This is a genomic window from Myroides oncorhynchi (genome assembly GCF_020905415.1).
In the GTDB taxonomy this organism is placed as follows: Bacteria; Bacteroidota; Bacteroidia; order Flavobacteriales; family Flavobacteriaceae; genus Flavobacterium; species Flavobacterium oncorhynchi_A.
This window is the reverse complement of record NZ_JAJJMP010000001.1, coordinates 288,357-346,027: the sequence shown is the minus strand read 5'-3', so window position 1 is coordinate 346,027 and position 57,671 is coordinate 288,357. Positions and strand designations below refer to the sequence as shown.

52 protein-coding genes and 9 tRNA genes (2 of these 61 cut by a window edge) are annotated in these 57,671 nt (G+C 33.8%); 36 read left to right on the top strand and 25 right to left on the bottom strand.

Annotated elements, in window-relative coordinates:
- Nucleotides 1-119, top strand: partial view of a transketolase family protein gene (locus tag LNQ81_RS01355; protein ID WP_121967400.1) — the 3' portion only. The gene continues 838 nt to the left of window position 1, outside the view; only the last 119 of its 957 coding nucleotides appear in the window; its start codon lies off the left edge, out of view; the stop codon is at nucleotides 117-119.
- A gap of 66 nt (nucleotides 120-185) precedes the next feature.
- Here LNQ81_RS01355 and LNQ81_RS01350 read toward each other — a convergent pair whose 3' ends face one another.
- Nucleotides 186-2,669, bottom strand: coding sequence for a hypothetical protein (locus LNQ81_RS01350; RefSeq protein ID WP_229944375.1), 2,484 nt, complete (start codon nucleotides 2,667-2,669; stop codon nucleotides 186-188).
- Between the two features lie 124 nt (nucleotides 2,670-2,793).
- Nucleotides 2,794-3,972, bottom strand: a complete 1,179-nt coding sequence (locus LNQ81_RS01345; protein ID WP_229944373.1) for an EF-hand domain-containing protein — start codon at nucleotides 3,970-3,972, stop codon at nucleotides 2,794-2,796.
- Between the two features lie 80 nt (nucleotides 3,973-4,052).
- Here LNQ81_RS01345 and LNQ81_RS01340 point away from each other — a divergent pair, with 80 nt between their 5' ends.
- Genes LNQ81_RS01340 through LNQ81_RS01330 form a run of 3 tightly spaced genes read left to right on the top strand, consistent with a single transcriptional unit; the run spans nucleotide 4,053 to nucleotide 5,560 of the window.
- Nucleotides 4,053-4,493, top strand: coding sequence for an RNA-binding S4 domain-containing protein (locus LNQ81_RS01340; RefSeq protein ID WP_229944371.1), 441 nt, complete (start codon nucleotides 4,053-4,055; stop codon nucleotides 4,491-4,493).
- Nucleotides 4,486-5,070, top strand: a complete 585-nt coding sequence (locus LNQ81_RS01335) for a methyltransferase domain-containing protein (RefSeq protein ID WP_229944369.1) — start codon at nucleotides 4,486-4,488, stop codon at nucleotides 5,068-5,070. Before LNQ81_RS01340 ends, LNQ81_RS01335 begins: the two co-directional genes overlap by 8 nt.
- Nucleotides 5,063-5,560, top strand: a complete 498-nt coding sequence (locus LNQ81_RS01330) for a phosphoribosyltransferase family protein (protein WP_229944368.1) — start codon at nucleotides 5,063-5,065, stop codon at nucleotides 5,558-5,560. Before LNQ81_RS01335 ends, LNQ81_RS01330 begins: the two co-directional genes overlap by 8 nt.
- Here LNQ81_RS01330 and LNQ81_RS01325 read toward each other — a convergent pair.
- The gene (locus tag LNQ81_RS01325) at nucleotides 5,557-6,075 is read right to left on the bottom strand and encodes a shikimate kinase (protein WP_229944366.1); all 519 of its coding nucleotides are present in this window, start codon (nucleotides 6,073-6,075) and stop codon (nucleotides 5,557-5,559) included. The genes LNQ81_RS01330 and LNQ81_RS01325 overlap by 4 nt on opposite strands.
- Before the next feature lie 128 nt (nucleotides 6,076-6,203).
- On the opposite strand from LNQ81_RS01325, the gene LNQ81_RS01320 reads away from it, so the two are divergent.
- The 5 genes from LNQ81_RS01320 (at nucleotide 6,204) to LNQ81_RS01300 (ending at nucleotide 6,787) form a co-directional block, all read left to right on the top strand.
- Nucleotides 6,204-6,276 (top strand) — tRNA-Lys (locus LNQ81_RS01320).
- Between the two features lie 34 nt (nucleotides 6,277-6,310).
- Nucleotides 6,311-6,383, top strand: a tRNA-Lys gene (locus LNQ81_RS01315).
- Nucleotides 6,384-6,423: 40 nt separating this feature from the next.
- A tRNA-Lys gene (locus LNQ81_RS01310) sits at nucleotides 6,424-6,496 on the top strand.
- 35 nt (nucleotides 6,497-6,531) lie between these two features.
- Nucleotides 6,532-6,604, top strand: a tRNA-Lys gene (locus LNQ81_RS01305).
- A gap of 101 nt (nucleotides 6,605-6,705) precedes the next feature.
- Nucleotides 6,706-6,787 (top strand) — tRNA-Leu (locus LNQ81_RS01300).
- 132 nt (nucleotides 6,788-6,919) lie between these two features.
- On the opposite strand, the gene LNQ81_RS01295 is transcribed toward LNQ81_RS01300, so the two are convergent.
- Nucleotides 6,920-7,078 carry a hypothetical protein gene (locus LNQ81_RS01295; protein WP_229944364.1) on the bottom strand — a complete coding sequence of 53 codons (159 nt, stop codon included), beginning with the start codon at nucleotides 7,076-7,078 and terminating at the stop codon, nucleotides 6,920-6,922.
- Nucleotides 7,079-8,126: 1,048 nt separating this feature from the next.
- On the opposite strand from LNQ81_RS01295, the gene LNQ81_RS01290 reads away from it, so the two are divergent.
- Nucleotides 8,127-8,199 (top strand) — tRNA-Lys (locus tag LNQ81_RS01290).
- 64 nt (nucleotides 8,200-8,263) lie between these two features.
- Here the strand turns inward: LNQ81_RS01290 and LNQ81_RS01285 are convergent.
- Together LNQ81_RS01285 and LNQ81_RS01280 are read right to left on the bottom strand one after the other, a co-directional pair.
- Nucleotides 8,264-8,794 carry a DUF4252 domain-containing protein gene (locus LNQ81_RS01285; protein ID WP_229944363.1) on the bottom strand — a complete coding sequence of 177 codons (531 nt, stop codon included), beginning with the start codon at nucleotides 8,792-8,794 and terminating at the stop codon, nucleotides 8,264-8,266.
- A gap of 4 nt (nucleotides 8,795-8,798) precedes the next feature.
- Nucleotides 8,799-9,029, bottom strand: a complete 231-nt coding sequence (locus LNQ81_RS01280) for a hypothetical protein (RefSeq protein ID WP_229944361.1) — start codon at nucleotides 9,027-9,029, stop codon at nucleotides 8,799-8,801.
- A gap of 179 nt (nucleotides 9,030-9,208) precedes the next feature.
- Here LNQ81_RS01280 and LNQ81_RS01275 point away from each other — a divergent pair, with 179 nt between their 5' ends.
- From LNQ81_RS01275 to dnaB, 7 genes are all read left to right on the top strand, one after another.
- A complete protein-coding gene (locus LNQ81_RS01275; RefSeq protein ID WP_229944359.1) occupies nucleotides 9,209-10,354 on the top strand; it encodes an ABC transporter substrate-binding protein in 1,146 nt (381 codons plus the stop codon).
- Nucleotides 10,355-10,356: 2 nt separating this feature from the next.
- Entirely contained in the window at nucleotides 10,357-11,370 is a 1,014-nt protein-coding gene (locus LNQ81_RS01270; RefSeq protein ID WP_229944357.1) for a FecCD family ABC transporter permease, read from the top strand.
- A gap of 91 nt (nucleotides 11,371-11,461) precedes the next feature.
- Nucleotides 11,462-12,592 (top strand): tRNA guanosine(34) transglycosylase Tgt, encoded by a 1,131-nt coding sequence (gene tgt / locus LNQ81_RS01265; RefSeq protein WP_121967121.1) that lies wholly within the window; start codon nucleotides 11,462-11,464, stop codon nucleotides 12,590-12,592.
- 41 nt (nucleotides 12,593-12,633) lie between these two features.
- Complete coding sequence (locus LNQ81_RS01260; protein ID WP_229944356.1) at nucleotides 12,634-13,707, top strand: LptF/LptG family permease; 1,074 nt, start codon at nucleotides 12,634-12,636, stop codon at nucleotides 13,705-13,707.
- Nucleotides 13,694-14,587, top strand: coding sequence for a DMT family transporter (locus LNQ81_RS01255; protein ID WP_229944355.1), 894 nt, complete (start codon nucleotides 13,694-13,696; stop codon nucleotides 14,585-14,587). Before LNQ81_RS01260 ends, LNQ81_RS01255 begins: the two co-directional genes overlap by 14 nt.
- Nucleotides 14,588-14,649: 62 nt before the next feature.
- A complete protein-coding gene (locus LNQ81_RS01250) occupies nucleotides 14,650-15,603 on the top strand; it encodes an acetyl-CoA carboxylase carboxyltransferase subunit alpha (protein ID WP_229944354.1) in 954 nt (317 codons plus the stop codon).
- 134 nt (nucleotides 15,604-15,737) lie between these two features.
- On the top strand, nucleotides 15,738-17,312 hold the full coding sequence (gene dnaB, locus LNQ81_RS01245; RefSeq protein WP_229944353.1) for a replicative DNA helicase: 1,575 nt from the start codon (nucleotides 15,738-15,740) through the stop codon (nucleotides 17,310-17,312).
- Between the two features lie 87 nt (nucleotides 17,313-17,399).
- Here the strand turns inward: dnaB and LNQ81_RS01240 are convergent, their stop codons facing one another.
- From LNQ81_RS01240 to rsfS, 7 genes are all read right to left on the bottom strand, one after another.
- The gene (locus LNQ81_RS01240; RefSeq protein ID WP_229944352.1) at nucleotides 17,400-18,248 is read right to left on the bottom strand and encodes a superoxide dismutase; all 849 of its coding nucleotides are present in this window, start codon (nucleotides 18,246-18,248) and stop codon (nucleotides 17,400-17,402) included.
- Nucleotides 18,235-18,507, bottom strand: a complete 273-nt coding sequence (locus LNQ81_RS01235) for an acyl-CoA-binding protein (protein WP_229944351.1) — start codon at nucleotides 18,505-18,507, stop codon at nucleotides 18,235-18,237. Before LNQ81_RS01235 ends, LNQ81_RS01240 begins: the two co-directional genes overlap by 14 nt.
- 4 nt (nucleotides 18,508-18,511) lie before the next feature.
- Nucleotides 18,512-19,165, bottom strand: coding sequence for a phosphatidylserine decarboxylase family protein (locus tag LNQ81_RS01230; RefSeq protein ID WP_229944349.1), 654 nt, complete (start codon nucleotides 19,163-19,165; stop codon nucleotides 18,512-18,514).
- Nucleotides 19,166-19,167: 2 nt separating this feature from the next.
- On the bottom strand, nucleotides 19,168-19,968 hold the full coding sequence (locus LNQ81_RS01225) for a phosphatidate cytidylyltransferase (protein WP_229944347.1): 801 nt from the start codon (nucleotides 19,966-19,968) through the stop codon (nucleotides 19,168-19,170).
- Nucleotide 19,969: 1 nt separating this feature from the next.
- Entirely contained in the window at nucleotides 19,970-20,581 is a 612-nt protein-coding gene (locus tag LNQ81_RS01220; RefSeq protein WP_229944345.1) for an LUD domain-containing protein, read from the bottom strand.
- A 115-nt stretch (nucleotides 20,582-20,696) separates the two neighbouring features.
- Nucleotides 20,697-22,661 carry an ATP-dependent zinc metalloprotease FtsH gene (ftsH, locus tag LNQ81_RS01215; protein ID WP_229944343.1) on the bottom strand — a complete coding sequence of 655 codons (1,965 nt, stop codon included), beginning with the start codon at nucleotides 22,659-22,661 and terminating at the stop codon, nucleotides 20,697-20,699.
- Nucleotides 22,662-22,680: 19 nt separating this feature from the next.
- The gene (gene rsfS, locus LNQ81_RS01210; protein ID WP_229944341.1) at nucleotides 22,681-23,052 is read right to left on the bottom strand and encodes a ribosome silencing factor; all 372 of its coding nucleotides are present in this window, start codon (nucleotides 23,050-23,052) and stop codon (nucleotides 22,681-22,683) included.
- A gap of 98 nt (nucleotides 23,053-23,150) precedes the next feature.
- On the opposite strand from rsfS, the gene LNQ81_RS01205 reads away from it, so the two are divergent.
- Nucleotides 23,151-23,882, top strand: coding sequence for a biotin--[acetyl-CoA-carboxylase] ligase (locus LNQ81_RS01205; protein WP_229944339.1), 732 nt, complete (start codon nucleotides 23,151-23,153; stop codon nucleotides 23,880-23,882).
- Between the two features lie 103 nt (nucleotides 23,883-23,985).
- Here the strand turns inward: LNQ81_RS01205 and msrB are convergent, their stop codons facing one another.
- The 3 genes from msrB to LNQ81_RS01190 all read right to left on the bottom strand — a co-directional run bounded on the left by msrB (nucleotide 23,986) and on the right by LNQ81_RS01190 (nucleotide 26,449).
- Nucleotides 23,986-24,459, bottom strand: a complete 474-nt coding sequence (gene msrB / locus LNQ81_RS01200) for a peptide-methionine (R)-S-oxide reductase MsrB (RefSeq protein WP_229944337.1) — start codon at nucleotides 24,457-24,459, stop codon at nucleotides 23,986-23,988.
- Between the two features lie 4 nt (nucleotides 24,460-24,463).
- Nucleotides 24,464-25,330, bottom strand: a complete 867-nt coding sequence (locus LNQ81_RS01195; protein WP_229944336.1) for an alpha/beta hydrolase — start codon at nucleotides 25,328-25,330, stop codon at nucleotides 24,464-24,466.
- 138 nt (nucleotides 25,331-25,468) lie between these two features.
- On the bottom strand, nucleotides 25,469-26,449 hold the full coding sequence (locus LNQ81_RS01190) for a DUF6266 family protein (protein ID WP_229944334.1): 981 nt from the start codon (nucleotides 26,447-26,449) through the stop codon (nucleotides 25,469-25,471).
- A gap of 817 nt (nucleotides 26,450-27,266) precedes the next feature.
- Between LNQ81_RS01190 and LNQ81_RS01185 the strand changes: the two genes are divergently transcribed.
- The 6 genes from LNQ81_RS01185 to LNQ81_RS01160 all read left to right on the top strand — a co-directional run bounded on the left by LNQ81_RS01185 (nucleotide 27,267) and on the right by LNQ81_RS01160 (nucleotide 35,558).
- The gene (locus tag LNQ81_RS01185) at nucleotides 27,267-28,082 is read left to right on the top strand and encodes a M48 family metallopeptidase (RefSeq protein WP_229944333.1); all 816 of its coding nucleotides are present in this window, start codon (nucleotides 27,267-27,269) and stop codon (nucleotides 28,080-28,082) included.
- Between the two features lie 51 nt (nucleotides 28,083-28,133).
- Nucleotides 28,134-29,438, top strand: coding sequence for an MFS transporter (locus LNQ81_RS01180; protein ID WP_229944329.1), 1,305 nt, complete (start codon nucleotides 28,134-28,136; stop codon nucleotides 29,436-29,438).
- A gap of 79 nt (nucleotides 29,439-29,517) precedes the next feature.
- Nucleotides 29,518-30,459 (top strand): hypothetical protein, encoded by a 942-nt coding sequence (locus LNQ81_RS01175; protein ID WP_229944328.1) that lies wholly within the window; start codon nucleotides 29,518-29,520, stop codon nucleotides 30,457-30,459.
- Nucleotides 30,460-30,678: 219 nt separating this feature from the next.
- Nucleotides 30,679-33,147, top strand: a complete 2,469-nt coding sequence (gene lon, locus LNQ81_RS01170) for an endopeptidase La (protein ID WP_229944327.1) — start codon at nucleotides 30,679-30,681, stop codon at nucleotides 33,145-33,147.
- Nucleotides 33,148-33,461: 314 nt separating this feature from the next.
- Nucleotides 33,462-34,148, top strand: a complete 687-nt coding sequence (cmk, locus tag LNQ81_RS01165; RefSeq protein ID WP_229944326.1) for a (d)CMP kinase — start codon at nucleotides 33,462-33,464, stop codon at nucleotides 34,146-34,148.
- A gap of 75 nt (nucleotides 34,149-34,223) precedes the next feature.
- On the top strand, nucleotides 34,224-35,558 hold the full coding sequence (locus LNQ81_RS01160) for an MFS transporter (RefSeq protein ID WP_229944323.1): 1,335 nt from the start codon (nucleotides 34,224-34,226) through the stop codon (nucleotides 35,556-35,558).
- Between the two features lie 101 nt (nucleotides 35,559-35,659).
- Here LNQ81_RS01160 and LNQ81_RS01155 read toward each other — a convergent pair whose 3' ends face one another.
- The 3 genes from LNQ81_RS01155 to LNQ81_RS01145 all read right to left on the bottom strand — a co-directional run bounded on the left by LNQ81_RS01155 (nucleotide 35,660) and on the right by LNQ81_RS01145 (nucleotide 39,229).
- Nucleotides 35,660-37,018 carry a DEAD/DEAH box helicase gene (locus LNQ81_RS01155; RefSeq protein WP_229944322.1) on the bottom strand — a complete coding sequence of 453 codons (1,359 nt, stop codon included), beginning with the start codon at nucleotides 37,016-37,018 and terminating at the stop codon, nucleotides 35,660-35,662.
- Between the two features lie 189 nt (nucleotides 37,019-37,207).
- Entirely contained in the window at nucleotides 37,208-37,969 is a 762-nt protein-coding gene (locus tag LNQ81_RS01150) for a C40 family peptidase (protein WP_229944321.1), read from the bottom strand.
- An 81-nt stretch (nucleotides 37,970-38,050) separates the two neighbouring features.
- Entirely contained in the window at nucleotides 38,051-39,229 is a 1,179-nt protein-coding gene (locus LNQ81_RS01145; protein ID WP_229944320.1) for an acetyl-CoA C-acyltransferase, read from the bottom strand.
- Nucleotides 39,230-39,509: 280 nt separating this feature from the next.
- Here LNQ81_RS01145 and LNQ81_RS01140 point away from each other — a divergent pair.
- The 3 genes from LNQ81_RS01140 (at nucleotide 39,510) to LNQ81_RS01130 (ending at nucleotide 39,780) form a co-directional block, all read left to right on the top strand.
- Nucleotides 39,510-39,593: transfer RNA gene (locus tag LNQ81_RS01140), tRNA-Ser, on the top strand.
- Between the two features lie 6 nt (nucleotides 39,594-39,599).
- Nucleotides 39,600-39,674, top strand: a tRNA-Pro gene (locus LNQ81_RS01135).
- 32 nt (nucleotides 39,675-39,706) lie between these two features.
- A tRNA-Arg gene (locus LNQ81_RS01130) sits at nucleotides 39,707-39,780 on the top strand.
- 172 nt (nucleotides 39,781-39,952) lie between these two features.
- Here the strand turns inward: LNQ81_RS01130 and LNQ81_RS01125 are convergent.
- On the bottom strand, nucleotides 39,953-40,888 hold the full coding sequence (locus tag LNQ81_RS01125) for an ISAon1 family transposase (protein WP_229949218.1): 936 nt from the start codon (nucleotides 40,886-40,888) through the stop codon (nucleotides 39,953-39,955).
- A 37-nt stretch (nucleotides 40,889-40,925) separates the two neighbouring features.
- Complete coding sequence (locus LNQ81_RS01120) at nucleotides 40,926-41,279, bottom strand: ISAon1 family transposase N-terminal region protein (RefSeq protein WP_229944319.1); 354 nt, start codon at nucleotides 41,277-41,279, stop codon at nucleotides 40,926-40,928.
- 388 nt (nucleotides 41,280-41,667) lie between these two features.
- Here LNQ81_RS01120 and LNQ81_RS01115 point away from each other — a divergent pair, with 388 nt between their 5' ends.
- Nucleotides 41,668-42,450, top strand: a complete 783-nt coding sequence (locus LNQ81_RS01115; RefSeq protein ID WP_229944318.1) for an alpha/beta fold hydrolase — start codon at nucleotides 41,668-41,670, stop codon at nucleotides 42,448-42,450.
- Nucleotide 42,451: 1 nt separating this feature from the next.
- Here the strand turns inward: LNQ81_RS01115 and LNQ81_RS01110 are convergent, their stop codons facing one another.
- From LNQ81_RS01110 to LNQ81_RS01100, 3 genes are all read right to left on the bottom strand, one after another.
- The gene (locus tag LNQ81_RS01110) at nucleotides 42,452-42,655 is read right to left on the bottom strand and encodes a hypothetical protein (RefSeq protein WP_229944317.1); all 204 of its coding nucleotides are present in this window, start codon (nucleotides 42,653-42,655) and stop codon (nucleotides 42,452-42,454) included.
- A gap of 144 nt (nucleotides 42,656-42,799) precedes the next feature.
- On the bottom strand, nucleotides 42,800-43,693 hold the full coding sequence (locus LNQ81_RS01105; protein WP_229944316.1) for a lytic transglycosylase domain-containing protein: 894 nt from the start codon (nucleotides 43,691-43,693) through the stop codon (nucleotides 42,800-42,802).
- On the bottom strand, nucleotides 43,677-44,354 hold the full coding sequence (locus LNQ81_RS01100; protein WP_229944315.1) for an alpha/beta hydrolase: 678 nt from the start codon (nucleotides 44,352-44,354) through the stop codon (nucleotides 43,677-43,679). The genes LNQ81_RS01105 and LNQ81_RS01100 overlap by 17 nt, the downstream gene beginning before the upstream one ends.
- A 301-nt stretch (nucleotides 44,355-44,655) precedes the next feature.
- Here LNQ81_RS01100 and LNQ81_RS01095 point away from each other — a divergent pair, with 301 nt between their 5' ends.
- Nucleotides 44,656-44,937, top strand: a complete 282-nt coding sequence (locus LNQ81_RS01095; RefSeq protein WP_229944314.1) for a GNAT family N-acetyltransferase — start codon at nucleotides 44,656-44,658, stop codon at nucleotides 44,935-44,937.
- 212 nt (nucleotides 44,938-45,149) lie between these two features.
- On the opposite strand, the gene mtaB is transcribed toward LNQ81_RS01095, so the two are convergent.
- Nucleotides 45,150-46,466 carry a tRNA (N(6)-L-threonylcarbamoyladenosine(37)-C(2))-methylthiotransferase MtaB gene (mtaB, locus tag LNQ81_RS01090; protein ID WP_229944313.1) on the bottom strand — a complete coding sequence of 439 codons (1,317 nt, stop codon included), beginning with the start codon at nucleotides 46,464-46,466 and terminating at the stop codon, nucleotides 45,150-45,152.
- A gap of 89 nt (nucleotides 46,467-46,555) precedes the next feature.
- Here mtaB and LNQ81_RS01085 point away from each other — a divergent pair, with 89 nt between their 5' ends.
- The 7 genes from LNQ81_RS01085 to LNQ81_RS01055 all read left to right on the top strand — a co-directional run.
- A complete protein-coding gene (locus tag LNQ81_RS01085; protein WP_229944312.1) occupies nucleotides 46,556-48,154 on the top strand; it encodes an ABC transporter substrate-binding protein in 1,599 nt (532 codons plus the stop codon).
- Nucleotides 48,155-48,308: 154 nt separating this feature from the next.
- Nucleotides 48,309-49,226, top strand: a complete 918-nt coding sequence (locus LNQ81_RS01080) for an IS1595 family transposase (RefSeq protein WP_229944311.1) — start codon at nucleotides 48,309-48,311, stop codon at nucleotides 49,224-49,226.
- Between the two features lie 1,081 nt (nucleotides 49,227-50,307).
- Complete coding sequence (locus LNQ81_RS01075; protein ID WP_229944310.1) at nucleotides 50,308-51,033, top strand: LytR/AlgR family response regulator transcription factor; 726 nt, start codon at nucleotides 50,308-50,310, stop codon at nucleotides 51,031-51,033.
- Complete coding sequence (locus LNQ81_RS01070; RefSeq protein ID WP_229944309.1) at nucleotides 51,030-53,987, top strand: sensor histidine kinase; 2,958 nt, start codon at nucleotides 51,030-51,032, stop codon at nucleotides 53,985-53,987. The genes LNQ81_RS01075 and LNQ81_RS01070 overlap by 4 nt, the downstream gene beginning before the upstream one ends.
- Complete coding sequence (locus LNQ81_RS01065; protein ID WP_229944308.1) at nucleotides 53,988-55,109, top strand: metallophosphoesterase; 1,122 nt, start codon at nucleotides 53,988-53,990, stop codon at nucleotides 55,107-55,109.
- Nucleotides 55,110-55,178: 69 nt separating this feature from the next.
- Complete coding sequence (locus LNQ81_RS01060; protein WP_229944307.1) at nucleotides 55,179-57,038, top strand: ABC-F family ATP-binding cassette domain-containing protein; 1,860 nt, start codon at nucleotides 55,179-55,181, stop codon at nucleotides 57,036-57,038.
- Nucleotides 57,039-57,338: 300 nt separating this feature from the next.
- On the top strand, nucleotides 57,339-57,671 hold the 5' portion of the coding sequence (locus LNQ81_RS01055; protein WP_229944306.1) for a peptidoglycan-binding protein LysM. It continues 315 nt past the right edge of the window; 333 of the gene's 648 nt are visible here — the first part of the coding sequence; it begins with the start codon at nucleotides 57,339-57,341; its stop codon lies off the right edge, out of view.

Below are 57,671 nucleotides of genomic sequence, written 5' to 3'. Positions count from 1 at the left end.
TAGCAGTACAAGATACTTTCGGTGAATCAGGTACTCCAGAAGAATTAATGGAAAAATACGGTTTAAATGCAGCAGCTATCATTGAGAAGGCACAAGCAGTTATCAAACGTAAAAAATAAGAAGTAAGGTTACTTACTTTATAAATATAAAGCAGGCTATTCAAGAGATTGAATAGCCTGCTTTTTTTAGTGTTGATTTTGACTGTATATTGTTTGTAGTTCTGTAAATAGCTTATGATCTTTAAACTCATCCACTGTTTTGTATATAGCAGTTTTTTTTAGTCTTCCCTCTACGTAGAACTTGACTTGATATCCAGCAAGTGTTTTGGTTATTAATGTTCCTTCAATTGGTTTATCTTGTTCGTCGTATAGTAAAAAACCAATAGCATTTAATTCATTAGTATTTGTTTTGAATATAGAATACATCTTAGTTGTTTTTTCTATGATTTCTTCTTCCTCTGAACCTTCTTTTGGGTTGATTAGGTAGTCAAAAATATCTATTACTGAGTCAAAGTATTCTTCAGTAGATATTTTTGAAGTTCTTGGAAATTTATAAAACATATCTGTCATAGTAGAAGAGATAGGTTCTGTTTCTTCTCCCTGATCATCAGTGGTATAATATGTTTTATTAGTGAACTTGATTATGTTGCTTTTGACAGTATCGCCTTCTATATAGTATGTTGATCTTGATTTAGCTGTTGGGTCATTAGCAATTAGGTTGTCGTTTAAAACAAGATTGTTGTTATCATATATTTCAGGAACTAAGTATTCTCCATTACTCTTTATTTTAATGTAAGATGGAGATTCAAAGTCTTGAATTATAACTTCATTATCTTTCAATTGATAGATAATCTTTTTAAAGAAATGCATATCAAATAGATTGATGTCAATACTGATAATTTTACTATTTATATATTGTGGAACAAGAAGTATTCCGACAAGGTCTTGATTGTTTATATAACGATAACCATCAGTTATTTTTCCGTTTTTAAAAGTTGACTTTCGGTTGTATTCAATGTAATGACTTAAATCACTTTGTTTTACTAAATCAAAACTATATTGATATAGAAGTATTCCATCGACGTAGTAATCTATTAAATGTATTCTATCAATGATAATATTTTCACTAATAAAGTAGCCATTATAAGGCTTATTATCTTTATAAGTTCCTGTGTACCTTTGTTGTGGGTCAGATGTTATATGAAATGCGTTATAGATCACTTTATCTAATTGGTTGTTTACAAAGTATGCGATATATAGAGGTTTATCTAAGTTGTTTATATAAACAGTGTCATAATACTCAATAGATTGTAATTCTGCGTTCTTATAAATCCTTTTAGTAGAATCGTCTATCAAAGTGCCATTTATAGGTACTCCATTCTTGTAGATCTCGTCAGTCAATAGAACTCCCTCTTTATATGTTTTTTTATAACCATCTCTTGTCCCTTGTTTCATCTCATACATTTCTTCAGGGATATCAGCATAGTAGTTTGTGAAAATAGTTTGCTTACCATCTTTTAAAAAGTTTTTATAAGTAGACAGTGTCTTTTTCTCATCTAAGTTGTAAAAGGTGCCTTCATAAGCTTTATTGTCTTTAAAGACTCCTTTAGCTACGATAGTGTCGCTTTCAACGTTTTTAGTGATTATTTTGCCTACTCTTTGTCCTTTGACCATTTGGAAGTAAGTGACTTTATTGCTTATTGTATCTGTGAAGAAGCCATCATAAGGTTTTCTGTCTTTGTCTAGTAATTGAATGCTTTCTTTTTCTTTTTCATCATAAGAGTATATCTCTGTATTCTTCCAAGTACTTCTGTTTATTTCTTTCACTTTGCCATTAGGGTAGTAAGTCGTTTTTTGTTGGCTCCATTTGTTGTCTTTAGGGAGGTTTTCGTCTTTCACTTTTACTGATTGAGCGATACCAAATTTGGTGTAATATTTATACGTAGCAGTGCCTTTAGGATTATTATAATCTTCTTTCATCTGACTTAGTACATTGCCTTTATCATTCCAAAAAGTAGTACTGACTTTTGGGCTATATTGTGTCTTTGTATAAGTTGCTTCTTTTGCTTTATTGCCATTTGACCAATAGACTATCTCGCTGTAGTTTAGGATGTCATTTGGCAGGTATTTCTTCTGATTTTTTAGCTTAATACTGTCTTTTTCTATATGTCTATTTCTTTTAGTAGAATAGTAATCATCTCTGAATTTGCGATAGATAAATGTACCATAATAGTCTTCGTTATAGTATTCACCTACTATTGGTTTCTTTCCGTCGATAAAGATAGTTTCTAATTGTTTCTCTCCTTTTTTATTATAAAGTATCTTCTTCCATTCCTTTCCATCAGGATAATAGTAAGTTAATTCCTTTGTATCCGTAAGGTTCTCATAGTTAGCTGTAGAAGAGTCATATCCTTCTTTTGTGTACCAATAGGCATCACCTACACGTGCATTCTCATCATCAGAATACGCATACCCTTGATACTGTAGTTGACCGTCTCTGAAGTAGTCTTGGATATATAGAAGATCGCCAACTTTCTTTAAAGGCAATGGCCTGTAATAGATGTAGTCCGCACTAGTTGTCTCGTTCCAGTTAGCATCGTAGTAGATCTTATCTTGTCCTAAAACAGTAAGACTAATAATAAGAAGAAGTAGTGTAATGAACTTTTTCATAAGTAATTAAGCATTTATCTTAATATAAAAATACTGAATTATTATAGTTTAAGTGAAATGAAAGCAAAAAAAACGAGAGAGTAAAAACTACTCTCTCGTTTTGTATACTTATAAATAAATCTATTTATTTCTTTCCTGCTTTTGACCAATCAGGGAAACCTTCTTTATCTATATCAGGGAAACAAGATCTATCAAGGTATCTATAGGTTGTTCCACAAGGTTTTAAAAGTTCTGAATGAGAATAAGGATAATATGCTTTTTTATTATTAGCATCCTTATATTGTAATTCTACCTTAGTTAACACTCCATCACCATCATCATCATCATCAAGGAAGTTAGGTCTACCATCTTCATCAGTGTCAAACCCGAAGTAATCTTTAATAGTTAGTTTTAAATCTAATATTTCTTGATCCGTAAGAGCTCTTCCTAATTGTAGTGATTTTTCAATAACTTTTTTGGCTTCATATTTAGATAGGATACCATCTCCATCGTGATCACGTTCTTTTCTACTTACTAATGTCATGTCTATGATATGAGGTTGGTAAGCTTTTAACTTACTTCCAAAACCTGCATTAAAATAACCTACTCCTGAAGGAATAAATGCAATGATTCTACCAGCAGAACCTTTGTCATATATAGGTGTTCCATCTGAACTAGTTTTGACACCAGTTGCAGTTTTTACTTTTGTAAGTATTTGTCTCTCTGCAGTTTTTAATTGTGCAGGTATCATTTGATAGTTACCTTGAGACATATATGCAAATTCTTTAATTGTAACAGGAAAAGAGAAATAATTCCCCATACCATTTGTTGTAAACTGTTCGTTCTTTAACGAGATTGATTTCGTTTTGACGAATACAGAATCTATAGTTGATATAGAGTGTTCTTTACCTTCTTGTTTTGTACCTACTGCATCAGGGACAATAAAATATGCTATAGTATAAGCTAACGAATCCTTTGGCTTAGTATACTTTAATGAAGTACTACCATTAGATAATCTAATAGCTTCATATTCGTAGTTATCTGATGTTATTTCTTGATATATAATTTCTATCCTCTTATCCTGTATTAAAGGAATTTTGCTGGTTGCATTAGGATTAGAAAGACTGTCAAAACGAATATTCTCTCCATCAAGTATTAGATAGTTCTTTTCTAGATATTCTTTTATCTGTTTGTCATTTTCGTCACGGACTTCTTTGCGATCTCTAAGATTAACGACCGTATTTCCGTTTCCATCATCTTTATTACAATTGGCAGCTATTAATCCTAAGACTGTAAGACTTAAGATTGTAAATAATCTATTCATTTTTTGACTTATTTTAGTAGTGCAAGATACAATTTTACTTTATTTTTGTGTACTTTGTTAGAGAAATTTAATGTGAAATTATGCGAATCGATAAATACTTATGGTGTACTAGATACTATAAAACCAGAAATATAGCAACAGAGGCTTGTAAAAAAGGGCATATTACTGTAAATGGGCAAGTGGCTAAAGCTTCAAGAGAAGTTTTTGCTACAGATAAGATAACGCTAAGAAAAGATCAAATAGTATATAGACTTGCAGTTTTAGATGTCCCACCCAATAGGGTTGGAGCTAAGTTAGTAGATATTTACAGAAAAGATGAGACACCTGCAGAAGCATTTGAACATTTAGAATTACTGAAATTATCTAAAGAGTATTATAGAGCTAAAGGAACTGGACGACCAACTAAAAAAGATAGAAGAGATATTGATGACTTTCACGATTACGAGGATCAGGATGTAGTTGATGGAGAGGAGAGTACTGAGATAAATAAGGTAACTAAAGAGGATAAATCAGATGTTTGATAAGGATTTTTGGGAGCAGAAGTATACTAATGATGAAGCTCAGTGGAACGCAGGGAGTATCACTATGCCTATAAAAGAATACATTGATCAATTGACAAATAAGAAACTTGATATTCTAGTGCCAGGTATAGGACATGGACATGAATTTATGTATTTATATAAAGAGGGTTTTACTAATATTACTGGGGTAGACTTTACTATTGTAGCTGCGTTAGAAGCTTATGGCTTGATGAGCGATTTTCCTTACGGAGATGTTGTTTTGGGGGATTTCTTTGAACATGAAGGGGAATATGACCTTATTATTGAACAAACGTTTTTCTGCTCATTGCCTATTGCTAATAGAACAGATTATGTAAACAAGATGTATGATTTATTAAAACCAGGTGGTAAGTTAGTTGGAGTTTTATTTGACTGTCAATTTAATCAAGGCACACCTCCTTTTGGTGGAAGTAAAGAAGAGTACTTAGACTTGTTTAAGGACAAGTTTGAGGTCAAGATATTAGAAACTGCACATAACTCAATCAAGCCTCGCACAGGAAGAGAGTTATTTTTTATAATTAATAAACAACATGACTAAAAAAATCATTTTAACCAAAGAACAAATCAAGTTCACGACTAAGCGTATCGCTTACCAGATCTATGAGACTTATATTAATGAAGAAGAGATAGTAATAGCAGGTGTAGCTAATAGTGGATATACATTCGCTCAAAAAATTAGTGAGGCACTACAAGAGATATCTTCTATAAAAGTTATCTTATGTGAAGTGCGTATAGATAAACAGAATCCGATTAATCCAATAGAGACTTCATTAGAAAGTACTGCTTATGCTAATAAATCTGTAGTATTAGTGGATGATGTTTTAAATTCGGGAGCTACTCTTATATATGGAGTGAAGCATTTCTTAGATGTACCCTTAAAGAAATTAAAGACAGCTGTATTAGTAGATCGAAATCATAAAAAATATCCCGTTAAGGCAGACTTTAAAGGGATATCATTATCTACATCTTTATTAGAGCATATCCAAGTTGTTTTTGATGGTGATGAGGAATATGCTTATTTAAGTTAGTTTAAAAGCTGTACAATTTCTTGAGTGATTTGCTCAGGTGTTTTATTATCTATTGTAATTATGTTTTTAGCTTGGTGGTAGAAATAGCTACGATCAAACAAATGCTTAGCAATAAAAATTTCAAGAGTGTCGTCTGAATTCTGATTAAGAAGAGGGCGGTGCTCTTTTTCTTTTTCTAGACGATCTGTTAGTGTCTTAATTGATCCTTTTAGGTAGAATGATTGTACATCATCTTGCTGAAGAGCTAAATGATTATTTGCATAACACGGAGTGCCACCACCTAGACTTAGTATAAAATTGTCTTTTGTATCTATTATTTCGCGTAGCAAAAGGTGCTCTTGCTTCCTAAAATAGATTTCACCTTTCATTTTGAATATTGTTGAAACTGACATTTGATGTTTTTTCTCTATTTCTAGGTCCAGATCTAAAAAATCTAAGCTTAATTGTTCTGCAAGTATTTTACCTATTGTTGACTTGCCAGAACCCATATAGCCTAAAAGTATTATTTTTTTCATAAAACAAGCGGTTGTTTATTAGTGTGTTAGAAGTTGTTCGAAAATCAAAGGCAAAAATAAAACAATTTTGTATCGGATTTTTAAAAAAAGCTCCTATATTTGCACCCGCAATAAGGAATTGAAATAATGACTCGATAGCTCAGTTGGTAGAGCACAACACTTTTAATGTTGGGGTCCTGGGTTCGAGCCCCAGTCGGGTCACTATAAGACTTAAAGTTTTACTTTCAAAATTGCAGACTCGATAGCTCAGTTGGTAGAGCACAACACTTTTAATGTTGGGGTCCTGGGTTCGAGCCCCAGTCGGGTCACAAAGAATAAGACATACAAGATATCATTTAGAAATAAATTGACTCGATAGCTCAGTTGGTAGAGCACAACACTTTTAATGTTGGGGTCCTGGGTTCGAGCCCCAGTCGGGTCACAAGAATAAAAGATCTATTTCGAATAATGATATCTGACTCGATAGCTCAGTTGGTAGAGCACAACACTTTTAATGTTGGGGTCCTGGGTTCGAGCCCCAGTCGGGTCACAAAGCTATCCTTTTAGGATGGCTTTTTTTTGCTCTTTATGTAATTTAGTTTAAAAGCTTTACTTTTATAGAGAGTATTGGTGTTTGACAATACTATATTGGGCCATGTGGAGGAATTGGTAGACTCGCCATCTTGAGGGGGTGGTGTCGCAAGACGTATGGGTTCGAATCCCATTTTGGTCACATAATCTTAAATTGAAGATAAAGTATATGGATGATCACTGTAGAGTGGTCATTTTTAGTTTAGTATTACTTAAGGTAAACTAGTTATAAAAAAGAAGAGCTGTCATCTACTAGTAGTGACAGCTCTTTTTTTTACTCTTGATTTGTTTCATCGCTATTTTCGTCTTTTTTCTTAGATGGCCCCATCATTAAGAATAGAGCAATAACTAATCCAACACACACTAGTCCAAATATGATAATCATAAATGTACCATTGTTAAAATTGTAAAGAGGTAGATTTTGCAAAGTCATAATATGTTTATTTTTGTTATTTTAACACTAAAGTATAGAATATATTTAACATTTAAAATGATAATTGTCATCTTATTCGTGTGCTCAAATAAGCAATCTAGGTTCAGAAGCCTAGATTGCTCATTTTTACGGTATGTAGTGAATATTAGAGGATAAAAAAAAATGTTTTTTATTTGATTATTTACTCTGTGAAGTGATCTTTATTTTTTTAAATTCCATATTATCATTCTATTAATAAACTATAAGAGTCTAAGTATTCAAATTAATCATAGGTACATTAATTCTACTACGTGAAGAAATTTAGAAAGTAAAATAAAATATAAGGGGGGTAGTAGAAATAATATGTTTATAATTAGTATAATTGTAAAGTGTTGAAAGTTAATGTTTTTTATATCACTTAGACTAATCTTTTAGGTCAATTGTTTTTTTTAAATTCGATTTAGATATCAGTAGTGTATTCTAAGTACTTTTATGCTGTTTTGGTTTGAGTGAGTCCATAGTGAGTCCATTAAAAAGTTCGTTTTAATGGAGTCACTATGGACTTATAATGTTGCCACTATACTATCATATAAAACAACATTAGTAGAAATTGCTAAAAGTGGTCTTTTTCCTTTAGGAAAGGTATGTCATCCTTGTTCGGATTAATATCAATGATTTCTAAATTTAGAGATAAAATAGAAAGATAAATATATGGAGTTTAATTATAATAAATAGAAAGTGAATGACTAAAGTTAAGATAGACTTTTTAGCCGTAAGTGAGCTATGTCTATTTTTGCTTATAAGGAGTACTAATAGGTCTGAAAAGAGAAGTCTTTATTTGTATTTGATACCCTATATTCTCTAAGATTAGAGGTGTGAAGAAAGATAAGGTCTAATGAAGGGATGAACAAATAGAAATATATATAATTTTTTAAGTCGCTATTTGTTCATTTCGTGAAGGTTATGATAGGTGTGGTTTTTTATTGAAGAAAAAGAATATTAGAAGTTTGTGAGAAATAAAAAATGGGTTACCTTTGCATAGCAATTGAGAAACGTATAGTTAATCAATGACTCGATAGCTCAGTTGGTAGAGCACAACACTTTTAATGTTGGGGTCCTGGGTTCGAGCCCCAGTCGGGTCACAAAAAAAGCAGAGTTTATATAAACTCTGCTTTTTTTATACCTTAAAATAATTGAATCAATCAACTATTTTATTTTATTAAGTGTATTACCTAAAGGTAAGTTCATTTTAGTTGTTAATGCTGATAATTCTTTAATAGAGAATTGACCAGTTATAATCATTACGATATTCTCTTTATTATCATTAGCAGCTTCATTGAACATCAGAAGTTTGCTGACATTATTAGAAGAACCATTCTGATCTACATAGATGGTTACTGTTGATTCACTATCTTTATTGTTTGACAATTCTTTTAGAGAAGCAGAGCTCACATATTTAGAAACAGCAGATTTCATGTCTGCTTTTACTGCATTAGAAGAAGTATTAAATACTTTTAATGAAGTTAATTTCTTAATTAAGTTAAGATATGCTTTCTCTTCATCATTGCTAGCTTCAACTTTAACATTAGCCATCATCTCAAACATTTTTTGATTGACAACTACACTATTTACTTGTTTGTTTTTCTCAAAAGCGGCAAACTCTTCTTGAGCCATTGCAATATTGGGAGTACTTAAAGTAAATAAAAATATGAATATTGTTTTTATAATATTGTTCATGGTGTTACTTTGTTTGATTAGACTTAAGACCTTTATTAAGATCACTAGACAATTGATTAAGTAGCTTTTGACATTCTTGATATGCTACTTCTGGACTGCTGTAAGTACCATACTCGGTTTGTTTTACAGTAGGTAATGTCTTCTTTTTAGTAGGCATAGCGATAAAGGCAATCACTGCTCCTAGTATTAAAATCCCAAAGAAAAATAAGGTTTTAATAGATGTTTTTTTCTTCATTTATAGTTATCTATAGGTACAAACATAATATAAAAGTAAATAAGTTTTTGATTAATTCCTATGCTTTACTGTAAATAGTCGTTTATGATAATGTTATATGTTGTGTAGATGTCTAATGGGATTTGTGTTTTTATTGTTTATTATTATTCTATTTTTGTAAGATAACCAATAGTGAAATTATGAAAAACTGGAAGTTCTATTCTATTTGTTTTTTTGTTGTAAGTGGATTTGTTTCTTGTAAGAAAGAGAAAGAGGAGATCACTGTCTCTTCTCAGACAGTCAATAGTATCGAGTATGCACAGGGATTATCCATTAGAGATTATGGACAATATACTGTGGTGGATGTGAAGCAAGCTTGGGTAGGAGCAGATAGAACGTTTAAATATGTACTATATAAAGAGTCTGCGGGCGCTATACCAGATTCGCTAAAGACACTACCTGCTGTAAAAGTACCTATCGCATCTATCGCGGTGACTTCTACTACACATCTACCTTCATTAGTTATATTAGAAGAAGAGCATACGCTTAAGGGGTTTCCAGGGCTTAACTATGTGTCTTCGCCTTCTATCCGTAAGGCTATAGATGAGGGACAGGTTAAGGAATTAGGACAGAATGAACAGTTAAATACAGAGTTAGTATTAGACATGAGTCCTAATGCTATTGTAGCTTTTGCGATGGATGGGTTTAATGCTGCGTTAAATACATTAGCTAAAAGTGGTATACCAGTTATTTATAATGGGGACTGGGTAGAACAGAGTCCACTGGGGAAAGCAGAATGGATTAAACTATTCGGAGCTTTATATGGAAAAGAGAAAGAAGCAAAGTTATTCTTTGAAAAGGTAGTAAATGACTATAACCAAGCGCTAGCTTTAGTGAAAGATGTGAAGAACTATCCTACTGTAATGAGTGGTGCGATGTATCAAGACGTGTGGTATACTCCACAAGGACAGAGCTGGATGGCAGTGTACTTCAGAGATGCTAAGGCGGATTATCTATGGAAAGATACTGAGGGGACAGGGAGTCTGTCGCTATCTTATGAGACTGTACTGGACAAGGCAGTAGATGCTTCGTTCTGGATTAACCCTGCTCAGTATGAGTCTTTAGGAGAATTAGAAAAAGCGAACCCACACTATACTAAGTTCAGTGCGTTTAAGCATAAGAATGTTTATTCGTTCGCCCCGCGTAAAGGAGCTACAGGAGGGAGTATATTCTATGAGTTAGGGCCTACAAGACCAGATTTGATTTTAAAGGATTTGATCTATATTCTTCATCCTGAGGTTTTAATGACTAACTATGTGCCTGTGTTTTTTGAACAGTTAAAATAAGTATGAATAAAAAGATAATTATAAGTAGTCTAGTCATTCTGCTAGGATTGTTGTTTATATTTAATATTTCTGTTGGGAGTATCCATATACCATTTGCTAAAATAGTAGAAGTACTTACTGGAGAAGTTGATGTAAAGGAGACTTGGCGCTATATTATTCTAAATTATAGATTGCCTAAAGCGATTGTAGCTGTGTTAGTAGGTGTGGCGTTATCTATTAGTGGGCTGCTCATGCAGACCTTGTTTAGAAACCCGATGGCAGAGAGCTATGTATTAGGAATTAGTTCTGGAGCTAGTTTAGGAGTAGCTATTTTAATCTTAGGGACAGCATTTCTACCTACTGCTTTTGTATCAGCATTTACGTCTTCTTATGGCATAGCGTTAGTATCAGTGTTAGGGAGTTTAGGTTTGTTATTTCTAGTGTTGTTAGTTTCTAATTCTGTACAAAATACAGTGACGGTGCTTATCGTCGGGCTGATGTTCGGTAGTTTTGCTAATGCAATCGTGAGTATATTGACCTATTTTAGTTCAGCGGAACAGTTAAAGCGTTTTGCCTTTTGGTCATTGGGTAGTTTGGGTAATGTGAGTTGGGATGTAATCATCTTATTTGCTATTGTTGTTTTTATGGGGATATTAGGGAGTTTATTATTAATACGCTCATTAGATGCGATGCTATTAGGAGATAATTATGCCTCATCTATGGGGGTGAATGTCAAGACCGCTCGCAATCTGATTATCTTAGTGACAAGTCTATTAGCAGGGGTGTCTACAGCGTTCGTAGGGCCTATTGCTTTTATAGGATTAGCTGTACCTCATATCGCTAGATTATTATTAAAGGTGAGTAGTCACCGTTATTTGATTATCAGCACAGCATTGTTAGGAGGAATATTAATGCTTATCTGTGATATGCTAACACAGATTAAAGGAGAACAGTTCTTACTGCCTATAAATGCTGTGACCTCTATCTTCGGAGCGCCTATCGTTATCTGGTTAATCCTTAGACGAAAAGTGCAGTAGGGGATAAGAGGCGTTGGATTATAGAAAAAAATATTAAAAAGTATAAGCATCTGTAGATTTGCTTTATCTTTGCCAGTTGTAAATAGTTACTATGAAATTTGAGTTATTACATACAGACGCAGCTTCGCGTGCACGTGCCGGGAAGATTACGCTTGATCACGGTGTTATAGAAACGCCAATTTTTATGCCAGTTGGAACTGTAGCTTCAGTTAAAGGAGTTCACCAACGTGAGTTAAAAGAAGAAGTTAATCCAGATATTATTCTTGGGAATACGTACCACCTGTACTTAAGACCTAAAATGGAGATTCTTAAGCAAGCAGGAGGATTACATAAGTTTATGAACTGGGATCGCAATATCTTAACAGATAGTGGAGGATTTCAAGTGTATTCTTTGTCTTCTAATAGAAAGATTAAAGAAGAGGGTGTAAAGTTTAAATCACATATCGATGGATCATACCATTTCTTCTCACCAGAGAGTGTGATGGAAGTACAGCGTACTATCGGAGCTGATATTATTATGGCTTTTGATGAGTGTACTCCTTATCCTTGTGATTATCATTATGCTAGAAGATCTATGCACCGTACACACAGATGGTTAGACAGATGTGTGGATCATTTTAATAAAGTGCCAGCGATGTATGGATATTCACAATCATTATTCCCTATCGTACAGGGAAGTACATTTAAAGATTTAAGAGAACAATCAGCAGAGTATATCGCTAATATCGGGGCAGAAGGTAACGCTATCGGAGGACTATCTGTAGGGGAACCAGCAGAGGAGATGTATGCGATGACTGAGTTGGTAACTAATATTTTGCCACAGGATAAGCCTCGTTATTTAATGGGTGTAGGTACTCCTATTAATATCTTAGAGAATATTGCTTTAGGAGTAGATATGTTTGACTGTGTAATGCCTACACGTAATGCACGTAATGGTATGTTATTTACAGCTCACGGATCTATGAATATGAAGAATAAGAAGTGGGAGGATGACTTCTCACCTATAGATGAAAATGGATATACTTGGGTAGATACAGAATATTCTAAGGCTTATTTACGTCACTTATTTGCAGCTAACGAATCTCTAGGAAAGCAAATCGCTACTATACACAACTTAGGTTTCTATTTATGGTTAGTACGCGAGGCTCGTCGTCAGATCTTGGCAGGTACTTTTACAGAATGGAAGAATAAGATGGTGAAACAAATGGATAACCGTCTATAGACCTTAATTAAAAAACATAAGAAGCATCTAATAGTAATTATATGAAAATTTTAGATTGGTATATACTTAAAAGGTACTTAGCAACATTCTTTGTATTGTTATTACTTTTTGTACCTATAGGGATCATTATTGATGTTTCTGAAAAAATAAACAAGATATTAGCCAATAAAGTTCCATTACCAGCAGTATTGGTGTATTATTTAGATTTTACAATCTATTTTGCTAATATGTTGTTTCCTATTATGCTATTTATTTCGATTATTTGGTTTACATCAAAGTTGGCAAATAATACTGAAATCGTAGCAATACTAAGTTCAGGTATTTCATTTACACGATTTTTAAGACCGTATATTGTTGGAGCTACATTTGTTTCAATTTTTGCTTTAATTATGTCTATTTTTATAGTTCCTGGTGCTAGTCAGGGGTTTAATGATTTTAGGTATAAATATATGAAGAGTGATGAAGTACGGGAGAGCCAGAATGTCTTTAGGCAGATTAGTCAGAATGAGTTTATCTATGTGAGTAACTTTAACTATAATTCTAAGACAGGGTATAACTTTTCTTATGAAGAATTTGATGGAAATAAGTTAGTTGCTAAGATGACTGCTAACAGAATTGTTTGGAATCCTGAGACTAGTACATATACGTTATTTGATTATTTTAGACGTGAGGTGGGTAAAAGTGAAGATACATTCGAAAAAGCAGAACAGAAAGAAATGAAGTTAGACTTCGAAATAGATGATTTAACGCCCGTAGTATACGCTGCTGAAACTATGCAGTTAGGTCCGTTAAAACGTTTTATTGAGAAAGAGCAGATGAGAGGGTCGTCTAATATTAATATCTATTTAGTTGTATTATATAAAAAGTATAGTGTTCCAGTTTCAGCATTTATTTTGACGATTATAGCAGTGTCTGTATCATCGATGAAAAGAAGAGGTGGGATGGGAATAAACTTAGCCATAGGTATTGCATTAGCATTTATTTATGTCTTTTTTGATAAGATATTTGGGACTCTAGCAGAAGCGTCTAGTATTCCACCACTAATAGCAGTATGGTTTCCTAATTTTGTATTTGGAATTTTAGCAATATTTTTACTTCGAAATGCTCGCAGATAATATAAAAAGTTACATATATCTCCATATAATCGTTTTTATATGGGGATTTACTGCTATTTTAGGGCAGTTAATTTCATTAGAAGCACTCCCTTTAGTATGGTATAGGATTCTAATAGCAGTGATTACATTATTAGTTTATTATTCTTTTACAAAACAGAGTGTAAAAGCTCCAAAGCATCGAATTATACAATTCTTAGGAGCAGGTGTTGTAATTGCTTTGCATTGGCTAACATTCTTCTTAGCCATAAAAGTATCTAATATCTCTATTACTTTAGCCTGTTTATCAACAGGAGCTTTCTTTGCATCTATATTAGAACCTATTTTTTTAAAAAGAAAAATAGTAGCCTACGAAGTGTTTTTTGGATTTATAGTTATTTGTGCTTTAACTCTTATTTTTAGTGTTAGTAGTGAATATATAGAAGGTATCTTATTAGCACTAATAGCTGCATGTTTATCAGCTATGTTTTCAATTATTAACAGCAAGTTGATTGTACATTCAGAAGCTCCTGTCATTACATTCTATGAGATGGCAGGTGGATTGTTAGTTTTGACATTGTTTCTGCTGTGTACAGGAGGGTTTACACCGTCTTTCTTTGAGGTAAGTGTAAGTGATTGGATGTGGTTATTACTTTTAGGGACTGTTTGTACTGCTTTTGCTTTTTTAGGATCAGTTTATGTTATGCGTCATTTAAGTCCATTTACTGTAATGCTGACGATAAATTTAGAGCCTCTATATGGTATATTATTAGCAGTAGCAATATTTAAAGATAGCGAAAAAATGACTCCAGAGTTTTATATTGGAGCATTATTAATATTGAGTACAGTAGTACTTAACGGAGTAGTAAAAAATAGAAAAAAGAGAAAACTTAGCCCAAGATAGCTATCTATCCGAGGATTGTTTTATCTTTGTCATTCGTAATTGAAACTAAAACTTAATCATAAATGGAATATTTAGATTTTGAACTTCCAATTAAAGAGCTTGAAGAACAGCTGAATAAATGTGCTTTGATCGGTGAAGAATCTGATGTTGATGTATCAGCAACTTGTAAGCAAATTGAGAAGAAATTAGAAGAAACTAAAAAGAATATATACAAAAACTTGTCTGCTTGGCAGAGAGTTCAATTGTCTAGACACCCTAATAGACCTTATACATTAGATTATATCAAGGCTTTATGTGGAGATACTTTTCTAGAGCTTTTTGGTGATAGAAATGTAAAAGATGACAAGGCTATGATAGGTGGTCTTGGTAAAATCGGTGATCAAAGTTTTATGTTCGTTGGACAACAAAAAGGTTTCAACACTAAAACAAGACAATACAGAAACTTCGGTATGGCTAATCCAGAAGGATATAGAAAAGCACTACGTCTAATGCACATGGCAGAGAAGTATAATATTCCGATTGTTACTTTAATCGATACCCCAGGTGCATATCCAGGATTAGAAGCAGAGGAAAGAGGACAAGGAGAAGCTATTGCTCGTAATATTTATGAAATGTTTCGTATTAAAGTGCCTATCATTTGTATTATTGTAGGTGAAGGCGCTTCAGGAGGAGCTTTAGGTATTGGTGTTGGTGATAGAGTAACGATGTTAGAAAATACATGGTATTCTGTTATCTCTCCTGAATCTTGTTCTTCTATTCTTTGGAGAAGTTGGGAACATAAAGAAAGAGCTGCTGATGCATTAAAACTAACTTCTTTTGATATGAAGAAGAATAAATTAGTAGACGATATTATTTCAGAACCATTAGGTGGAGCTCATACGAATAGAGAAGAGACTTTTGCTTCTGTTAGAAAATATATTGTAGATACTTATAGTACATTAACTAAGTTATCAACAGAGAAATTAATCGAAAAGCGCATGGAGAAATATTTCGAAATGGGTGAGTATAAAGACTAATTCTTTGTATATATAGAATTGAAAATCCGAGATACTATCTCGGATTTTTTTTTCACTATTTATAAGCTATATATTAACAAGTGAATTGTGTAAAATAGAATGGAGTTATTCTCAAAAAGAAGTAATTTAGCAATATGGAACAAGCAAAAGATTTTCGACCAAAACAATCTTTCCCTAGGGAGGTTGTATCTTTAGAGAAAGGAAAACTTCCTCCGCAAGCTCTTGATTTAGAGGAGGCTGTGTTGGGAGCTATGATGATTGATAAGAAGGGTATCGATGAGGTTATTGATATTCTACAGCCTGATGCATTTTATAGAGAAGCTCATAAAAATATATTCGAAGCTATTGATCAATTGTTTGTTAGTAATCAACCTATTGACTTATTAACTGTTTCTACACAATTGCGTAAGAATGGTAAGTTGGAACAAGTAGGAGGCGACTATTACTTAGTTAGTCTAACACAAAAGATAACTTCTTCTGCCCATATAGAGTTTCACTCTCGTATCATCTTACAGAAATTTATTCAACGTAGTTTGATTCGTATTTCTAACGAAATTATCGAAGATGCTTATGATGAGACTAGTGATGTATTCGATTTATTAGATAAAGCTGAGTCTCGTTTATACGAAGTGACTCAAGGAAATATTAAGAAGAGTTCTGAGACTGCTCAATCTTTGGTAGCACAAGCAAAGAAGAGAATTGAGGAGATAAGTACGAAAGAGGGTTTAAGCGGACTGGCAACAGGTTTCCATAAGCTGGATGAACTTACTTCAGGATGGCAACCGAGTGACTTGATTATTATAGCAGCTCGTCCAGGTATGGGTAAGACTGCATTTGTCTTATCGATGGCTAGAAATATTGCGATAGGGACAGGAGCTGGTGTAGCAGTATTTTCATTAGAGATGTCATCTGTACAGTTGATCACACGTCTTATTTCTTCTGAGACAGGATTGTCATCAGAGAAATTGCGTACAGGTAAATTAGAAACTCATGAGTGGGAACAGTTAAACGTTAAGGTTAAAGATCTTGAACGTGCGCCATTGTTTATCGATGATACACCTTCATTATCTATCTTTGATTTACGTGCAAAAGCACGTCGTTTAGCGTCTCAGCATGGGATTAAGTTAATCGTAATCGACTATTTGCAGTTAATGACAGCTGGTGGTAATTCTAAAGGAGGAGGTAACCGTGAGCAAGAGATTTCTACTATATCTAGAACACTAAAAGCATTGGCAAAAGAGTTGAATGTACCAGTTATTGCTTTATCTCAGTTGTCTCGTGCAGTAGAAACACGTGGAGCATCCAAGAGACCATTATTATCCGATCTTAGGGAATCTGGAGCGATTGAGCAAGATGCGGATATTGTATCGTTTATTTATCGACCAGAGTACTATAAAATAGAGGAGTGGGATGATGAAGAAAGAAGTCCTACGGCAGGAGAAGCAGAGTTTATCATCGCTAAACACAGAAATGGTGGATTAGATAATATACGTCTGAAGTTCTTAGGTAAGTTTGGTAAATTTGACAATCTAGATGATGATATGAGTGGGCTAAATGCTACCTTTTCTTCTGCAATGAATGAACAAGCAGGAGGGGATTATAGGCAGAATCTTGCGGGGTCTTTACCTCCAGGTGAGTCAGTATTTGGTTCTGGTCCGGATCAAGGATATCAGAGAGGGTTTCAAAACGATGATGATGTACCTTTTTAGAATAGAATTAAGATAGGTTATATAAAAAAGGACAACTATTCAAATTGAATAGTTGTCCTTTTTTATATAAATTAACTCCATTGTTATTTATTGTTCTGATGTAACTGCCATTGGCGCAACAGGCTTTTGATGTGTAGCTTTATTTATGGGCGCAATGTCAACTGTTTGGGCTTTAGGAATAAATCTTTTACTAGCAAACGCCCAGTTTAGGTGCTTAAAACAATTCTCTAGGTATGCTGTGATATCTTCTTCATAAGTTTGGTAGTAAGCGTGCTCCCATAAGTCAATTGCAATTAGAGGATACCCTCCATTTACTTCTGGCATTGTAGGACTATCGTTATTTGGTGTTGTTACTACTTGTATAACCCCATTTGCATTAACTATCCATAACCATCCTGATCCTATGATAGTATTACCTTTAGCTATAAACTCTTTTTGAAGATTAGCTATAGACCCAAATGCTTCGTTAATTGCGCTATTTAGGCTTTCACTTGGTTTAGTCTGTTCTAGAGGAGATAATGATTTCCAATATAAATTGTGATTGTAATATGCACCAGCAAGATTCTTTATTTTCGGTGAATTATTATCTATTCTCGCTACTAAATTTTGTATACTATCTCTTTCAAAAGGTGTACCATGCACAGCTGTATTTAGCTTATTGGCATAGTTTAAATGATGTTTTTCATAATGTGTATAAATATTATCGGGCTTTAATATCTCTGCAAAATCACTAAAAGTATATCCTAAACTTACCATTTCATAAGGACCTTGTTTAGTCTTTATAGAGGTAGGGTCTGGATAATTAGAGTTCTGTGTAGCGAATGATTCTCTCGCTGGTATTTGAACTTCAGTTAATTCATCTTTCTTACCACATGAAAATAGAAATAAGAAATTTAAACTGATTATTGCTATTAGAGGAAATTTAAGCTTTGCCATTATCTAGTATTTCTTTGGCTAGGTTGATATATTCTAGCATTGCTTGATCTTTTGATAAATGACTAACTTGGGTCCATGCATTAAATTTAAATGCGCGTTTAAGATCACTAGACATATCTTCGAAGTCTTGATGGCTTAACCCATTAGTCGCTTGTTTATAATAAGCGTATATACGCAACATAACGTCTTGAGGCAGATTTTTTGCCTCTTTAGATATACGTTCATACGCTTGTGTAAATTCTAATTCTAGATTACTCATTATCTTATTTGTGCGCAATTACAGTTTTGTTACCGATTGCTTTTTGATTTAATACAACATCAACTTTTGTGCCTAATGGTAAGTATAAGTCGACTCTTGATCCAAATTTTATAAATCCTGCATCTGTTCCTTGTATAGCTTGCATACCTGGCTGTGCATAGTTAACGATTCTCTTAGCTAGTGCACCTGCAATTTGTCTATACATAACTTCTCCATATATAGGGTTGTCAATAACAACAGAAGTGCGTTCATTTTCTTCACTAGCTTTTGGGTGCCAGGCAACTAAATATTTTCCAGCATGGTACTGACTATATTTAATCAAACCACTTAGTCCATAGCGTGTAACATGTACATTAAGGGGAGACATAAATACGGATACCATTAATCTTTTATCTTTAAAGTATTCTGGTTCATAGACTTCTTCTATAACTACAACTTTACCGTCTACGGGTGCTAGTATAGTACCGTCATCTGGAGTGATAGATCTATTAGGGTTTCTAAAGAATTGTAGTATAAGAATTAACAATGCTAATACGATTGATTGCAATGTTATTCTTAGCCATGGAATTTCTCTACATAAAACATCCGCTAATACTACTAATGCAACGGTAATAACCATTGAAAAGAAAATAATTTTAGTTCCTTCTTTGTGAAACATAGTTATAAAATTTGATATATTAAATATAAAAATGGTGCTACAAATATAACACTATCTAATCGGTCTAGGATGCCACCATGCCCAGGCATAATAGATCCACTGTCTTTTACCCCAGCTTCTCTTTTGAAATGTGATTCTACTAAATCTCCAGTCGTTCCAAAAATGCTGACAAAAATAGCACTACTTATCCAAATTACAATATTAAAAAAGTCGAAATATTGACTAAGAATAATAGCTGCTATAATACTAAAGATCATACCCCCAAAGAATCCTTCAATGGTTTTCTTAGGTGAAATTCTTTCAAAAAGCTTTTTCTTTCCGAATTTCTTACCAACAATATAAGCAAAAGTGTCATTAGTCCAGATCATTATCAATAGCCCTATTATTATTTGTGGTCTATAGATGTATTCATCATTTTCTTTTATAAATGGCAAGTATTGTATGGTGATAAATGCAGCTATTATATATCCCAAAAAGATTACCATCTTTACAGGAAAAGATCTATTAGGTTTCTTTGTTGTAAACAATTCTGCTACCAATGCTAATAGTATAATAGCACTAAAAAGAGCTATGATTTTAATAGGTAATATATCTCTATCCCACCATAGGCATGCTGAGGCCATAAGAGAGATAATCATGGATAGAGATTTTGGGAGTTTTATAAGTTTCGCAAATTCGTATGAAGCGATAAACATAAATATCCCGAATAGTATTTCAAAAGATATTTGAGAGTATAACGTTGCTCCTATCAAGAGTACTATATATACTGCACCTGATATTGCTCGAGTAACTGTTTCTGACATATTAAAGGTCTTCTAAAAGTAATAAATATAAGTTTTTTGGAGATCTACCATAACTCAAGAAATCGCTTTCATTAGTAGATGGTTTAAAGTAATTAAAAGTAGTAATGTTACTAGGTAGTGCGCTACCATATTTTCTTTTTATTTCTCGCAACCCGTCACTTTTTGTTCTTGTCATTTGACTTGTTCTTGCTATTATGACAATATTATCAGGTAGGTCGTTTGCTTTGTTGTTTTTGATTTGCTTATCACAAAATAGGATAGATCCATCTTCTGCAATTAGATTTTCACATCCAGAAAAGAAAAAAGTTGGATTTTTAACTTCACTATATTTTATATTGTTCTCTTGTAACATAGAGTAAAGAGAAGTTTCATAAGTTTGAGCTTCTGTTTCAAACCAATCATTTTCAACTAGAATATTAACAAAGCATTCATTTAACTCGTCTAATGATTCACAGTACAGAAATTTACCACCATTCTCTTTAAAGTTTAAAGTAAAAAGATCATCTACAGGAAGTCTTTGTTCAGGTAAGTATTGACTTTGTTGCACAGCAGAATTTTCTTCTACTTGTTCAGAAGGTTGAAATACTTGCATTAACTTTTTGAAAAAACTCATAGTAAATAAACTCCGGTGAAATAATTAATTATTAACTATTCAAAGATAAAAAAAATCTTAACTTAAAGTTGCCTTTAGGTTAAGATTTTTAATGTTACTATAGGATAGATTCCTATTATTCTATATTATTTTCTGATTTACTTTCAGAATTAAGATTTATTTCTACAGCTCCTTCTTTTTCAAAAGGTCTTTGTCCAAAGATGTTTTCTAAATCTTGCTTAAAGATAACCTCTTTCTCACATAATAGGTCTGCTAATTCTATCAGCTTATCCCTATTTTCAGATAGAATAGAAATAGCTCTTGCGTATTGCCCTTCTATCAATGCTGAGATTTCTTGATCAATAACTCTTGCAGTTTCTTCTGAATAAGGTTTTGCAAAACTATATTCACTTTGTCCTGATGAGTCATAGTAAGTGATGTTACCTAACTTTTCATTTAGTCCATAAATAGTAACCATAGCTTTTGCTTGTTTAGTTACTTTTTCTAAGTCACTTAAAGCTCCAGTTGATATTTTGTCAAATATAATCTTTTCAGCAGCACGTCCTCCCATAGTAGCACACATCTCGTCTAACATTTGTTCTGTTCTAACGATTTGTCGTTCTGCTGGTAAATACCATGCAGCACCTAAGCTCTGACCTCTAGGAACGATAGTTACTTTAACTAGTGGTGATGCATGTTCACACATCCAACTTACAGTAGCATGTCCTGCCTCGTGAATGGCGATAGCATATTTTTCTTCAGGACTAATAATTTTATTCTTTTTCTCTAGACCACCGATGATTCTATCTACAGCATCTAAGAAATCTTGCATATCTACCTCTTTCTTATCTTTTCTAGCAGCAGTTAATGCAGCCTCATTACACACGTTAGCAATGTCAGCTCCAGAGAAACCTGGTGTTTGTTTAGATAAGAAGTCGATATCTAAATTATCTACTTTCTTAATGTTGCGCAAGTGAACGTGGAAAATAGCTTCACGCTCCTTAACGTCTGGTAAATCAACATAGATTTGTCTGTCAAAACGACCAGCTCTTAATAAAGCTTTGTCTAAGATTTCAGCACGGTTAGTAGCTGCTAATACAATAACATTAGTATTAGAACCAAAACCATCCATTTCTGTTAATAATTGGTTTAACGTATTTTCTCTTTCATCATTAGAACCAGAGAAATTACTCTTACCACGTGCACGTCCTACAGCATCTATTTCATCAATAAAGATAATAGCAGGTGATTTCTCTTTCGCTTGTTTAAACAAGTCTCTAACACGTGAAGCACCTACACCTACAAACATCTCTACGAAGTCAGATCCAGATAAAGAGAAGAAAGGTACTTGAGCTTCACCAGCCACAGCCTTTGCTAATAACGTTTTACCTGTACCTGGAGGTCCTACTAATAGAGCTCCTTTAGGGATTTTACCTCCAATAGAAGTATATTTTTCAGGGTTCTTTAAAAACTCTACGATTTCAACAATCTCTTCTTTTGCGCCTTCTAAGCCAGCTACATCTTTAAAAGTAACTTTTACATCGTTTTTTTCATCAAATAGCTTTGCTTTAGATTTACCGATAGAGAAGATTTGTCCTCCACCACCAGCTCCTCCACCACCAGTCATTCTTCTCATCATGAATAACCAAAATCCAATGATGATGATGATAGGTAAGAAGCTAATTAAGATATCCCCCCAATTACTTTCAGGTTCGGATTTATATTCTTTAATTTTACCTTCAGAAGTAGCTTTATCAAGTTTTTCTTGAAATAATTTTGAATCACCAATGTCAGTTAAGAATTGGGGTCCAGCATTTTCTCTTCCTAAAATGTTGTTTTTATTTAAGTCTTCAAATTCTTTACTCTTCTGAGCCTCTGGTGTTAAATATACTTTGGCTACAGTACGACTGAAGTCTATTTTTTCTACATATCCTTTTTCTACGTATTCATAAAGCTTAGATAGTCCAAGTTGTCTTGAGTTTCCAAAACTACTTCCATTAGTAAGGAAGTTTATTACCAAGATAATCACTAAGATACTTCCATATAATATCCATGGATTGAATCGTGATTTATTTTGGTTAGGTTTCATATTTTCCGACATGAAGTTTTTCGTTTAGTGGTTAATATTGGCTGTCAATAGTAGTGATTTTAGCGTCTCCCCATAAGCTTTCGATGTTGTAGAATTCACGGATGTGTTTTTGAAATACGTGTACAACAACGTTAACATAGTCCATTAAAATCCATTCTGCATTCATTTCACCTTCTACATGCCAAGGTTTATCTCGCAATTCTTTAGATACTAATTTTTGTACAGAACCTGAAATGGCATTTACTTGTGTATTAGAATTACCATCAGCAATGATGAAATAATCACAAGGGGTATTGTCTATTTCTCTTAAATCGATTATTGTAATGTTCTCTCCTTTAACTGCTTCAATTCCTTTTACAATGTTTGCAATCAATTCGTCGTTGTTAATATTCTTGTCTGCCATTTATTTTTTGTCTTATTTATTCTAGTTTAAATGTAATGTTTGCTAATTTTGGATTCAAATATAATGAAATCGTTCAGATTAGTCTATAATTATTTTATATGAATATTATCAAACTCGATGCCATAGGGTCGACGAATACCTATTTGAAGAAAATATTAACTGAATCGAATCTCGATAATCTAACTGTAGTAGTAGCTGAAAACCAGTTTCATGGTAAGGGGCAGAGAGGAAGTGTGTGGGAATCGGAGGTAGGTAGTAGTCTTACTTTTAGTGTGTTAGTGAAGGATTTGTTAGTTTCTCCTGAGCGTGTTTTTGATCTTAATATTTTAGTGGCTTTAAGTGTTTATTCTAGCTTAAAAAACTTATTAGGACTGACATTTAGTGTTAAGTGGCCTAACGACATAATGTCATATAATAAGAAAGTTGGTGGCATTTTGATTGAGAATATTATTAAAGCTAATGGTGAAACCCTGTCAATAGTCGGTATAGGTATTAATGTTAATCAACAAAATTTAGATGATTTACCTCAAGCGACCTCATTGTATCGTATTTCTGGGCAAAAGTGGGATAAAGATCTCTTAATGCATACTATTTTAGAGTATTTAGATAGCTATTGTCAGAAGTATTTAACCAATGGCAGTTCTTTTGTTTGGGAGGAGTATCACAAGGTACTTTATCGAATAGGAATACCTAGTGTCTTTGAGTTGCCAAGTGGGGTTCGTTTTATGGGGATTATTAAAGGTGTCAATAAGCATGGTATGCTTGAGATCCAAAAAGAAGATGATACTATCGAAATATTTGATATTAAGCAAGTGAAAATGCTGTATTAAGGCTTTTGTAAGTAGAAATAGTTTCGATTATAAATTAACAAGAGCTACCTGTGAAGGTAGCTCTTGTTATACCTTAAGTATTATCTGTAGATTTAAGGTTATATTAGTCAGATTTAAATTTTAATGATATTGAGTTCATACAGTATCTCATTCCTGTTGTCTCAGCTGGTCCATCAGGAAATATATGACCTAAATGTCCATTGCATTTAGAGCATGTTACTTCTACTCTTTTCATTCCATGTGTAGTGTCTTCTGTGAAGATTACAGATCCTTCGATAGCTTTGTCAAATGATGGCCAACCACAATGTGAATCAAACTTAGTATTTGAATCAAATAACTTCTGATCACAAGCTGCACAGTGGTATGATCCTTTTTGATAGAAATCATTATATTCTCCAGTGAATGGGCCTTCTGTCCCTTTCTCTCTTAAGACATAGTATTCTGCAGGAGTTAATACCTCTTGCCATTCTTTCTCTGTAGTTGTTTTATCTTTTTTCATTTGTGGTATCTTTTGATAGTTGACATCTTTACATGATAATAATCCTATGATTATAAGGAAAAACACTATGATTCTCATGAGACTATTGTTCTATGAATGATTTTATCCTTTCGATTACTTTTTTATCACCTAGTATTTTGCGATGACCTAAGCCTGAAGTAATCATTATTTCAGCATCTTTACTGTGTTTTTTGATTCTATAAGCAGCTTTTACATTTACATCTAGGTCATCTTCATCATGCATAATTAATAGAGGCAAATCAAGTTGTTCCGCTGCTTTGTGTACACAATAGCTTTGCATTGATTGATTAAACTGTGTTTCAAAGCGCTCTTGAATCATCTTAGAAATGATTGGTTTTAGCTCTATTTGTTTAACGAAATCATCTACTACATCTTGTACAATATCACCACTACCTATAATGACAGCTTTTTTTGCGTGTAAACCGTCTTTTAAGGCATTCATTGTAGTCATCCCTCCCAGAGAGTGACCTATCACTAGTTCAAATGGACCGAACTGTTTCTCTACTTCAAAGGCTGAAGCGATAAACTCAGTCATATTCGTTTTTGTTTTTGGAGACCTACCATGACCAGGTGCATCGAAGCTCACGATATCATATCCTGCACGCATAAGCATATTTGCAATAGTTACTAACTGTGTACCTCTACCATTCCATCCGTGTATAAGTAGTGCTTTCTTAGTAGCAGTTTTGTTAGTACCATATTGATATACCATTATATCCTTGCGCAGAGCAGGAACAGTAATTTTAGTAACAATACTTTTGTCAAGCATTTCTCTCTCTCTTTTTGGTGGTTTAAATTTAAGAGGCGTGACAAAAAGATTTTGAGCAAATCTAGTGGCTAGATTTTTAGAAAATAGTTGTAATGTTTTTCCAATTACTATTATGCTTTTTGGTATTTCAAGCGATTGTTTTGGTTTTTGAGTTTGCATTATAATAATGTTCTAAGCAGGTAAAATTACGAAATTAAAAGAACTCACAAGTATAATTACCTTAAATCTGTGAAGTCTAATCTATAATGTTACTTTATTGTAGATAGTCGCATAGCATAATGTTACTTCTATATTACCTCACTCTCTCAGCTCCTCTGTTATAGAGTTAAACTCTAAAATAGAATGTGGTTCGTTATTCTGTTCTTGATGAGTTTGATCATTCTGTAGTTCTGTTTCTGATGTTTTAGCCTGATTGATAATCTCTTTATTTACTTTTCGGATATAGTCAGGTGGAGTCCACTTTTTTAATTCCCTTTCTTTGTTGTGTTGCTTTAAGTCTTGAGGAGTGGCTGTTTCAGCACTTGTATCTACTTTTTCTAGATGTTGTTTTAGGGTTATTTCTCGAGCTTGTTCAATAGAGATAACCTCTGATATTTCTTGATTTCCGTTCTCTGCTTCATGCTCCCTGTTCCCTAACTCTATTATTCCATGAAAGCAGTTTGTGCTATTAACACTACCATCAGCGGCTTTCCACATACTCCAAAAGAAAACAGTACCCTTATCCCAATCAGCAGGTATGTTAAAATGAGCGTATTTATCTACGCGATTTCCTACATTAGGTATTGCTACAAACTGGTCTAAGGTTTCGTTATATAGCATCATCGTCAATTTATCTGTATTTAGTGTAAGGGCATTAATCAACTCATTTTCCCACTGTACTTTAAACTTACCTGTCTTTAGGCGATTAATCTTTTTGATGACAGCAGGAGCAAGGTTTCCGATAGATAATAAAGCTTCTTCAACTTTGATATGTTGCTCTCCATTAATTAGATTGATGCCTTGAGTCATTAGTCTAGAAATCATCTGTTCTTTACCTGCTATCCATTTTTTACCCTTCAGCACAGGAGGACAATTCGCATTGACAAAGTCTTTGAATTTACTAGCAAATGTTGAGACCAAGCTCATCTTATCCCATTGGAGTAATTGCTTCATTGATGGTTTTTTACTTGACTTACGAGGTTTAGCACGGATGTAATTTACTCCCCTCCAAGTTACTCCAACGACTGTTCCTACTTTACCATTTACTGGACCTAGTATACCTTGTTTGATTTCTGCCATAACTTATATTTTTTTGGTGTTTTCGGTTTTCTGTAATTTTTTTTAATTCACTTCCATCTAATGTATGTTGTTGTGTACGAGATGGTTGTTTTTCGTATTTGTAATATAAAAAATCAGTATACCGAGTACACAAGTAGTAAGAAAAATTCATAGGTTGTTCAACCCTTTGTTACTCTAGGTTGATAGTTGAATATGAATTAAATAGGTGTTCAAAACGAGTGAAATATTTTCTTTTTTAGTCGGATTTCATCCTAGACTCGTGATAATTCAACTAAAATTTAATTGCGGATTGGAGCAGAATAAGAGTATAATGAAAGCAGGGTTCTTGGAAAATTGGATTGTATACCCAGTTATTGTCCTATCATTCTCCTTTAATTGTCCTGGAATCATAGACAAAGACAGTGATATACTGAGATGATCGGAGGTCGGGGTTTTATAGAGATTTGTGTTTTGGTATTTAACTTGTTGTTTATTAAGTTAGTATCTTTTTGTTGAATCAAAAAAATAGAAATAAAAGTTTTTTGGACAGAGGATAACGTGTTTATTATAAGGGGGTTGAGGAGAAAAAAGGCAGTTAGAGGTTTTTTAAATGTTTTTATTGTGATCTAAAATTGAAAAAAAGAAATATTAAATAAAGTTCAATTCGCTAGGTTTACGTTTATATCCTATGAAGATGTGGGGGAGAATAAATCATGTTATTGTCTCTTTTTGCACTTTATTTGGTGTGATATGTTTTGGTTTCAATGCATTCTTTGCATTATAAAGCAAATGTTTTTGAATATTGCGAATATCTATTAATTTTGAAAACAAAAACACGATGAAAAAAATAATCTTATCTGTAGCGACAGTTTTACTATTAAGTGCTTGTGCTACAAATCCATTTACTGGAAAGAAGACAATGGCGTTTACTTCTAATGCGGAGCTTTTTCCGATGTCGTTCTCTCAATATGATACTTTCTTAAAAGAGCATAAAGTGATAAAAGGGACAAAAGATGCACAGCGTATCACTGATATCGGGATGAAAATCAAGAAAGCGGCTGAAATATGGTTAACAGCTAATGGGCATGGTAGTTACCTTAATGACTATAAATGGGAGTATAATCTAGTGGATGATAAGGAAGTAAATGCATGGTGTATGCCAGGAGGTAAAATAGTATTTTATACTGGGATATTGCCTATCTGTCAGACAGATGCTGGTATAGCTGTGGTGATGGGACATGAGGTGTCACATGCATTAGCAAATCACGGACAACAACGTATGAGTGCAGCGATGTTACAGCAAGCTGGGGCGGTGGCATTAGATGCTGCTACAGCCAAATCTTCTGCAACGTCTAAGCAAATGTGGTCTGCAGCTTATGGGTATGGAAGCCAAGTAGGAGGTATGTTACCATTCAGCAGAGCTAATGAGACTGAAGCAGATAAAATAGGACTTACACTAATGGCCTTAGCAGGGTATAATCCTGAGGAAGCAGTAAGTTTCTGGAGTAGAATGGCGGCTAGAGATGGTTCTGGAGGAGGTAACTCATGGATGAGCACTCACCCTAGTAATACTGAGCGTATTGATAATTTGAAGAAATTAATTCCAGAGGCAAAAGCTGAAGCAGCAAAATTTGGTGTATCTTTCGGAAAGTAAAATAGTATAAGCTACCTTAAGGGTAGCTTATTTTTTTAATACCATTTACTTATGAAAAGTTTTATAAAAGGGGATAAAAAACTTTTAAATGCTTGGGCATTTTATGATTGGGCTAATTCTGTGTATGCTTTAGTGATATCATCATCTATTTTTCCGTTGTATTACGGATCTCTATTTAGAGAGTTAAATATAGATAGCTTTGACTTTTGGGGAACCTCTATAAAGAGTGAATCTATTATTAGTTACATCACTGCTATAGGATTCCTAATTGTGTGTATACTTTCACCTATTCTATCAGGGATAGCGGATTATCTAGGGACTAAGAAGTTCTTTATGAAACTTTTCTGTGGAATCGGATCTGTATCCTGTATGCTATTATACTTCTTTAGTCTAGACTATATGTTATTGAGTTTATTAATCTATATGTTTGGATTAATAGGTTTTTGGGGGAGTTTAGTATTTTATAATTCGTACTTACCAGATATCGCTTTTACAGATCAACAAGACAAAATTAGTGCACAGGGATATGCTTTAGGGTATATTGGTAGTGTGGTGTTATTATTGCTAAACTTGTTCTTAGTGATGAAGTATGAGTTGTTTGGTTTTGAGACAGCTATGTCAGCTATGCGATTCTCTTTTATTTTAGTTGGATTATGGTGGGTAGGGTTCAGTATGTACACTTTTAAGTACCTACCTGATTTTAAAAATGAGAAGAAGATTACTAGATCTGTATTGTTTAAGGGATTCAGAGAATTGAAGAAAGTATGGCATCAACTGAGTAGTTATGTGGAGTTAAAACGTTACTTAGTAGCCTTCTTTGTCTATAGTATGGCAGTGCAGACAGTGATGGTCATCGCAGCATATTTCGGTGAGAAGGAGATAGCGTGGGAGAGTGATTCACAGCGTACTACAGGATTGATATTAAGTATCCTGATGATACAGCTCGTAGCTGTAGCAGGAGCCTATTTGACCTCGTTACTTTCAAAAAAAATAGGTAATATATATACGTTATGTGTTTTAAATGCGTTATGGATAGTAATATGTTTATATGCGTATACGGTAGTTACACCTAATGAATTTTATGTAGCAGCAAGTTTTGTAGGATTAGTGATGGGAGGGATACAGTCCTTATCTCGATCGACTTATTCTAAGTTATTGCCAGAGACTACAGATACTACGTCATTCTTCAGCTTTTATGACGTGACTGAGAAGTTGGGGATTGTATTAGGGATGTCTATGTATGGACTGGTAAGTGATTTGACAGGGAAGATGCAGAATGCTATTCTATTTTTGATAGTGTTTTTTGCAGTTGGTTTTGTCTTGTTATTGAGAATACCTAATAAAAAACAGAGTTAGTACTAAAAGTCATATAAGATTGTATTTTTATTACTTGTATATTTGTAAAACGATTATTTTAAGAATAGTAAGCTATAATATGAAAAAGACATTTAAAATATTAGCATTTAGTTTGTTCGCTATCACAGGTTTCACGGTAGTATCATGTGATAATGAAGGGTACGATCCTATAATAGAAGGAGAATTGGGAGTAGGTAAGCCTACGATGACAATTAATAATCAAGGGGACGTTATTCTTCTTAGAGAAGGCATTGTAGCTACATTAGATAAAGATGGAATATTAGAAATAAAGGTAGCTGGAGCAGATAAGTCAGGGCAAGATAGCTTAATACTAAGAGCATTAAAATTTCAGACAGGAACATTTCCCACTAATGCTAACAAATGTGAGTACTATTCATGGGAGAATAAACTGCGTTATACAACAATAGATAAGGATAGACCCACGTTTATAACTGGTTTGTTAAAAATAAATACAATCAATAGAAAAGCTAGGGTATTGTCAGGTGATTTTAATATTACTCGAATGATTCCTGAGAATCAAGACAATCCTAATCTAAAAGCTTTTGCGATTAGTGGAGATTTTAAAGATATACGTTTTGTCCGCAAGGAAGCTACATATTTAGAAGCTTTTGTGAATGAGGAACCTTTAGAGAATCCAAAAGAAAAGGCGGAGATAAAAGGGAATAATATTGTTATTACAAGTATAGATGGAGTAGAAATGACTCAGGAGCTTATAATAGAATTGCCAAATAATGATGTGCTAGAAGCGTCATCAGACCCTAAGGAATTTAAAAATCTAGGATGGTTTAACGTGTTATATACCTCTAAATATGGAGTGAAGTATACTTCTGAAGGAATGGATGACAAGGATGGATTACTACGCATAGATGCAGTAGAGTATAAAAACAATAAGATAGTATCTCTAAAAGGTCGCTTCGAGGCTATGCTAAGGGGAGCTGATGAAGGTAAAGAAGAAGAGAGGGTGAAAATTACTTTTGGTGATTTTTCAGTGAAATTTTAATACTACTATAGATAAATAATATTTTATTTTTTAACATAAAAGACAAAAAATCCTTACACTTGTGTCAAGGGTTTTTTTGTGGCATAAAGATTGAAATATTAATAAGATAGAATAGTTAAAAATAATATTATTGTTGATAATCAGATGGTTGTGATATGGTTTTGAAGTAAGCTATGTCATTTTAAATTAGATTACTGACAGAATGACGTAAAAATATATATGGGAAATCAAAAAACTATGACGTTTGACAACTTGTCGTTGCAAGACTTAGGAGATGGAGATGCAGAGTTCATTCCAATCTTTTCAAGCGAAGATGAAGAAGAAATGAATAATGAAGAGTTGCCAACAGTACTTCCTATTTTACCATTGAGAAATATGGTGTTATTCCCTGGCGTAGTTATTCCTATTACAGCAGGTAGAGATAAGTCTATTGAACTTTTAAATAAAGCAAATAAAGGGGATAAGACAATAGGTGTGGTAGCACAAATCGATGAAGGTACTGATGATCCTGGTATAAATGAAATATACCATACAGGGACAGTAGCTCGTATTATCAAATTATTAAAATTACCTGATGGTAATATCACTGTAATCTTACAAGGTAAAAAACGATTTGAAATTACTGAGCTAATACAAGAAGAACCTTATATGAAAGCTAATGTGGTGTCACGTATAGAGAAACGACCAAGTAAGCGAAATAAGGAATTTCCAGCTATCGTAGAGTCTATTAGAGATACTGCTTTAGAGATAATTAAAGAGAATCCAAATATTCCTTCTGATGCCGCATTTGCAATTGAAAATATTACGAGTGAATCGTTTTTAATCAACTTTGTTTCTTCTAATATGAGTATGGATATTGCGGATAAGCAACGATTACTGAATATAGATGATTTAAAAGCTAGAGGATTAGAAGCGTTGAAGATGATGACAATCGAGTTGCAGAAACTTCAGTTGCGAAATGATATACAAACAAAAGTTAGAGTCGATTTAGACCAGCAGCAAAAAGAGTATTTCTTACATCAACAGATGAAGACTATTCAAGAAGAGCTTGGAGGTTTTTCTAATGAGGAAGAGTTTGAGGATATGCGTAAGAAGGCTCTTAATAAAAAATGGTCTAAGGTAGTCAAAGAGCGCTTCGACAAAGAGTTAATGAAGTTTCAACGTATGAATCCTCAGGTAGCTGAGTTTGGTATTCAACGTAACTATTTAGAGTTATTACTGGATCTGCCATGGGATCATTGTTCTAAAGATGTCTTTAATTTAAAGAATGCACAGAAGCAGTTAGATAAAGATCACTACGGTATAGAGGATGTTAAGAAACGTGTGTTAGAGCATATGGCAGTCTTAAAACTTCGTAATGATCTTAAGTCACCGATACTATGTCTGTATGGTCCTCCAGGGGTAGGTAAGACTTCTATTGGTAGATCCATAGCAGATGCGTTAGGACGTGAATATGTGCGTATTTCTCTAGGGGGATTACGTGATGAGGCAGAAATCAGAGGACACAGAAAGACATATATTGGAGCTATGCCTGGACGTATAATTCAGAGTCTTAAAAAAGCAAAGACATCTAATCCAGTGTTCTTATTAGATGAGATAGATAAGTTATCATCAAGCCACAATGGCGATCCGTCATCTGCTTTACTGGAAGTATTAGATCCAGAGCAAAACAGTGATTTCTATGACAACTTCTTAGAGATGGGATATGATCTATCTAAGGTAATGTTTATCGCTACATCGAATAGTTTAAGTACTATACAGCCTGCATTAAGAGACCGTATGGAGATTATCGAGATGACAGGGTATACGATAGAAGAAAAAGTAGAAATAGGTAAACAACATTTGTTAGATAAGCAGTTAAAAGCGCACGGTATTACTTCTAAGGAGTTGGTACTAGGTAAAAAACAAATGGAGTATATCATCACTAATTATACAAGAGAATCAGGTGTACGTGGTTTAGATAAACAATTAGCACATATCGCTAGAGGCGTAGCGAAGAGTATCGTGATGGAGGAGGAATATAATGTGAAGATGACAGAAGATGATATCAAAAAGATATTAGGAACACCACGTTTCGAGAGTGATAAGTATGAGAATAACGATGTAGCAGGTGTTGTGACAGGATTAGCTTGGACTAGTGTAGGTGGAGATATTCTGTATATTGAATCTATTATATCTAAAGGAAAGGGTGAGTTATCTATCACAGGTAACTTGGGTACTGTAATGAAAGAATCAGCTACTATTGCTTTAGAGTATATCAAGGCACATACTGAGGAGTTAGGTATATCACAAGATGTGTTAGATAATTATAAGATCCACATTCACGTACCAGAGGGAGCTACGCCAAAAGATGGACCTAGTGCAGGTATTACGATGTTAACTTCTATGGTATCTTCATTTACACAACGCAAAGTTAAAAAGAACTTAGCTATGACAGGAGAGATTACATTAAGAGGAAAAGTATTACCTGTAGGTGGTATTAAGGAGAAAATATTAGCAGCTAAAAGAGCTAATGTGAAAGAGATTATCTTGTGTAAAGACAATAGAAAAGATATCGAAGATATAAAAGAAGAGTATTTAAAAGGACTAACATTCCATTATGTTGATAGAATGGAAGAGGTATTAGCAATAGCAATTACTGATCAAAAAGTAAAGAATGCTAAAAAGTTTGAAGTAGTTAAAAAATAAAACACATTGAATTAAAATAAAAAAAGCATCACTAATCCAAGTGATGCTTTTTTGTTATATATAATTTTGCTTAACACTTATAGTGTTTAAAGAATATGTTTTTTGCAGATTAACTGACATTTGTTAGTTCTATGTGTTTAAAATATTTGTATTTTTAAGGTGCTTTTTTGAAACACTTTTTTACTAGAGTATTTTTAAAGCTATATTTAGTACCCGCAAGACTTTAGAAAGTTTTATAAAAAGATTTGAGTGGTGATAAATACTATTATATTTGACAAATAAATGAGTTTAAACTAATTTTTAAATTTTTCAGTTTGAAAAAAATTACCATAGCGATTGATGGTTTTTCCTCTACAGGAAAAAGTACATTAGCAAAATCACTTGCAAAATCACTTAGTTATGTATACATCGATACAGGAGCGATGTATAGAGCTGTAACTTTGCACGCAATGAGAAAGGGCTTAATAAAAAAAGATTACTTTAATAAGGAAGAACTTATAGAATCTTTATCCTCTATAGATTTACATTTTGAATATAATCCAGAAAAAGGGTTTGCAGAAGTATTCTTGAATCAAGAGAATGTAGAGGGGGTAATCCGTAGTCTTGAGGTATCACAGTTCGTAAGCCAGATAGCAGAAGTACCAGAAGTAAGAAGAAAGTTAGTAGAACAACAACAGAACTTGGGTAAGTCAAAGGGAGTAGTAATGGATGGTAGAGATATCGGTACTGTAGTATTTCCTGGTGCGGAACTTAAGATTTTTATGACCGCTTCACCAGAGATTAGAGCACAACGTCGTTATGATGAATTAAGTGTTAAAGATCCAAATGTGACTTATGAGGCAGTATTCAACAATGTAGTAGAACGAGATAATATCGATACTTCTAGAGTTGACTCACCATTAGTAATGGCATCAGATGCGATAGAGGTAGATAACTCACACTTGACAATAGAAGAACAATTTGACTTAATTCTTGAGCTAGCGCGCGATAGAGCTAAGTAACTGAATACACTTATAAAACACGATCTAAAGAGTAATAGCCTTTAGAATATTAACACAGAAATAATATCATACGTAATGAATGTAAAAGCAAAATTGACGATGATGAGTTACCTCGAATTTGCAGTTTGGGGAGCTTACTTGACATCCATGGGGAATTATTTAGGATCAGTTGGGTTAGGACCTAAAATTGGTCTTTTTTATGCAGTACAAGGGATAGTATCTATAATTATGCCTGCTGTAATGGGAATCGTAGCTGATAGATGGATACCAGTACAGAGACTATTAGGAATAAATCATTTGCTGGCAGCTATCTTTATGTTTGCTACAGGATTGTATGGTGCGATGGCTGGAAGTAATGTAGATTTTACTACTATGTTTACTTTATATACTTGTAGTGTAGCTTTCTTTATGCCGACTATCGCTTTATCTAATTCAGCTGCATATACTATTTTAAAACATAATAATTTAGATACGATTACTAACTTTCCACCCATTAGAACATTAGGAACAGTTGGATTTATTTGTGCGATGCTGTTTGTAAACTTTGTTGGATTTCAAGACGGGGTACTAGGTTTTCACTTTGGTAATGCCGTAGGGTTTAAAAGTTTTCAAACTAGTTATCACCAGTTTTACGTATCAGCTATTTTAGGTGTTATTCTTTTCCTGTATAGCTTTGTATTACCAAATTGTCCTATTAATAAATCAGACTCTAAGTTGACATTATATGATGCATTGGGATTAAAGGCATTCTCTTTATTTAAACAAAAGAAAATGGCTATCTTCTTTATCTTCTCAATGTTATTAGGAGTTTCTCTTCAGATTACAAATGGATATGCTAATCCTTTTATTACAACATTTAAAGATATTCCAGATTTTGCTAATTCATGGGGAGCTAATAACGCTAATGCTTTAATTTCACTATCTCAAGTATCTGAGACACTTTGTATCTTATTAATCCCATTCTTCTTAAAGCGCTTTGGAATTAAAGTAGTAATGTTGATGTCAATGTTTGCTTGGGTTCTTCGTTTTGGATTCTTTGGATTTGGAGACCCTGGTAACGGAGTATGGATGTTTATGCTATCGATGATCGTTTATGGTATTGCATTTGACTTCTTTAATGTCTCAGGATCATTATATGTAGATAATGAAACTCCAGAAGATATTCGTTCTTCTGCACAGGGAGTATTTATGATGATGACTAACGGGTTTGGAGCGACTATAGGAATGTTAATCGCTCAGTACATCGTGAATCACTTCGTATATAGTCAAGAAGATATTCTATTACAGTTAGAAGGGTGGAGACATTCATGGCTAATATTTGCGGGATATGCTTTAGTTGTAACAGTGTTGTTTGCTGTTCTATTTAAGTATAAACATAAGCCAGAGGCTGTACAGAATATAAAACATTAAAAATATGAATACTCTATTTAGTAGGGAGTACTTGTTTAAAATATAAATAAAAAGCGTGGTAAACAGATGTCTACCACGCTTTTTTATTTATATAAGTTTTTTTAGTCCTTATTATTGTTCTTTTTCTTAGCAGCTCTTTTCGCTTCTACAGCTCTGTTACGAGGTTTAGTCTTACGAGGAGTACGTTTACCAGGTCCACCTAAGTTAACCTTTTGGTTCTTCTCTTTCTTTTCGTGGAAAGCAGCCCCTTTCTCTATAGGTTTCTTAATTTTGTTAAGTTGCTTAGATTTAAGTTTTGACTTCTCAAATTCCATTAGAGACTCTGAGATTACTACTTCTTCAGGAATCGTCATTTCTCTTAATTCCTTTTCCATTAGTACCTCTGCAGCGATCTTAACTTCTTCTTCTTTAGGATCGATAATAGAGATGGCAACTCCTGTTTTATCTGCACGTCCAGTACGACCTATACGGTGGATGTACTGTTCTGGAGATTCAGTAAACTGTAAGTTGATTACATGGCTAATATCAGAGATATCAAGACCACGTGCCATAATATCTGTAGACAAAAGACCTCTTAACTCGTTTGCCTGAAACTCTGCCATTGATCTAAGACGGAAATTCTGAGACTTGTTAGAGTGTATTACTGTAAATTCTTCAGGGAATGCCTCATCTAACTTCGCCATTACTACATCAGCAAGACGCTTACTGTTAATAAAGATAAGAACTCTATTGAACTCCTCTTTATTTGTTAGTAAATGCATTAGTAGGTTTAACTTTGTATTAAAGTTTGGGACGTTATATACTTGTTGGTCGATCTGCTCTAAAGGTGTCCCTGAAGGAGCAAGAGATACTTCTTCTGGGAATTCGAAGTATTCGTCTAGGATATCATCTACTTCCTCAGTCATAGTTGCTGAGAATAAGATGTTCTGACGTTTTCCTCTCATCATAGTAAGGATAGAAGTAAGTTGTGTTCTAAAACCTAAGTTAAGAATCTCATCAAATTCATCTATTACTAACTTTTGTAAATTATCAAAACGAACTACACCGTCTAGCGCTAAGTCCATCATACGACCTGGTGTCCCTACTAGGATATCTACACCTTCATATACAGCTTTGCGTTGCGTATTGATATTCGTTCCTCCATAGATACCTAATGTTCTGATAGACATATAAGCAGTAAGTTTCTTTACTTCATCTACGACTTGTACCACTAGCTCACGAGTCGGAACTAGTATAACAACTCTAGGATTGTCTACATGGCTAAATTTCCACTGTTTTAGGATTGGAAGTAAATAAGCGAATGTTTTACCTGTACCAGTTTGGGCAATACCCATCATATCTCTACCTGATAAAATAACAGGAAAAGACTTTGCTTGTATAGGTGTTGGTGAAACAATATTAAGCTCGTTTAGAGCTTTGTCAAGGGCTTTCGGTAGATTGAATTGCTCGAAAGTGTTCATACGTATTGATATTTGCTGCAAAGATACGCTTATTTTTTTTGCAATATCAAATACTTAGTAATCTGTTAACTGAAAGAATTTAAATGAAATAGTAATCTTAGTAGCGAAAACGCTATATCTAGGGATTATTTATTAAATAAATTTAATGAATAATAGAATACCTTACTTTTCTTATACTGATAAGGGATATTATATGATCTTTTTGATTACTCTAAGTTTATGTGTATGTCTTCCAGAATCTATATTATAGATTCCCAAGTGGTCTAGTCTGTCTATTCTAACTTTGCCATGTGCGTGGATGATATAGTTGTTCTCCATAATAATACCTACGTGAACGATATTACCATCAGCATTGTCAAAGAAGGCTAAATCACCTATCTCACTCTCTTCAATGAAGCTCAGGGCTTCACCTATAGCTGCCTGTTGAGAAGCATCACGAGGGATACGATATCCATTAATGCGATAAACCATCTGTGTGAAACCAGAACAATCAATCCCAAAAGGAGTCTTTCCTCCCCATAGATAAGGGGTGTTTAAGTACATAAAAGCAGTTTTAAGAAAAGTCTGCTTAGTGAATTGGCCTGTTATAGTAAGTCCTTCATAAGAGAAGTTATCTGTATTAATGCTGTTCTTTTTTAATCCAGTAAGGCAACTCCCTAAAGGAATAGCCATTAAATGATTATTGCTAGAAGTAATAAAATCAACTAAGTCTGCTGAGTGAATAACGGAAGTGTTTTGAAGATATTTATAATCCGTTTCCGATATCTCTTGGTACTGCTTATTGTCAATCCAACCTTGGTACTTGTCAAAAGCAAGTTCTATTTTAGACCATTTTTCAGTTCTTTCTAAAATAGTAAAGTGTTCACCAAAAATGACTTGCGATACCATTTCGCTTCTGTCACTTGGTTCTAATCTAAGAGGTACAATGGCAAGGTTGCAATATGCAAACATAATATAGGTTTGAATTAAAGTACAAAAGTAAAAGATGAGTTTGAACTAATCAAACTCATCTTGAATATATTGCAAAAAAAATTAAGCTCTTTCGATAACTAATGCAGATGCACCACCACCACCATTACAGATAGCAGCCGCTCCAATCTTAGCATTGTTTTGTTCTAATACACTTAATAAAGTTACGATAATACGAGCTCCTGAACATCCTAGAGGGTGTCCTAAAGATACAGCACCACCGTTAACATTAATCTTATCAGCGTCAAGGTTAAGTAATTTAGCGTTAGCAATACCCACTACAGAGAACGCTTCATTGAATTCGAAGAAGTCAACATCCTCGATAGCGATATTCGCTTTTTTAAGTGCTTTAGGTAGCGCTTTAGCAGGAGCAGTAGTAAACCACTCAGGTTCTTGAGCAGCATCGGCATATCCTTTGATATATGCTAATGGTTTTAATCCTAAGCTCAATGCTTTCTCTTCACTCATTAGTACTACAGCCGCCGCACCGTCATTGATAGTAGATGCATTAGCAGCAGTCACAGTTCCATCTTTAGTAAATGCAGGGCGTAAAGAAGTTATTTTATCTAGTTTTACATTGGTGTATTCTTCATCTTTAGCTACCACGATAGCATCCCCTCTGCGTTGAGGTACTGTTACAGGAACTATTTCATTGTCAAATTTACCAGCATCCCAAGCTTTAGCTGAGCGTTCGTAAGATTTGATAGCGAAGTTATCTTGATCTTCTCTAGAGATATTGTGTGTACTAGCACATAAATCAGCAGATACTCCCATAGCATTATTGTCATAAGCATCTACTAGACCGTCATTCTGTAAGCCATCTATAATTGTAGCAGGACCAAACTTGTTACCATTACGCATATGTACATAGTGAGGGATCATACTCATATTCTCCATTCCACCTGCTACTACTATTTCTGCATCACCAGCCATAATAGCTTGCGTTCCTTGCATAATAGCTTTCATTCCAGAAGCACAAACTTTATTTATTGTAGTACAAGCAACCTCTTTAGACAAACCAGCTTTTAAAGCTGCTTGACGAGCTGGTGCTTGACCTTCTCCTGCTTGAACTACATTTCCCATCAATACTTCATCCACTAGATTAGCATCAAGTTTGATCTTATCTAATGCCCCTTTAATTGCAGTTGCTCCTAAATCTGTAGCTGGTACAGTTGATAAACTTCCTAAGAAACTTCCGATAGGTGTTCTAGCAGCAGAAACAATAACTACTTTTTTACTCATAATTTATAGAATTAATTAAGTTTGATTTTACAAGCTTTAAATATGAACCTTAAGACAGGTCAATAAAGATGTGGGAAAATACATAAAATATCTTGAATTTGGATAATTAAATAAGAAATAAAAAAAACATTATTTTTTTATTTGTGTTTACTGCATTGACTACGAGTGTATTCGTTTTTAAGGTATGTTTTTTTGTGTTTTTTTTCTCCCAAAAGCTTGCATAGAATCAAAACTAGTGCTAAGTTTGCATCCGCATTAGAGAAGTAATTATCTAAGCAACGGAGAGGTGCCGGAGTGGTAACGGAGCAGATTGCTAATCTGTCATCGGGTAACCGATGCCAGGGTTCGAGTCCCTGTCTCTCCGCTCTTTCGGGGTGTAGCGTAGCCCGGTCATCGCGCCTGCTTTGGGAGCAGGAGGTCGCAGGTTCGAATCCTGCCACCCCGACGAAAGAAAAACGGTTACAGTTTTTTTGAAATGGTCCAATAGCTCAGCTGGATAGAGCAACTGCCTTCTAAGCAGTAGGTCTCAGGTTCGAATCCTGATTGGATCACAGAAGCCTCAACGAAAGTTGAGGCTTTTTTGTGTTTAAATGTTAGTGTATTTGCTTTAAATGGAAATAATAATGGATCAATCGGATCAATCTCAAAAGTTGTGTTTATGCATAAAGCTTAGTCAATCTGTATAAAAAGAAATCAATATCGGATCAATCTCAAAAGTTGTGTTTATGCATAAAGCTTAGTCAATCTGTATAAAAAGAAATCAATATCTCTTACACCTCTAAACTGAGCTCTGAATGCTTTAATTTTGGCATTAAAAGATTCAGCAGAGGCATTAGTACTTCTATTATCAAAATAGTTAAGAATTGTTTTATAATTGATTTGCATTGTATTGATAACAGTGCCGAATTGTTTTAAATTAATCTTCATAACATCATTGTACCAATGAGCCAGTTTAGTATAAGCTACTTCTTTTACTGTGGTTGTGTTATATATTATTCTTAAGTGTTGCGCTACATTATAAGCTTGTTTAATCAAAGGATATTGATTAAATAATATATCTGCTCTTTGTATTTGATTAGTGGTCCATTTACTTGGATCCATAGTTAGTAGATATCTACTCCTTATAAGTAGTTGCTTAGCTGTATCTCCATTATCAAACTCTATTGGAATAAATTGTTTACCTTCTTTTTTAGCTTGTAGGATTAAGTTGTTTTCAATATCTGAAGCATTCCAACGTTCTTGTATTCTAATATCTTGTAATGCTTCATTTACTAGTTTCTGTACATGAAAACGATCTGTTACTTGTGTGGCATTAACAAAGCACTTCGTAACAATTTTTTTCATAGAATTTGCCATATCAAGTGTTATCTCCTTAACTTTAGATCTTGTCTTAGAGGAGATTGTAAGGAGCTTTTCTATAATAGGCTCTACTTTAGTGCCAGAAAAAATGGCTACTATACTCCCTTTCTTTCCTCTACTATACTTGTTTGTAATAATTGTATAGAGCTCACCTTTTGACAAAGCTGTTTCGTCTATTGATAGTTTAGGTCCTATGTTTTCAGGAAAAAGAAGATAGTCTTTAGCGTGTTCTTTATGTTCCCAAGCTTGAAAATCACTTAGTGAATCTTTGTATTGGCGTTGTAGTTTTTTACCATCAATATTAAAGAAACCTCCTATTGTATGACAATCACTTGCCTTAGTATCTATTAATTTCTTTTAAAAAAGAGGCAAACTCATCAGTTAAACGAGTGCCTTTTGCTACTAGATTCCAATCTCTCTGTACTAATTCGCGAGTAGTTTTATCTAACCAACGACGTCGCTTGACATGAAGATAAACACTATTTCCTCGTAATGGAAAGTCTTGTATTGTGGTTTCATTATGAAACCCATGACCTATAAGAATACGGTCTTTCGCTTCATCTGGGACTCTATTAAATTCTTCAAAATATAGGTGCATTGTTTCACCTTGTTTTATCGTTTTTACTAAATCAAAATGTTCTACTAAAAACTCAGGTAAAATCATTTTTATAAACTCAATATAGTTTTCCACGTTTATTATTTATCATTACAAAGATCTGTAGTTTTTAATTCACACACAACTTTTGAGATTGATCCTAATAATATTCCACTTAAGACAATGTGTTGGTTTATATAGTATACTGGTTGTAAGGATGTTGTGTGGGTAGGTGGACATAGAAAGTATGTGAGAAAGGACTTAGATAGACCTATTATTGTATAGACACTTATCGACCCAGTACCCGAATTTATAGTTAAGCAAATTCTTAGACATCTAGGCTTTGATAAAAAGCAATTTCACCTGTATCTAAAAGAATATTATTAATGTACTGTGTTTCTAGATAATTACTTCCTTATTTATCTATTTCTCCCTTGCTCACTCCCCACATCTTCTCTATTTTTGAGATTTAAAATACCACACTATGATTATAGCTATCCAAGATTGTGTATTAATCAATCAGAAGAATATCTTTTATAAACACTTTACACATACTAAGCAGAGCCGATATACATTGGTTTTACTACACGACTCCTTAGGATGTGTGACATTATGGAGAGATTGGCCTGCGTTATTAGCAGAACAATTACACTGTGATGTCGTGGTTTACGATAGAGTAGGGTATGGACTGTCTGATAAAATGACGACGACTGTTCGTGGACGTGATTACTTAAATGATGAAGCTGTATTCTTAAAAGCGTTCTTAGAAGAACTAAATCTAGATAAGATAGTCTTGTTTGGACATAGTGATGGAGCCTCTATAGCGTTGTTATTTGCAGCGATGTATCCAGAGAATACGTTAGCGGTAGTCGCTGAAGCAGGCCATATATTCGTAGAGCAAGTTACTTTAGATGGAGTGCGTGCCGCTAAGACAGCTTATGAGACTACAGACTTAGGAGAGCGTCTAGTGAAGTATCACGGCACTAAAGTAGATGATGTTGTCAAGGCATGGGTAGACACGTGGTTATCACCAGTATTTGCGGATTGGACAGTAGAGCAGGAGGTGGCAGGTATTACAGCTCCCTTGTTATTTATACAGGGTGATTTAGATGAATACGGTAGCTTAGCTCAAGTAGATAAAACGATCCAAAGCGCTAAAGGTGTTGCAGAGAAAGTGATCTTCCCTAATGTAGGTCATACTCCACATAAAGAGGTTAAAGAGTTAACTCTAGAAACTATTGTGACATTCTTAAATAAAAATCTATAATCTATAGTGCTTTTAGTTGTTCTATTTTGTCATAGAACAGTTTCTCTATTCTAGGGTCAGTATTGTTTAAGTAGGCAGCTTGAAGACTTCTTAGATATACATCTAAGTCTGGTACTGTACATCCCTCATCTAGATTAAAAGGTACAGATAAATTCTTTGCTTTGATTGCTTCGATTGAAGAAGTAACGTATTGTTGTTTGTCCATAATAGAATTGAATAGGTAGAATGAAATATTCTAATGCAAATGTACGTAGAAAAGCATAGATGATAAAATGACATAGTTACAAATAAAGAGAGGTGTTTCCATTACAGAAACACCTCTCTTTATTTGGTTAACGTATATTTCAGATTAAATTCCTTTAGTAGGAATCTCTATTTCGTATACTCTATTGTTCACCTTTAAGCTAGTGTTGATTAACCAAGGGTTATATAGTTTTAATAACTTATAATTAATCCCTTGTTCCTTAGCAAATAAAGCTAAATCAGCGATGTCATAATCAACAGTCACCTTTTTAGTAGGAACGATTGGGTATTTCTCAGAATCAGGCATATCAAATCCATACTGTACAGGATTTCCCATAATCTCTTTTAATGCGATAATTCTAAACACATATCTAGAAGTTTCTTGATTAAGATATAAGTCATAGTAATCTGTCACATATTGACTATCCATAGCGCGTGACATACCTGCCATACCTCTATTATATGATGCAGCAGCCATTGTCCAACTTCCAAAGCGGTTCTTTGCACTTTGGAAGTACTTGCAGGCAGCCTCTGTTACTTTGATAAGATCATATCGTTCATCTACATATTCATCTATATATAGATTGAAGTCTTTAGAAGTTCCTTTCATAAATTGCCAGAATCCACTTGCACCAGCAGGAGATACCGCATTGGCTAATCCACTTTCGATCACACACAAGTACTTAAAATCATCTGGAATACCATTCTTTTTTAAGATTGGTTCGATGATAGGAAAGTATCTATGTGCACGTTTTATAGTTGTGATAGTCGTTCCGTGTAGATTAGTGTTGATGATAAGTTCACGATCATATCGTTCTTTTACATCTATTTTGTCTAATGGTACAGCTTCACCAGCAAAGTTAGCAGACTTAGGTATTGCATGTGAGTGAAGAGCAGTGTCATCTGCAGTCGAGTTAGTTAACGAAGTAGCGAATACAAAAGTAGAGGCTACAGCTAATACAGCAGTTAACGCTAGTACAGTTCTAAGAGTCTTTTTCATTGTTATTTTTTAATATGATCGTTTCTAAATTTGTATTAAACCATTTGTGCTTAATGATAATCATAGCATGAGTTCCTCCTTCTATCTTTATCGCTGATTTTATATTGGATATCGGGAATATCTCATCCTTCGTTCCGTGTATATGTATGACATTCTCTAAAGGAGTATCTTGTTTCCATTTTAATACTTCTCTGATACACCAGTCTAAGTATTGTTTATCTCTTAGCGGTAGATATTTGTCATAGAGTTCTAATCTTTTCATTGTGTGTTGGGAAGCATTGCTTTTAATCCACCCCAAAACAGTATTTACCATTGAAGTTGGAAGATATCTATAAATCCCCGTTTTTTTAGCAAAATGAAATAGTTTAGGAAACTCTTTATTAGAACGTACACTTGAAACAATAATTGTCTTTTTTATAGGAATTAATTTACTAATTTCCTGTGCGATTATTCCTCCAAAGGATACACCAATTAAAATAGGATTGTCATGTTTTATTAATGGAATATATCTTTTTGTGTATTGATCTAAACTTTCAGATTTATCAATATCTAACCATTCTAAAAATATCAATTCAAACCGTGTATTATCTAAACTTAAGTGCTCAAATATTAGGCTTGTAGAGGACATACCTGGGAAGAAATAAATAGGTATTTTGCTCATTTTAAATATTTTAAAGTTAATTTATGAGGTTATGACCGAAAAAATGCCGAACTTTGCTAAATATAGAGATTATAGTAAATCTAAACAAAAGAAATACTGCATATTTATTTCTGACTCGTTTTCATCAAGTGCTACACCTACTAAGTTTGTTTTTTTAAGAACCATTGCATAGCAAGATACGTACTGTATATAGTGCTTAATAAGCTATGATGAAGTAGTGTTGTTTGACGGTCTTCTTTAGATAAGATAAATGAAAATGTTTACTATAATTTGTTTTGTAATCATAAAACTTGGAGATATAATGGAAATTAAAGACAATGAGTTGCTACGTCAGTTCGAGTACGAAACTGAAAAAGGCTTGCTTAGTGTAGAGTATTCACTACAAGAAAGAAAGATTTTTCTAACAAAACTAACTGGATTAGAAGAAGTGTTACCAACACAAGCATCTGATTTTCTGAAGGGAATTTTAGAAATGGTACGTGAGAGGAGATTGAGAGTAGTACCTACCCACCCAAAGATTGTTTCTTTCTTTAGAAAGAACCCCGTTTATAAAGAGATGTTACCTCCTGGTATACGAATCTAAATAAACATAAGACAAACAACAAAACAAGGTATACTTAGTAGAACACTTATGCTAAGTAAATAGAACATAACATAAAAGCCTGCTTTGAGAGTATCAAAGCAGGCTTTTTTATATTGTTTTAAAGCACCGCCCAGATTGCAAATCCGCGCGAGCTGTACTTGTAAAGATTAATTGTCTTGCGAAGTGTATTCTAACATAAAGAAGTATTGCTATTAGATAAATTCTAATCTTACGATACCATCCTCATCTATCTTCGTTAACTTCACTGCATGTAGTGTATTCACTAACGCTGGATCCCAAGGTGTTTTTACCTTCACATAGTTCTCTGTAAATCCGAGGATATATCCCTCTTTATTTTCACTTTCGAATAAGACTGTTTTCTCTTTACCGATTTGTGATTCATAGAATGCACGACGTTTCTTTACAGAAAGACCTCTTAGCATCTTACTGCGTTTGTTGCGCACATTCATAGGCACTACTTCATCCATATCTACAGCCTCTGTATTATCACGTTCAGAGTAAGTAAATACGTGTAAGTAAGAGATATCAAGTTCGTTAAGGAAGTTATATGTCTCTAAGAATTTTTCGTCAGACTCCCCAGGGAATCCCACGATAACATCTACACCTACACAGCAGTCTGGCATCACCTCTCTGATCTTCTCTACACGCTCTACATATAGCTCACGCAAGTAACGACGCTTCATCTTCTTTAAAATGTTGTTACATCCTGACTGTAAAGGGATGTGGAAGTGAGGGACGAATGTTCTACTCTTAGACACGAAGTCAATTGTCTCATTCTTCAGTAAGTTAGGCTCGATAGAAGAGATACGAAGTCTCTCTATTCCGTCTACTGTATCTAACGCTTGTACTAACTCTAAGAATGTGTGCTCGTGTTTCTTGTTCCCGAACTCTCCTTTACCATAGTCACCGATATTTACACCTGTTAATACAATCTCTTTGATATCTTGAGCAGATATTTCTTTTGCATTAAGCAGTACGTTTTCCATCGTGTCACTACGAGAGATACCACGTGCTAACGGGATAGTACAGTATGTACATTTATAATCACACCCATCCTGTACTTTAAGAAAAGCACGAGTACGGTCACCTATCGAGTAACTTCCTACATAGAAGTCTGCCTCTGATATTTCACAAGAATGTACTTGTCCCATATCATTCTTAGACAAGTCATTGATGTAATCTGTTATTTTAAACTTCTCAGTTGCTCCTAATACTAAATCTACACCATCTACAGAAGCTAATTCTTCTGGTTTTAATTGAGCATAACAACCCACTGCTGCTACGAAAGCTTTATCGTTTTTCTTCTGAGCCTTTTTGACTATTTGCTTAAACTGTTTGTCTGCATTTTCTGTTACAGAACACGTATTGATAACATAGATATCAGCTACTTCTTCAAAATCCACTCTATCAAATCCTTCTTCTGTAAAATTTCTAGCGATAGTGGAAGTTTCAGAGAAGTTAAGCTTACAACCTAATGTATAAAAAGCTACTTTTTTTCTATTTTCCATAATGATTACTTACTAAGTAGTAACTTTGAATTATATTTACTTTTTCAATATTGAAAAGGTTTGCAAATTTACGTACAAAAATCGGTTTGATGAAATCAATAATTCATTACGTTTCAATATTTTGTGTCTGTGTACTGACGTTTTCTTGTCAGAATAAATCAGCCAATCAAGATATCAATTTAGTTTTTAGATATAACGAGAATGCTAATATTCAAACATTAGACCCTGCTTTTGCTAGAAGTATGGCTATTATTTGGCCGTGTAATCAACTTTTTAATGGGTTGGTACAGCTAGATGACAGCCTACACGTACAGCCTGATATCGCCAGATCGTGGACTATAAGTGAAGACGGTAAGCGATATGACTTTACTCTTAGATCAGATGTGTACTTCCACAAGCATACTAATTTTGGAGTAGACAGTACACGCACAGTGAATGCTCATGATTTTGCCTATAGCTTTAATAGAATAGTAGATAAGAATGTCGTCTCTCCAGGAGCGTGGATATTTCAGAAGGTAGAGAAGTTCACTGCTGTTAACGACAGTGTGTTTCGTATCGAATTGAAGGAAGCTTTTCCTGCATTTTTAGGATTGTTATCGATGAGGTATGCTTCTGTTGTACCTAAGGAAGTGGTGGAAGATAAGACACAAGACTTCCGTTCTCACCCTATCGGGACAGGGCCTTTCTACTTTAAGTTTTGGGAAGAGAATATTAAGCTAGTACTACGCAAAAATACTCGCTACTTTGAGAAAGATGAGAAAGGGGTATCTTTACCTTATCTAGAGGCGGTATCTATCACTTTCTTACCAGATAAACAAAGTAGTTTCTTACAATTCTTACAAGGTAATTTAGACTTTATCTCAGGATTAGACCCGTCTTATAAGGATGAAATCATCACTGAAGATGGACAACTCAACCCTAAGTACAATGATAAAATCCAAATGGTGACAGGGCCTTATCTAAATACAGAATATCTTGGTTTTAACCTTGATTCGCCTAGTGCAGTACAAGATAAGAGAATAAGACAAGCGCTCGATAAAGGATTTGACCGAAATAAGATGTTACTTCATTTGCGCAGTGGGATGGGTGAAGATAATGTAGGGGGGATTATCCCTAAAGGTCTTGAGGGGCAAATCTCTCTTGATCCTTTGTATAATCCACAAGTCGCTTTAGAGCTAGTGAATGCTTATAAAAAAGAGAAGAAAATAGACAGAGTAGAAGTAACGCTATCTACGAATGCCTCTTATCTAGATATAGGTGAATATTTACAGCGCGAGTGGAAGAAGATCGGTATAGATGTAGTGGTAGACGTTACTCCTCCGGCATCTTTACGTCAGGGTATGGCGTCAGGTAAAGTGTCATTCTTTAGAGGAAGTTGGATAGCAGATTATCCAGATGCAGAGAACTATCTGTCTCTCTTTTATTCAAAGAACAAGGCCCCTAATGGACCTAACTATACTCGATTTGATAACCAAACATATGACAAATTATACAATCAAGCGTTAAGTGAAGCCTCTCCAGATAAACGAGCTATACTTTATCAGCAGATGGATAACATCATTGCAGAGGAAGTACCTGCTATCATCTTGTTTTACGATAGAGCAGCACGGTTCTCTCATCAAAATGTAAAGGGATTAGGCATTAACCCAATGAACAACTTATTCTTAAAAAGAGTGTATAAAGAGTAGAGACTATCTCAAGTTATAAATAGTCTTCATAATAAAAGGGAAGCTAGTAAATACAATAATGTATTCACTAGCTTTTTTTGTATGTGTCTATCTTAAAATGTATCTCCGTTTAACGACATAATGCTATATTTGTAGTCTAAAACATAAGAAAGTCATGCTAAACCTTTTTACCTTTTCGGCTGAATTTACAAGTGAAGAAGCTTGCCGTTTACATTTTAAAGAGCAACGTGATAAGTTAGGAGTTACTTGTCAAAGATGTGGTCATGATGCCCACTATTGGATTCAAAGTAGATGGAGTTATGAATGTAAAAAATGTCGTTCTCGTATGACTTTAAAAAGTGGTACAATTATGGAGCATTCAAAACTATCTTTTTTGATATGGTATAAGACAATGTTCTTAATGACAGCGACTAAAAAAGGCTTTTCAACTTTAGAAATTCAAAAGCAATTAGGACTAAAAAGATATGAGCCAGTATGGGCAATGGTACATAAGCTTCGCAAGGCAATGGGTAATAGAGATAGCAAGTATACTTTAGAGGGAATGTTAGAGATGGATGAGGGATATTTTAAAGTAGAAACATCTGAAATAGAGAAATCTAAAACTAAAAGTGGTCGAGGATCTACAGGTGTTCAAAATGTTGCTATTATGGCTGAAAGTACAGTTTTAGAGAACATAGAAACAGGTGAAAAACAAAATCATGTACGCTTTTTTAAAGCTGTTGTTTTAGAAGATCATAAAGCTGAAAGTGTTAATGAAATGATCAGGAAAAATATTGAAGAAAGTAGCATTGTCTTAACTGATAAGAGTACTTCTTATGTAGATATTTCAGATTTTGTTCAGATACATATTACTGAAAAATCATCAGAACAAACAACAAAAGAGACTCTAAAATGGGTACATATAGCTATCAGTAATGCTAAAAGAAATCTACTGGGAAATTACCATAAAATTAAACGAAAATACCTTCAAGCTTACTTAGATGAATTCGTTTATAAACTTAATAGAAGATACTTTGGTGAAAAGCTCTTTGATAGGCTTATTATTGCCAATATTACAGCTTATGACAAATAACGGACATACATTATCTTAAATGTAGATTATGTATTAGTCAAGTACTATAAAGCAACTCTATTTTTAAAGCTCTTCCATTAGCTCAAACGGTGTACTACAAACCTTACTACAGTTGGCACTCTGTTAGAATAACCCTCACTAATTCAGTCTTATTTCGATTCTGAGTTACATCACAGTTCTCTGCTATAGTATTAAAAAAAAGTGAACTACTTTTTTTATTTTCTTCCTATTACAGCTCCATTTACCTTCAAAACACCTATTATATGTATTCTTTTTTTTTCAGAATACCTTCATGTTAGCCTTAAATAGTAAAATAACTAAAAAACACGCTACATTTTTTTAGTATAGATGAATTATTAAAACACTGATATTAAATATATTAATGTGTTTTTAGTTAATCAAGCCTGTTTCTTCTATACCTCTCAATCCCAACATGAATCAGTATAGATGCTAAGTTGCTCGACAGTTGGTCGAGTATTCGCAGTAAATAGTCGCTCTGAGAATTATTAGTCGAGCAATGGTTCTCGTATTGATAGGTAATCTACGACTAGCTGTGTATTGGAATTAAATAGGAGGAGAATGGAGGGAGGAGGTAGTTTGTTTGTAGAAATACATGTCACGTCCTGTTGGTACACAATAACCACAACATATATCCATCATCTATGTCCTGCTGACGAAGGAAGCATCACACATATCACTCCACACTGTATAAAAACATCGTTGATGTTTTAGGCGGGCGTAAAGTTTTACGCCCCTACCGTTGTGTGCCAACATAACGCAATAATGATCTGCAAAATGTTTTCTTAACGTTCTGTCCTGAGACAGCACAAGTATTGTGGTTGCTGTGTGGAAAGGTTTTTTGTCTCCATCACGTATTATGATATGACCTGCTGAAGAACGAAGTATCTTACACGATTTTTTCTTAGTGCGCTGTACTGTATTAGATAAGATGTTGTTGTTTTGTACTGATTAAAGAGCAGACATTTGAGTATTTAAAATTGGCAGAAGTGGTCAGTATAAGAATGTATTGTTTATTTTTGCGTTAACAGCCCCACACAACTAACAAATACACCTTATTAGTATGTTAAATGAATTAGTAGTCTTAGTAGTAGACGACGAGCCGAAAGTGGCTGAAGTATTAAAAATGATAATTGAGAATAAAATCAATTGTGAGGATCGTATTTCTGTTCATACAGCATGTTCTGTGCAAGAAGCAGTAAAGCTGGTACAACAACATCTCCCTGATATTGTTTTTTTAGATATTCATATGCCTGAAGAGGACGGTTTTGAGCTATTTAATTATGTTGATAAAAATACTTTTGAAGTAGTATTCACTACAGCATATGATCAGTATGCTATAGAGGCTATTAATAAATATGATTGTTTAAAGTACTTGTTAAAACCTATTGGAGTTCAGGATGTTCAGAGTGTTTTTGATAAATATAAGGACATGGAGGGGTATCAGTATTTCTATAAAGTAATTAAGAATAATCAGAAGAGATATGTAGTTCGAGTAGAAGACATCGTATACTGCAAGGCGGCTGATAACTATTGTGAGATATATCTGAAAGATCAAAAGTATTTAATTTCGAAGACACTTAAGAATGTTGAAGACAAGATACAACACAAGAATTTTAAACGCGTTAATCGCTCCTATTTAGTTAATGTAGATTATATCGACTATATTGATAAAGAAACTAATGTCATTTATTTTAAAGAAGTTATTGTAGTAAATAATGAAGTTTCTGACAATGTAATTACAGTGGCAGCATCTATGATGAAAGAGCTCAATAATCTTAATATATGAGATATTTACTGACTGTAGTTTTATTTTTAATCCATATTATATCATTTAGCCAAGGAGTAGTTACTAAAAAGTATACGATAGAAAACGGGTTAATGGCTAATGATGTTCGTGCGTTATGTGTAGACTCTAAAGGGATCTTATGGATAGGGTCTCGATCAGGGTTAACTCAAAAAATACAGGGAGTAGTAAGACCTAATGAAGATGCTGCTAGATATAGATATACAAATATCACGGATGTAGTAGAAGATGACTATCAAGGAATATGGGTAGGAAGTTATGGTCAAGGTATTTTGTATAGAGGGAAAGATGAGGTTCGGATTATTAGTACACAGCAAGGTTTAGTATCTAATAGAATACGTCGCATATTCGCTCATGAAGAATATGTATATGTAGCGACTTCAGATGGGGTGTCTATTATATCTATGAAGGATTATTCTATCGTGAACCCAACTTTCCGAGTGAGTGACAATAATCCTTTTGAAGTAAGTGATTTTTTTGTGTATGAAGGAGGTGTATATGTCTCTACTATAAATGACGGTATTTATAAGGTTGTAGAAGATAAATTAGTTCTTGTAGAAAAGGTAGGGAAGGTTTTTGCAGCGATTCAGGTAGACGGACTTGTTTTTTATGGTTGTGAAGAAGGGCTTATTGTCAAAAATATGTCTACTAATACTATTGTAAAAAAGTACGATATTCCCCCTGTAAAAGATATTAAAAGAGCAAATAATCAGCTGTATATAGTCAGTGGAGGAACAGATGATAATAATAGCCATATATATAGATGGGATGGAGTCTCTCTAGAAAATATTACAGAGTATTTAGGGGTATTAGCAACTGATTTTTATTCTATCGGTTATGATGAGAAAAATGATTTTTTATACTTGGGGACTAAATCTCAAGGAGTTTTTCAGGTAGATTTGTTTTCAGCTCTTAGTTTTGATTCTTCTATAGGAGGTGTGTCTGTAATCAAAGAATTAAAGGACAGAATATTCTTATTTAGTACTAAAGGGATGTTTGTCCAAAATAAAAATGGAAAGATATTTGAATTAGCTCTCTCGCGTTTTAAAGAATACCAGGAACAACATTATAAAAAGTATGTAAACCTAACTACAAAGGGTAATCATTTCTATGAAATTGATTATGCTACACTGGCTGAAAGAATTGTGTTTTATTCTGCTGTAGTACATGGAGATTCTATTTGGGTAAGTAGTAATATTGGAGTCTTTCAGGTGGGGTATAATGGATACATCTTATCATATCATTCTATTCATACTTATCAATTTGGTTTTTATCAAAATCAGTTTATAGAAACCAATCCATTTGGAGGAGTTCGTATTTATGAAGATCTATTTAATATGAAGTATAAGTACTTTTTTAGAATGGATAGTAAAAATATACCTAGAGATATAGTTGATATTACTTATGTAGATGATAAAATGTATTTTGCTGGAGCTTTAGATGGTTTATATGTGTTAGATAAAGATGGTTTTTTATCTATAGTGGATACCAACTACTTTATGGAAAATAGGTTAAAAAAAATAGCGAAAGGACCTAATAATACTCTATATGTAGCGACAGATTTTAATGATGTTTATTTATTAGAAACCAAAAGCGGAAAGTATCAAGTAAAAGATTTTATCTCTAATAAAGAAATTGTAGGAAGTAATATCTCATTATTAAAATATTATAAAGACAAGATATTTATAGGCACGAGTAAAGGTTTAAGTGTATTGGGGAAAGACAGTAGATTTTATTTTAATAAAGAACAAGGGCTAGGTAATGCAGAAATATTGTCATACGCTTTAAAAGATAATTTGCTTTACATAGGGACTACAGAAGGGCTCTATGTTTTAGATATAGATTATTTCAATAGAAGAGAAGTAGAATATAATGTCAATATTTCTCAGATAGAAATCAATGGAAAAGAGCTAAATAAAAAAGGGGTAGTATATTATGATATTAGAGAATTATACTTAAAGAGTAAAGAGAATAATATTCATTTAAGCTTTGAAATTTTAGGCACTAAATTTCCTAATAAATTAAGTTTTCAATATCGTTTAAAATTAGGCGAAACTTGGATGAGTGTTAAGGATAATAAGCTAGATCTCCATTATCTAGAACCAGGTGTGTATCCAATAGATATTAAAATACAAGACTTTGATAGTGGTAATGAATTAATTTACCCATTACTTTATTTAGAAATTGAGAAACCTTTTTATGCTAAAACTTGGTTTGTTATTTTGTCTGTAAGTATATTACTAGGACTTTCTTTTTTATTCTATAGGGTTCGATTGATGCGTTTAAGAAGAGTTCAAATAACAGAGAAAAAGAAGTTAGAATACGAAAAACGCTTAGCTGAGGTTAAATTTCAAGTTGTACGTAGTCAGATGAATTCTCATTTTATTTTTAATGTTTTGAGTTCGATTCAATATTATATTATAAAAGAAAAAGTAGATGATGCCTTGTTTTACCTTGAGCGCTTTGCTAAGTTGATACGTACTACTTTAGATATGTCTAGTAAAGAAATAATAACTTTAAAAGAAGAGTGTGAATATTTAAGAACTTATGTAGATATTGAGAATATGCGCTTAGATGGTCGTGTGGATTTTAAAGTAGATAGAGGAGCTGTAGATATTGGCACAGTGAGTGTTCCACCGTTATTATTACAACCATTTATAGAAAATAGTTTGGTACATGCTTTTCCCATATCAGTAGAAAAACCAACTCTGACTATCTCAATGTATAAAGAGAATGACAGTGATTTAAGAATAGAGATTCGAGATAATGGTATTGGCAGTGCTTCAATAAAAGAAAAACACCATGAGTCTAAAGGGCTTTCTATTGTAAAAGAAAGAATGTCTTTAAAACAACACTTTTCGGAAGAGGATTTGGTTATTGTTCACGATAGTAAAGGGACAACTGTCAAAATCATATTAAAAAATGTATTAAAGTAGATGAAGAGATTTTTATTTTTAGGGATATTTATCCTATATATGTTGTCGAATACTTATGTGTTCTATAATTACAGTGCTTTAGTTAGGGATAGTGACTATAGTGTTAAGTTATTTTTCGGAGTAGTGGCATCATTGATGTCGTTTAGTGTTATTATTTTTTATGCTATCGGTAAACGTATTCCAGTGTATTTAGCTTCATACTTATATAAGATAGGAACTGGATGGCTGATGCTGAGTATTTATGCATTTATGTTGTGTTTGATATTTGATATCGGTTGGTTGGTTAATCACTTTATAGGTCAGTCAGATTTGTTTATCTATGATCATTATTCCTCTGCTAGAGGTTCGCTATTGATATTGTTGACTTTAGTAATCGCATTGATAGGGCACTTTACTTATTTAAAGAAGAAGAGAAGGGAGATAATTATAAAAGTGGATAAGAAGCTTCCTAAGGAATTGCGTTTCGTTCTATTGACAGATTTGCATTTGGGCTATGCAATAGAACAAAAGGAATTAAGGAAATGGGTAGGACGCGTTAATGCTGAGAAAGCAGATGCTGTCTTAATATCGGGTGATGTGATAGACGTAAGTCTGATACCTCTTCAGTATTATAAGTTGGATGAGGTATTGAGAGAATTTAAGAGTGAATACGGCATATATGCGTGTCTAGGTAATCATGAGTATCTCGCAGGAGTAGAGGGAAGTATTAACTTTCTGAAATCAGCAGGAATACATATACTTCGAGATGAGGCAGTACATATTGAGTCACTAGGTATTAACTTAATCGGTAGAGATGATAAAACCAATAGGCATCGCAAAGAATTAAGTGATATTATGAAGACGGTAGATCACAATCAAATGAATATTCTATTAGATCATCAACCTTATGTTCTAGAAGAGGCTGTTAAGAATAAAATTGATTTACAGTGTTCAGGACATACACATAGAGGACAGATGTGGCCGATATCGTGGATTACTGATCGTTTATTCGAAAATTCACATGGGTATTTAAAGAAAGAAGATACTCATGTATATGTAAGCTCTGGGGTAGGTATTTGGGGGGGACGATACCGTATTGGTACTGTATCAGAGTATGTTGTTATCCGTGTACAAGGAGTATAAAATCTATAATAATGATAGCCTTTTTTCTTATCGAGAAATAAAGGCTATTTTTGTAAAAAAATAAAGATAGTGAACTATTTATCAGTAGAAAATATAATGAAGTCTTTTGGAGCAAGAACGTTGTTCGAAGACATTTCTTTTGGAATTAATAAAGATCAGAAAATAGCATTTATCGCTAAGAATGGATCGGGTAAGACAACTATATTGCGTATCATCACAGGTGAAGATTTTCCTGACTCAGGACAAGTAGTTATACGCAAGGGAATACGCATGGCATTCTTATCTCAAGAACCTAATCTACAAGATGAGTTAACGATAGAGGAGAGTATATTCGCTTCAGATAATGAAACTTTAAAGATTATAGAAGATTATGAGAAAGCTTTAGAGAATCCTGAAGATGCTGATGCATACCAAAAGGCATTCGAGAAGATGGATGCTCATAACGCTTGGGATTTTGAGACACAATATAAGCAAATCTTGTTTAAGCTGAAGTTAGAAGACTTAAAGTTAAAAGTAAAGTCTTTATCTGGAGGGCAAAAGAAACGATTAGCCTTAGCTATTATCTTGATTAATAGACCTGATTTATTAATTCTAGATGAGCCAACTAACCACTTGGATCTAGAGATGATCGAATGGTTAGAGAATTACTTTGCTAAGGAGAATATTACTTTGTTTATGGTGACACACGACCGTTTCTTCTTAGAGCGTGTGTGTAACGAGATTATCGAGTTAGATAATGGTAAGATCTATCAGTATAAAGGAAACTACTCTTATTACTTAGAAAAGAAAGAGGAGCGTCTAGCAATAGAGAATGCAAGTATAGATAAAGCTCAGAACTTATTCGTTAAAGAATTGTCTTGGATGAGAAGACAGCCAAAAGCGCGTACGACTAAGTCTAAATCTCGTATAGATGACTTCTATGTGATTAAGGAAAAGGCGAGTAGCCGAAGACATGAGCATCAAGTAGAGTTAGAGATTAATATGGAGCGTATCGGTAGTAAGATTATCGAGCTTCATAAGCTTCATAAGAAATTTAAAGATAAAGTTATTCTTGAGGACTATAGCTATAACTTTAATAAAGGCGAGCGTATCGGTATCATCGGTAAGAATGGTAGTGGTAAGTCTACTTTCTTGAATATGCTTACACAAGGATTAGAACCAGATGCAGGTAAGGTAGTAGTAGGAGAGACAATAAAGATAGGGTACTATACACAGAGTGGTATCCAAGTAAAGCCAGGACAGAAGGTAATCGAAGTCATTAAAGAGTATGGAGAGCAGATTCCACTAGCGAAAGGTAGAATGATCTCTGCAGGACAGCTTTTAGAGCGTTTCTTATTTGATAGAAAAAAACAATATGATTATGTAGAGAAACTAAGTGGAGGAGAGCTTAAACGTCTTTATTTATGTACTGTACTTATACAGAACCCTAACTTCTTGATTCTGGATGAGCCTACGAATGACTTAGACATTGTTACGTTAAACGTATTAGAGAGTTTCTTACTTGATTATCCAGGGTGTTTAGTAGTAGTATCTCACGATAGATACTTTATGGATAAGATCGTAGATCACTTGTTTGTGTTTAGAGGAGAGGGAGTAATAGAAGATTTTCCAGGAAACTATTCTGACTTTAGAACATACGAAGATAGTGCTGAACCAGTAAAAGATGATACACCTAAAGAAAAGGTGAATTGGAAAGATAATCAAGTGAAGAAAGGATTGACTTTTCAAGAGCAAAAGGAGTTTCAAAAACTAGAAAGAGAAATTGCTAACCTCGAACAAAAGAAGATAGAGATAGAAAAGCTTTTTTCTGATGGGAAAGTAGGAGATCAACAAGTAGAGACGAAGGCAAATGAGCTTCAGAAAGTGTTAAGAGACCTTGAAGATAAAGAAGAAAAATGGTTTGAACTTTCTTCTAAGATGGAAGGGTAAAAAACACCTTTTTCTAACAAAAATAAGAAGGTGTAATATCGAGAGATATTACACCTTTTTTTTGTTCAGTTTAGCGTTTTTACTAGTTGTAACTCCTTTAATTTAGGATTTAATTATGTTTTTAGCAAGTTTATTTTTGTTAATCTTTTTATTTTTAATTACTTGGTTTTTAATGTGTTGTGTTTGTTTTTGTTGTTAAAGTTTGAAAAGTGATATTAAAAAAATAGGAGGTTTTGAAAAATGAAGTATCTTTGCCTTCAGAAATTTCAAGTGGTGACAGGGCTTGAGAAATTAGTTTTAATGAGAAAAAAATGTTCTTTTTTTATTGGTATTGTCCTATTAACAGGTGGAGTAGTTTCAGGTTTTAAACAGTATGAAACTATGCTTTTAGAGGAGTATAAAATAGTCCCAGAAGGTCCATTATCGTATGAGTTTCCAGAGAGCCAAGCAGGCATGGGAGAGTCTACAGAGTTTTTAGCAATGCCATTTATCGGAAAGACTTATGTCGGTTTTAAACAGGCATTGGCAGTACGTGAATCGTACGGATTATACAGAATAGTTAATTCATACGGTTATATGGGCAAATACCAGTTTGGTAAAGTGGCATTACGTTCAATAGGCGTAACGGATACG

Excerpts from the sequence above, each read along its gene's own strand:
- LNQ81_RS01350 (WP_229944375.1), bottom strand. The coding sequence starts at position 2,669 with ATGAAAAAGTTCATTACACTACTTCTTCTTATTATTAGTCTTACTGTT.
- LNQ81_RS01345 (WP_229944373.1), bottom strand. The coding sequence starts at position 3,972 with ATGAATAGATTATTTACAATCTTAAGTCTTACAGTCTTAGGATTAATA.
- LNQ81_RS01340 (WP_229944371.1), top strand. The coding sequence starts at position 4,053 with ATGCGAATCGATAAATACTTATGGTGTACTAGATACTATAAAACCAGA.
- LNQ81_RS01335 (WP_229944369.1), top strand. The coding sequence starts at position 4,486 with ATGTTTGATAAGGATTTTTGGGAGCAGAAGTATACTAATGATGAAGCT.
- LNQ81_RS01330 (WP_229944368.1), top strand. The coding sequence starts at position 5,063 with ATGACTAAAAAAATCATTTTAACCAAAGAACAAATCAAGTTCACGACT.
- LNQ81_RS01325 (WP_229944366.1), bottom strand. The coding sequence starts at position 6,075 with ATGAAAAAAATAATACTTTTAGGCTATATGGGTTCTGGCAAGTCAACA.
- LNQ81_RS01295 (WP_229944364.1), bottom strand. The coding sequence starts at position 7,078 with ATGACTTTGCAAAATCTACCTCTTTACAATTTTAACAATGGTACATTT.
- LNQ81_RS01285 (WP_229944363.1), bottom strand. The coding sequence starts at position 8,794 with ATGAACAATATTATAAAAACAATATTCATATTTTTATTTACTTTAAGT.
- LNQ81_RS01280 (WP_229944361.1), bottom strand. The coding sequence starts at position 9,029 with ATGAAGAAAAAAACATCTATTAAAACCTTATTTTTCTTTGGGATTTTA.
- LNQ81_RS01275 (WP_229944359.1), top strand. The coding sequence starts at position 9,209 with ATGAAAAACTGGAAGTTCTATTCTATTTGTTTTTTTGTTGTAAGTGGA.
- LNQ81_RS01270 (WP_229944357.1), top strand. The coding sequence starts at position 10,357 with ATGAATAAAAAGATAATTATAAGTAGTCTAGTCATTCTGCTAGGATTG.
- tgt (WP_121967121.1), top strand. The coding sequence starts at position 11,462 with ATGAAATTTGAGTTATTACATACAGACGCAGCTTCGCGTGCACGTGCC.
- LNQ81_RS01260 (WP_229944356.1), top strand. The coding sequence starts at position 12,634 with ATGAAAATTTTAGATTGGTATATACTTAAAAGGTACTTAGCAACATTC.
- LNQ81_RS01255 (WP_229944355.1), top strand. The coding sequence starts at position 13,694 with ATGCTCGCAGATAATATAAAAAGTTACATATATCTCCATATAATCGTT.
- LNQ81_RS01250 (WP_229944354.1), top strand. The coding sequence starts at position 14,650 with ATGGAATATTTAGATTTTGAACTTCCAATTAAAGAGCTTGAAGAACAG.
- dnaB (WP_229944353.1), top strand. The coding sequence starts at position 15,738 with ATGGAACAAGCAAAAGATTTTCGACCAAAACAATCTTTCCCTAGGGAG.
- LNQ81_RS01240 (WP_229944352.1), bottom strand. The coding sequence starts at position 18,248 with ATGGCAAAGCTTAAATTTCCTCTAATAGCAATAATCAGTTTAAATTTC.
- LNQ81_RS01235 (WP_229944351.1), bottom strand. The coding sequence starts at position 18,507 with ATGAGTAATCTAGAATTAGAATTTACACAAGCGTATGAACGTATATCT.
- LNQ81_RS01230 (WP_229944349.1), bottom strand. The coding sequence starts at position 19,165 with ATGTTTCACAAAGAAGGAACTAAAATTATTTTCTTTTCAATGGTTATT.
- LNQ81_RS01225 (WP_229944347.1), bottom strand. The coding sequence starts at position 19,968 with ATGTCAGAAACAGTTACTCGAGCAATATCAGGTGCAGTATATATAGTA.
- LNQ81_RS01220 (WP_229944345.1), bottom strand. The coding sequence starts at position 20,581 with ATGAGTTTTTTCAAAAAGTTAATGCAAGTATTTCAACCTTCTGAACAA.
- ftsH (WP_229944343.1), bottom strand. The coding sequence starts at position 22,661 with ATGTCGGAAAATATGAAACCTAACCAAAATAAATCACGATTCAATCCA.
- rsfS (WP_229944341.1), bottom strand. The coding sequence starts at position 23,052 with ATGGCAGACAAGAATATTAACAACGACGAATTGATTGCAAACATTGTA.
- LNQ81_RS01205 (WP_229944339.1), top strand. The coding sequence starts at position 23,151 with ATGAATATTATCAAACTCGATGCCATAGGGTCGACGAATACCTATTTG.
- msrB (WP_229944337.1), bottom strand. The coding sequence starts at position 24,459 with ATGAGAATCATAGTGTTTTTCCTTATAATCATAGGATTATTATCATGT.
- LNQ81_RS01195 (WP_229944336.1), bottom strand. The coding sequence starts at position 25,330 with ATGCAAACTCAAAAACCAAAACAATCGCTTGAAATACCAAAAAGCATA.
- LNQ81_RS01190 (WP_229944334.1), bottom strand. The coding sequence starts at position 26,449 with ATGGCAGAAATCAAACAAGGTATACTAGGTCCAGTAAATGGTAAAGTA.
- LNQ81_RS01185 (WP_229944333.1), top strand. The coding sequence starts at position 27,267 with ATGAAAAAAATAATCTTATCTGTAGCGACAGTTTTACTATTAAGTGCT.
- LNQ81_RS01180 (WP_229944329.1), top strand. The coding sequence starts at position 28,134 with ATGAAAAGTTTTATAAAAGGGGATAAAAAACTTTTAAATGCTTGGGCA.
- LNQ81_RS01175 (WP_229944328.1), top strand. The coding sequence starts at position 29,518 with ATGAAAAAGACATTTAAAATATTAGCATTTAGTTTGTTCGCTATCACA.
- lon (WP_229944327.1), top strand. The coding sequence starts at position 30,679 with ATGGGAAATCAAAAAACTATGACGTTTGACAACTTGTCGTTGCAAGAC.
- LNQ81_RS01160 (WP_229944323.1), top strand. The coding sequence starts at position 34,224 with ATGAATGTAAAAGCAAAATTGACGATGATGAGTTACCTCGAATTTGCA.
- LNQ81_RS01155 (WP_229944322.1), bottom strand. The coding sequence starts at position 37,018 with ATGAACACTTTCGAGCAATTCAATCTACCGAAAGCCCTTGACAAAGCT.
- LNQ81_RS01150 (WP_229944321.1), bottom strand. The coding sequence starts at position 37,969 with ATGTTTGCATATTGCAACCTTGCCATTGTACCTCTTAGATTAGAACCA.
- LNQ81_RS01145 (WP_229944320.1), bottom strand. The coding sequence starts at position 39,229 with ATGAGTAAAAAAGTAGTTATTGTTTCTGCTGCTAGAACACCTATCGGA.
- LNQ81_RS01115 (WP_229944318.1), top strand. The coding sequence starts at position 41,668 with ATGATTATAGCTATCCAAGATTGTGTATTAATCAATCAGAAGAATATC.
- LNQ81_RS01110 (WP_229944317.1), bottom strand. The coding sequence starts at position 42,655 with ATGGACAAACAACAATACGTTACTTCTTCAATCGAAGCAATCAAAGCA.
- LNQ81_RS01105 (WP_229944316.1), bottom strand. The coding sequence starts at position 43,693 with ATGAAAAAGACTCTTAGAACTGTACTAGCGTTAACTGCTGTATTAGCT.
- LNQ81_RS01100 (WP_229944315.1), bottom strand. The coding sequence starts at position 44,354 with ATGAGCAAAATACCTATTTATTTCTTCCCAGGTATGTCCTCTACAAGC.
- LNQ81_RS01095 (WP_229944314.1), top strand. The coding sequence starts at position 44,656 with ATGGAAATTAAAGACAATGAGTTGCTACGTCAGTTCGAGTACGAAACT.
- mtaB (WP_229944313.1), bottom strand. The coding sequence starts at position 46,466 with ATGGAAAATAGAAAAAAAGTAGCTTTTTATACATTAGGTTGTAAGCTT.
- LNQ81_RS01085 (WP_229944312.1), top strand. The coding sequence starts at position 46,556 with ATGAAATCAATAATTCATTACGTTTCAATATTTTGTGTCTGTGTACTG.
- LNQ81_RS01080 (WP_229944311.1), top strand. The coding sequence starts at position 48,309 with ATGCTAAACCTTTTTACCTTTTCGGCTGAATTTACAAGTGAAGAAGCT.
- LNQ81_RS01075 (WP_229944310.1), top strand. The coding sequence starts at position 50,308 with ATGTTAAATGAATTAGTAGTCTTAGTAGTAGACGACGAGCCGAAAGTG.
- LNQ81_RS01070 (WP_229944309.1), top strand. The coding sequence starts at position 51,030 with ATGAGATATTTACTGACTGTAGTTTTATTTTTAATCCATATTATATCA.
- LNQ81_RS01065 (WP_229944308.1), top strand. The coding sequence starts at position 53,988 with ATGAAGAGATTTTTATTTTTAGGGATATTTATCCTATATATGTTGTCG.